At 49.0% G+C, this 56,468-nt stretch carries 52 protein-coding genes and 1 riboswitch (1 of these 53 cut by a window edge); of the genes, 33 read left to right on the forward strand and 19 right to left on the reverse strand.

From position 1 onward, the window contains the following. From PRUB_RS02355 to ung, 15 genes are all read left to right on the forward strand, one after another. Window positions 1-625 carry the 3' portion of an NADH:ubiquinone reductase (Na(+)-transporting) subunit D gene (locus PRUB_RS02355; protein WP_010382928.1) on the forward strand. Its footprint begins 8 nt before the window's first position, so 625 of the gene's 633 nt are visible here — the last part of the coding sequence; the start codon falls outside the window, past its left edge; it ends in the stop codon at window positions 623-625. A gap of 10 nt (window positions 626-635) precedes the next feature. Further along, window positions 636-1,244, forward strand: coding sequence for an NADH:ubiquinone reductase (Na(+)-transporting) subunit E (nqrE, locus tag PRUB_RS02360; RefSeq protein WP_010382927.1), 609 nt, complete (start codon window positions 636-638; stop codon window positions 1,242-1,244). A 20-nt stretch (window positions 1,245-1,264) separates the two neighbouring features. Further along, window positions 1,265-2,491 (forward strand): NADH:ubiquinone reductase (Na(+)-transporting) subunit F, encoded by a 1,227-nt coding sequence (gene nqrF, locus PRUB_RS02365; RefSeq protein WP_010382926.1) that lies wholly within the window; start codon window positions 1,265-1,267, stop codon window positions 2,489-2,491. Between the two features lie 305 nt (window positions 2,492-2,796). Beyond that, on the forward strand, window positions 2,797-3,825 hold the full coding sequence (locus PRUB_RS02370) for an FAD:protein FMN transferase (protein ID WP_010382925.1): 1,029 nt from the start codon (window positions 2,797-2,799) through the stop codon (window positions 3,823-3,825). Window positions 3,826-3,934: 109 nt separating this feature from the next. After that, window positions 3,935-4,147 carry a (Na+)-NQR maturation NqrM gene (gene nqrM / locus PRUB_RS02375; protein ID WP_010382924.1) on the forward strand — a complete coding sequence of 71 codons (213 nt, stop codon included), beginning with the start codon at window positions 3,935-3,937 and terminating at the stop codon, window positions 4,145-4,147. 78 nt (window positions 4,148-4,225) lie between these two features. Then, window positions 4,226-4,825 carry a histidine phosphatase family protein gene (locus tag PRUB_RS02380; RefSeq protein WP_040645050.1) on the forward strand — a complete coding sequence of 200 codons (600 nt, stop codon included), beginning with the start codon at window positions 4,226-4,228 and terminating at the stop codon, window positions 4,823-4,825. A gap of 29 nt (window positions 4,826-4,854) precedes the next feature. Further along, window positions 4,855-4,973: riboswitch (cobalamin riboswitch) on the forward strand. An 82-nt stretch (window positions 4,974-5,055) separates the two neighbouring features. Further along, window positions 5,056-5,853: an ABC transporter ATP-binding protein gene (locus PRUB_RS02385; RefSeq protein ID WP_010382922.1), complete on the forward strand. Its 798-nt coding sequence runs from the start codon at window positions 5,056-5,058 to the stop codon at window positions 5,851-5,853. Next, complete coding sequence (locus PRUB_RS02390) at window positions 5,850-6,842, forward strand: FecCD family ABC transporter permease (protein WP_010382920.1); 993 nt, start codon at window positions 5,850-5,852, stop codon at window positions 6,840-6,842. Before PRUB_RS02385 ends, PRUB_RS02390 begins: the two co-directional genes overlap by 4 nt. A gap of 16 nt (window positions 6,843-6,858) precedes the next feature. Further along, window positions 6,859-7,926, forward strand: coding sequence for a nicotinate-nucleotide--dimethylbenzimidazole phosphoribosyltransferase (gene cobT / locus PRUB_RS02395; RefSeq protein ID WP_010382918.1), 1,068 nt, complete (start codon window positions 6,859-6,861; stop codon window positions 7,924-7,926). After that, on the forward strand, window positions 7,919-8,695 hold the full coding sequence (locus PRUB_RS02400; protein WP_010382917.1) for an adenosylcobinamide-GDP ribazoletransferase: 777 nt from the start codon (window positions 7,919-7,921) through the stop codon (window positions 8,693-8,695). The genes cobT and PRUB_RS02400 overlap by 8 nt, the downstream gene beginning before the upstream one ends. After that, entirely contained in the window at window positions 8,692-9,231 is a 540-nt protein-coding gene (gene cobU / locus PRUB_RS02405) for a bifunctional adenosylcobinamide kinase/adenosylcobinamide-phosphate guanylyltransferase (RefSeq protein ID WP_010382916.1), read from the forward strand. The genes PRUB_RS02400 and cobU overlap by 4 nt, the downstream gene beginning before the upstream one ends. 2 nt (window positions 9,232-9,233) lie before the next feature. Continuing rightward, complete coding sequence (locus PRUB_RS02410) at window positions 9,234-10,715, forward strand: cobyric acid synthase (RefSeq protein ID WP_010382915.1); 1,482 nt, start codon at window positions 9,234-9,236, stop codon at window positions 10,713-10,715. Then, on the forward strand, window positions 10,712-11,311 hold the full coding sequence (cobO, locus tag PRUB_RS02415; protein WP_010382914.1) for a cob(I)yrinic acid a,c-diamide adenosyltransferase: 600 nt from the start codon (window positions 10,712-10,714) through the stop codon (window positions 11,309-11,311). Before PRUB_RS02410 ends, cobO begins: the two co-directional genes overlap by 4 nt. After that, entirely contained in the window at window positions 11,311-12,189 is an 879-nt protein-coding gene (locus PRUB_RS02420; protein ID WP_010382912.1) for a cobalamin-binding protein, read from the forward strand. The genes cobO and PRUB_RS02420 overlap by 1 nt, the downstream gene beginning before the upstream one ends. A 2-nt stretch (window positions 12,190-12,191) precedes the next feature. Further along, window positions 12,192-12,851 (forward strand): uracil-DNA glycosylase, encoded by a 660-nt coding sequence (gene ung, locus PRUB_RS02425; RefSeq protein WP_010382910.1) that lies wholly within the window; start codon window positions 12,192-12,194, stop codon window positions 12,849-12,851. Between the two features lie 45 nt (window positions 12,852-12,896). On the opposite strand, the gene PRUB_RS02430 is transcribed toward ung, so the two are convergent. Then, window positions 12,897-13,088 carry a DUF3545 family protein gene (locus PRUB_RS02430; protein WP_010382909.1) on the reverse strand — a complete coding sequence of 64 codons (192 nt, stop codon included), beginning with the start codon at window positions 13,086-13,088 and terminating at the stop codon, window positions 12,897-12,899. A gap of 308 nt (window positions 13,089-13,396) precedes the next feature. Beyond that, a complete protein-coding gene (tal, locus tag PRUB_RS02435) occupies window positions 13,397-14,347 on the reverse strand; it encodes a transaldolase (RefSeq protein ID WP_010382908.1) in 951 nt (316 codons plus the stop codon). Between the two features lie 301 nt (window positions 14,348-14,648). Between tal and yaaA the strand changes: the two genes are divergently transcribed. The 3 genes from yaaA to PRUB_RS02450 are packed head-to-tail and all read left to right on the forward strand — an operon-like array spanning window position 14,649 to window position 16,945. After that, window positions 14,649-15,428 (forward strand): peroxide stress protein YaaA, encoded by a 780-nt coding sequence (gene yaaA / locus PRUB_RS02440; RefSeq protein WP_010382907.1) that lies wholly within the window; start codon window positions 14,649-14,651, stop codon window positions 15,426-15,428. Window positions 15,429-15,477: 49 nt separating this feature from the next. Continuing rightward, complete coding sequence (locus tag PRUB_RS02445) at window positions 15,478-15,714, forward strand: hypothetical protein (RefSeq protein WP_010382906.1); 237 nt, start codon at window positions 15,478-15,480, stop codon at window positions 15,712-15,714. A 55-nt stretch (window positions 15,715-15,769) separates the two neighbouring features. Next, window positions 15,770-16,945 (forward strand): MFS transporter, encoded by a 1,176-nt coding sequence (locus PRUB_RS02450; protein WP_010382905.1) that lies wholly within the window; start codon window positions 15,770-15,772, stop codon window positions 16,943-16,945. Between the two features lie 92 nt (window positions 16,946-17,037). Here the strand turns inward: PRUB_RS02450 and PRUB_RS02455 are convergent, their stop codons facing one another. After that, on the reverse strand, window positions 17,038-17,832 hold the full coding sequence (locus tag PRUB_RS02455) for a hypothetical protein (protein ID WP_010382904.1): 795 nt from the start codon (window positions 17,830-17,832) through the stop codon (window positions 17,038-17,040). 134 nt (window positions 17,833-17,966) lie between these two features. After that, a complete protein-coding gene (gene srmB, locus PRUB_RS02460) occupies window positions 17,967-19,199 on the reverse strand; it encodes an ATP-dependent RNA helicase SrmB (protein ID WP_010382902.1) in 1,233 nt (410 codons plus the stop codon). Between the two features lie 67 nt (window positions 19,200-19,266). On the opposite strand from srmB, the gene PRUB_RS02465 reads away from it, so the two are divergent. Both PRUB_RS02465 and PRUB_RS02470 read left to right on the forward strand, forming a co-directional pair. Then, entirely contained in the window at window positions 19,267-19,965 is a 699-nt protein-coding gene (locus PRUB_RS02465) for a tRNA1(Val) (adenine(37)-N6)-methyltransferase (RefSeq protein WP_010382900.1), read from the forward strand. Between the two features lie 134 nt (window positions 19,966-20,099). Beyond that, window positions 20,100-20,633 (forward strand): hypothetical protein, encoded by a 534-nt coding sequence (locus PRUB_RS02470; RefSeq protein WP_010382898.1) that lies wholly within the window; start codon window positions 20,100-20,102, stop codon window positions 20,631-20,633. A gap of 65 nt (window positions 20,634-20,698) precedes the next feature. Here PRUB_RS02470 and PRUB_RS02475 read toward each other — a convergent pair whose 3' ends face one another. Then, window positions 20,699-20,932 (reverse strand): helix-turn-helix domain-containing protein, encoded by a 234-nt coding sequence (locus tag PRUB_RS02475; protein ID WP_010382895.1) that lies wholly within the window; start codon window positions 20,930-20,932, stop codon window positions 20,699-20,701. Window positions 20,933-21,279: 347 nt separating this feature from the next. Between PRUB_RS02475 and PRUB_RS02480 the strand changes: the two genes are divergently transcribed. From PRUB_RS02480 to PRUB_RS02505, 6 genes are all read left to right on the forward strand, one after another. Beyond that, on the forward strand, window positions 21,280-23,898 hold the full coding sequence (locus tag PRUB_RS02480; protein WP_010382893.1) for a hypothetical protein: 2,619 nt from the start codon (window positions 21,280-21,282) through the stop codon (window positions 23,896-23,898). A gap of 11 nt (window positions 23,899-23,909) precedes the next feature. Further along, window positions 23,910-27,731, forward strand: coding sequence for a DUF637 domain-containing protein (locus tag PRUB_RS02485; protein ID WP_010382891.1), 3,822 nt, complete (start codon window positions 23,910-23,912; stop codon window positions 27,729-27,731). Beyond that, entirely contained in the window at window positions 27,728-28,549 is an 822-nt protein-coding gene (locus PRUB_RS02490; protein WP_010382889.1) for a hypothetical protein, read from the forward strand. Before PRUB_RS02485 ends, PRUB_RS02490 begins: the two co-directional genes overlap by 4 nt. 144 nt (window positions 28,550-28,693) lie before the next feature. After that, the gene (locus PRUB_RS02495; protein WP_021032858.1) at window positions 28,694-29,149 is read left to right on the forward strand and encodes an AHH domain-containing protein; all 456 of its coding nucleotides are present in this window, start codon (window positions 28,694-28,696) and stop codon (window positions 29,147-29,149) included. Further along, complete coding sequence (locus PRUB_RS02500) at window positions 29,149-29,802, forward strand: hypothetical protein (protein ID WP_010382884.1); 654 nt, start codon at window positions 29,149-29,151, stop codon at window positions 29,800-29,802. The genes PRUB_RS02495 and PRUB_RS02500 overlap by 1 nt, the downstream gene beginning before the upstream one ends. 126 nt (window positions 29,803-29,928) lie before the next feature. Then, a complete protein-coding gene (locus PRUB_RS02505; RefSeq protein WP_010382881.1) occupies window positions 29,929-30,432 on the forward strand; it encodes a CC0125/CC1285 family lipoprotein in 504 nt (167 codons plus the stop codon). A gap of 154 nt (window positions 30,433-30,586) precedes the next feature. On the opposite strand, the gene PRUB_RS26560 is transcribed toward PRUB_RS02505, so the two are convergent. The 11 genes from PRUB_RS26560 to xseB all read right to left on the reverse strand — a co-directional run bounded on the left by PRUB_RS26560 (window position 30,587) and on the right by xseB (window position 41,954). After that, complete coding sequence (locus PRUB_RS26560) at window positions 30,587-33,202, reverse strand: fibrinogen-like YCDxxxxGGGW domain-containing protein (RefSeq protein ID WP_010382880.1); 2,616 nt, start codon at window positions 33,200-33,202, stop codon at window positions 30,587-30,589. A gap of 214 nt (window positions 33,203-33,416) precedes the next feature. Next, window positions 33,417-33,968 (reverse strand): phage tail protein, encoded by a 552-nt coding sequence (locus PRUB_RS02515; protein ID WP_010382878.1) that lies wholly within the window; start codon window positions 33,966-33,968, stop codon window positions 33,417-33,419. A 239-nt stretch (window positions 33,969-34,207) separates the two neighbouring features. After that, window positions 34,208-34,825, reverse strand: coding sequence for a phage tail protein (locus PRUB_RS02520; protein ID WP_010382876.1), 618 nt, complete (start codon window positions 34,823-34,825; stop codon window positions 34,208-34,210). A 170-nt stretch (window positions 34,826-34,995) separates the two neighbouring features. Next, window positions 34,996-35,616 carry a phage tail protein gene (locus PRUB_RS02525; protein ID WP_010382873.1) on the reverse strand — a complete coding sequence of 207 codons (621 nt, stop codon included), beginning with the start codon at window positions 35,614-35,616 and terminating at the stop codon, window positions 34,996-34,998. Window positions 35,617-35,737: 121 nt separating this feature from the next. Continuing rightward, window positions 35,738-36,238: a hypothetical protein gene (locus tag PRUB_RS02530; RefSeq protein WP_010382871.1), complete on the reverse strand. Its 501-nt coding sequence runs from the start codon at window positions 36,236-36,238 to the stop codon at window positions 35,738-35,740. 219 nt (window positions 36,239-36,457) lie between these two features. After that, complete coding sequence (locus PRUB_RS02535; RefSeq protein WP_010382868.1) at window positions 36,458-36,775, reverse strand: hypothetical protein; 318 nt, start codon at window positions 36,773-36,775, stop codon at window positions 36,458-36,460. A gap of 177 nt (window positions 36,776-36,952) precedes the next feature. Continuing rightward, a complete protein-coding gene (gene deoD, locus PRUB_RS02540) occupies window positions 36,953-37,681 on the reverse strand; it encodes a purine-nucleoside phosphorylase (protein ID WP_010382866.1) in 729 nt (242 codons plus the stop codon). Next, on the reverse strand, window positions 37,681-38,445 hold the full coding sequence (gene deoC / locus PRUB_RS02545) for a deoxyribose-phosphate aldolase (protein ID WP_010382863.1): 765 nt from the start codon (window positions 38,443-38,445) through the stop codon (window positions 37,681-37,683). The genes deoD and deoC overlap by 1 nt, the downstream gene beginning before the upstream one ends. A gap of 328 nt (window positions 38,446-38,773) precedes the next feature. Continuing rightward, on the reverse strand, window positions 38,774-40,633 hold the full coding sequence (dxs, locus tag PRUB_RS02550; protein ID WP_010382861.1) for a 1-deoxy-D-xylulose-5-phosphate synthase: 1,860 nt from the start codon (window positions 40,631-40,633) through the stop codon (window positions 38,774-38,776). Between the two features lie 187 nt (window positions 40,634-40,820). Continuing rightward, on the reverse strand, window positions 40,821-41,708 hold the full coding sequence (gene ispA, locus PRUB_RS02555) for a (2E,6E)-farnesyl diphosphate synthase (RefSeq protein ID WP_010382860.1): 888 nt from the start codon (window positions 41,706-41,708) through the stop codon (window positions 40,821-40,823). A 3-nt stretch (window positions 41,709-41,711) separates the two neighbouring features. Further along, window positions 41,712-41,954, reverse strand: a complete 243-nt coding sequence (gene xseB / locus PRUB_RS02560) for an exodeoxyribonuclease VII small subunit (protein WP_010382859.1) — start codon at window positions 41,952-41,954, stop codon at window positions 41,712-41,714. 241 nt (window positions 41,955-42,195) lie between these two features. Between xseB and pomA the strand changes: the two genes are divergently transcribed. The 3 genes from pomA (at window position 42,196) to PRUB_RS02575 (ending at window position 44,586) form a co-directional block, all read left to right on the forward strand. Continuing rightward, entirely contained in the window at window positions 42,196-42,963 is a 768-nt protein-coding gene (pomA, locus tag PRUB_RS02565) for a flagellar motor protein PomA (protein ID WP_010382858.1), read from the forward strand. A gap of 2 nt (window positions 42,964-42,965) precedes the next feature. Continuing rightward, the gene (locus PRUB_RS02570) at window positions 42,966-43,898 is read left to right on the forward strand and encodes a flagellar motor protein MotB (protein ID WP_010382857.1); all 933 of its coding nucleotides are present in this window, start codon (window positions 42,966-42,968) and stop codon (window positions 43,896-43,898) included. Window positions 43,899-44,127: 229 nt separating this feature from the next. Next, entirely contained in the window at window positions 44,128-44,586 is a 459-nt protein-coding gene (locus tag PRUB_RS02575; protein ID WP_242065206.1) for a hypothetical protein, read from the forward strand. Window positions 44,587-44,703: 117 nt separating this feature from the next. On the opposite strand, the gene PRUB_RS02580 is transcribed toward PRUB_RS02575, so the two are convergent. From PRUB_RS02580 to putA, 3 genes are all read right to left on the reverse strand, one after another. After that, window positions 44,704-45,588, reverse strand: coding sequence for a hypothetical protein (locus PRUB_RS02580; RefSeq protein ID WP_010382855.1), 885 nt, complete (start codon window positions 45,586-45,588; stop codon window positions 44,704-44,706). Between the two features lie 91 nt (window positions 45,589-45,679). Further along, window positions 45,680-46,879, reverse strand: coding sequence for an aromatic amino acid transport family protein (locus tag PRUB_RS02585; protein WP_010382854.1), 1,200 nt, complete (start codon window positions 46,877-46,879; stop codon window positions 45,680-45,682). A gap of 188 nt (window positions 46,880-47,067) precedes the next feature. Then, window positions 47,068-50,871 (reverse strand): bifunctional proline dehydrogenase/L-glutamate gamma-semialdehyde dehydrogenase PutA, encoded by a 3,804-nt coding sequence (putA, locus tag PRUB_RS02590; protein ID WP_010382853.1) that lies wholly within the window; start codon window positions 50,869-50,871, stop codon window positions 47,068-47,070. A gap of 370 nt (window positions 50,872-51,241) precedes the next feature. On the opposite strand from putA, the gene PRUB_RS02595 reads away from it, so the two are divergent. The 4 genes from PRUB_RS02595 to PRUB_RS02610 form a co-directional block, all read left to right on the forward strand. Further along, complete coding sequence (locus PRUB_RS02595) at window positions 51,242-51,730, forward strand: winged helix-turn-helix transcriptional regulator (RefSeq protein ID WP_010382851.1); 489 nt, start codon at window positions 51,242-51,244, stop codon at window positions 51,728-51,730. A gap of 132 nt (window positions 51,731-51,862) precedes the next feature. Then, complete coding sequence (locus PRUB_RS02600; RefSeq protein WP_010382849.1) at window positions 51,863-55,087, forward strand: S41 family peptidase; 3,225 nt, start codon at window positions 51,863-51,865, stop codon at window positions 55,085-55,087. Window positions 55,088-55,182: 95 nt separating this feature from the next. Beyond that, window positions 55,183-55,929 (forward strand): SDR family oxidoreductase, encoded by a 747-nt coding sequence (locus PRUB_RS02605; RefSeq protein ID WP_010382848.1) that lies wholly within the window; start codon window positions 55,183-55,185, stop codon window positions 55,927-55,929. A 330-nt stretch (window positions 55,930-56,259) separates the two neighbouring features. Continuing rightward, window positions 56,260-56,468 (forward strand): hypothetical protein (locus PRUB_RS02610; protein ID WP_021032857.1); only part of this gene is annotated, 209 nt, incomplete at its 3' end.

A 56,468-nucleotide genomic window follows, 5' to 3' on the forward strand; every position in this document is an offset into this window, starting at 1 on the left:
CTCAAAAGAAATGAAGCAAGTCCTATTTGGACCTGTCTTTGCAAATAACCCAATTGCACTGCAAGTACTGGGTATCTGTTCTGCGCTGGCAGTAACTTCAAGCCTGAAAAACGCATTGATCATGTCAATTGCATTGACTGTGGTAACTGCGTTCTCAAGCTTGTTCATCTCTATGATCCGTAACCACATTCCGTCAAGTGTACGGATCATTGTTCAGATGACCATCATCGCGTCCCTGGTTATCGTTGTAGACCAGGTGCTGCAGGCATTTGTTTATGCCACGGCAAAAGAACTGACGGTATTCGTTGGTCTAATCATTACCAACTGTATCGTAATGGGTCGTGCCGAAGCATACGCAATGAAGTCGCCACCTCTGATGTCATTCCTGGATGGTATCGGTAACGGTCTGGGCTACTCAGTTGTACTGATCGCAATTGGCTTCGTACGTGAACTGTTCGGTGCCGGTGCACTGTTCGGTGTTGAAATTCTGCCGCTAATCTCTAACGGTGGTTGGTACCAGCCTATGGGTCTGTTGGTTATGCCATTTAGCTCGTTCTTCTTAGTAGGTATCTTTATCTGGGTACTGCGTACCTGGAAGAAAGACCAAGTAGAAGCTAAGGCATAAGGGGAGAGAGATGGAACATTATCTGAGTTTATTTGTAAAAGCGGTTTTCGTTGAAAACTTAGCGCTATCTTTCTTCCTGGGGATGTGTACTTTCCTGGCTGTATCTAAGAAAGTCACTACCTCATTCGGTCTGGGTGTTGCGGTAATCTTCGTACTGGGCGTTGCTGTACCAGTCAACAACGTTGTTTATCACGCTATTTTGGCACCAGGCGCACTTGAGTGGTTAGGTTTCCCTGAAGCTGACTTAAGCTTCCTGAAGTTCCTGACATTTATCGGTGTAATCGCGGCACTTGTACAGATCCTTGAGATGACTCTGGACAAGTTTTTCCCGGCACTTTACAACGCTCTGGGTATCTTCCTGCCTCTGATCACAGTTAACTGTGCAATCTTTGGTGCGGTATCCTTCATGGTTGAGCGTAACCTGAACTTCGGTGAGTCAGTGATCTTTGGCTTAGGTTCTGGTGTGGGTTGGGCACTTGCTATCGTATTGCTAGCAGGTCTTCGCGAGAAAATGAAGTATGCTGACATTCCTGATGGTCTGCGTGGTCTGGGTATTACCTTTATCACTGTAGGTCTGATGGGCTTCGGCTTCCTGTCATTCTCTGGTATTTCACTTTAAGGTAGCGAGGAAACTATACGATGGAAACTATTGTATTAGGTGTAAGTATGTTCATCGCTATCGTTGTGGTGTTGGTACTTATCATCATTGCAGCGAAATCGAAGCTGGTACCTAGCGGTGACATCATGATCGGCATTAATGGCGATCCTGAAAAAGCAATTAAATCTGCACCAGGCGGTAAGCTATTGAGCTCACTGGCTGATGCTGGCATCTTCATTTCATCTGCCTGTGGTGGTGGTGGTTCATGCGGCCAGTGTCGCGTCCACGTACACTCTGGTGGTGGTGACATTTTGCCAACTGAACTTGATCACATCACCAAAGGTGAAGCCCGTGAAGGCTGTCGTCTGGCGTGTCAGGTTGCAGTGAAAACAGATATGGAGATTGAAGTTGAAGACTCAATCTTCGGTGTGAAGAAGTGGGAATGTACGGTTATCTCTAATGATAACAAAGCAACCTTCATCAAGGAGCTTAAACTGGGTATCCCTGACGGTGAGGTTGTACCTTTCCGCGCGGGTGGTTACATCCAGATTGAAGCGCCTGCACACCATGTTAAGTACGCAGACTTTGATATTCCTGATGAATATCGTCCGGACTGGGAGCGCTTTGGCTTCTTTAACCTGGAGTCTAAAGTTGACGAAGAAACAATCCGTGCATACTCAATGGCTAACTACCCGGAAGAGTACGGCATCATCATGCTGAACGTACGTATTGCGACGCCGCCGCCTAATAACCTGAGCCTGCCTTGTGGTAAGATGTCATCGTACATCTGGTCTCTGAAAGAAGGCGACAAAGTTACAATTTCTGGTCCGTTCGGTGAGTTCTTCGCCAAAGACACAGATGCAGAAATGGTCTTCGTTGGTGGTGGTGCTGGTATGGCGCCTATGCGTTCACACATTTTCGACCAGCTTAAGCGTCTTAACTCTGATCGTAAGATGTCATTCTGGTACGGTGCACGTTCTAAGCGTGAAATGTTCTACGTGGAAGACTTTGACGGCCTGCAGGCTGAAAACGATAACTTCCAGTGGCATGTTGCACTTTCCGATCCTCAGCCAGAGGACAACTGGGAAGGCTACACAGGCTTCATCCACAACGTACTTTATGAAAACTACCTGAAAGATCATGAAGCACCAGAAGACTGTGAATTCTACATGTGTGGACCACCGATGATGAACGCGGCGGTTATCAACATGCTGAAAGACCTGGGTGTTGAAGATGAAAACATCCTGCTTGACGACTTCGGTGGTTAAGCTGAAATACATATGATCTTAAAGTGGTTTTTAAGATAAAATAGAAGCCCCTTAGCAGTCATGCTGAGGGGCTTTTTTTATGGGTAACGCTCCGTACAGAGCGGGGGTTACTGGCAAACGATACCAATTTGCTTAATTAAGTGCTCTATTTTGAGGCGAGAAAATATGTTCGATAACAAGGCAAAAATTTGCGAACTTATACCTTAGGTAAAGGTTCTAAACGAGAAATTTTTAACACAGTTAGCGTCATATTTGCTCCGTCAAATTGAACAGGTATTAAGTGAAATTGGTATGAAACACAAGGGATGACACTGATGCTAAGACAGAGCCAGTTCTGTTTCATTTTCTTATTAAGTATGCTGCTTGTGGCATGTGGCCAGGCAAACAAAGCAGCTGAGCCTATTGTGCTGCAGGGCAGTACGATGGGCACAACCTATAACATTAAGGCTTTTCCACAGCAAAGCACACTGACTGAAGAGCAGTTACATACTGAGGTTGAGGCCGCGCTTAAAGCGGTGAATCAATCTATGTCGACCTATATTCCAGATTCAGAGATCAACCAGTTTAATCGTCTGGCTGCCAACCAGGTCATGCCGATCAGTGATGATTTCAGGAAGGTGATTGCTGAGTCAATCCGACTGGGTTTGTCAACTCAGACACTGGATGTCACCATGGGACCTTTAATTGATTTGTGGGGGTTTGGCCCTGACAAGCGTCCGACCAAGCGACCTTCTGAGCAGCAGCTGGCGCAAATGCGTGAGCAAATTGGCCTCGATAAACTGACCCTGACAGAGGATGGTTTGGCCAAAACGTTGGATCATCTGGAATTGTCTTTCTCTGCCACGGCAAAAGGCTATGGCATAGATAAAGTGGCAGAACTGATCGAGTCGCACGGTATCAGCAATTATATGGTTGAAATTGGTGGTGAGCTGAGATTGTCTGGCACTAAACCTGATGATGAGCCCTGGCGTATTGCCATTGAAAAACCGGATGCACCGGTTGGGCAACGACAAATCCATAAAGTGATTGAGCCAGGTAAGAACAGTGTTGCGACTTCAGGCGACTATCGTATTTTCTATGAAATGGATGGTGAGACCTTCACCCATCTGATCGATCCGGGCACGGGTAAGCCAGTTAAACACGACCTGGTGTCTGTAACAGTATTGCACCCATCTGCGATGACAGCCGATGGCCTCGCTACGGCCCTAACTGTGATGGGGACTGAGCGGGCGAGAGCGTACGCTGAGTTACACAACCTACCAGTCTATTTGATCAGCAAAAGTGATGAAGGTCTGGAGATTTACGCCAGTAGTGCGTTCATACCTTATTTATAATGAGATCTGCATCGCGAACGTTTTAACTTAGGTGCGTTTAGTTATATAATGAGCACAATTAACCGTCACCAGTCCGCGATAGCGGATGGATATGCAAAAGAGGCCTGAGATGTCACTATTTTTACTTACCTTTGGGTTGTTGTTATTGATCGCCGTTGCGATGGCTGTCGGGGTCATAGTACAAAAGAAATCAATGGCCAGCAGTTGTGGCGGTCTGGGCTCTATGGGTATCGACAAGATCTGTGACTGTGATGACCCGTGCGATAAACGCAAAAAGCGTCTCGCAAAAGAGCAAATGTGGAAAGAAAACCAAATTCTTTAATCCACTGACATCATCGAAAACGCAAGCCCAGGCTTGCGTTTTTACGTTTCGGACCCCGAATAACAGTGCCATAGCCTGATGCAACAAACCCTGTATTTTATTCGCCACGGTGAACCTCGGGAAACCGGCCGTTTGCTTGGAAGTACTGATATGTCCGCAAGCGCGTCGGGCAATGAACAAGTGCATGCCCAACTTGAGGCGTGTGATGGGATTGCACAGGTGATTGCCTCTCCATTACAGCGATGCCAGACGGTCGCTCGTACGTTTTGTGAAACCACCGGTTTGCCACTGCAGATAGAACCCCGACTCAGTGAAATGCATTTTGGTGACTGGGATGGAGAGCGCTACGACGCGCTCTGGCAGTCAGCACGAGCACCTAGCATCGGTGACTTTTGGCAAAGTCCCTGGCAGCACACCCCGCCAAATGGGGAGTCCATGTCGGCATTCCACCTACGTTTATATGATTGGTGGCAGCAGTTCACCGCAAGCCCCTCCTGTGAGTCTGTGGCGATTGTCACTCATGCGGGCGTTATTAAGCAATTACTGGCCATCTGGCTGGGTTTACCTGCTGAGTTTGATGGTCACTTGTCTCGTGCAGAGATCGGATACGCCAAAATGGTTAAAGTATCGGTTTTCTTTGATGAGACCGGTCAAGCCTGGCCGAAAGTTGTGTTTTAGACGTCTGGACTTCATAATAAGGCCTAAATTTAGCATCGTATTGTATTGGCAGTCATTGGGAATGAGGTGTAAATCCTCAGCTGTCCCCGCAACTGTAATAGACTGAGAGTCTGAAGCCAGATACCAAGGCCAATACCTACACTTAAGCGGGCGCACTTAAGTCAGTTCAGAACGCCAGTCGTGACAACGCGAATGGCTGGCTCTGCGCTGCTGCCTGCATTTGAGGCGGTATGACTTCACCACAAATCTCCGTGCATAACCTGAATCTGGCATTGGGTGACAAACCTATTCTGACAGCACTTAATTTTGCCATTCAAAGTGGCCAGTTTATTGGTCTGATCGGGCCGAATGGGGCAGGAAAGTCCAGTTTATTACGTTGTCTGTATCGCTACTGGCATCCCAGTGAGGGGGAGATACGCTACGCCGGAAAACCTTTATCTGATTATCCTCGCCGCGCTTATGCACGCCAGGTGGCAGTGGTATTGCAGGAGATCCCCAGCCAGTTCAACCTGGCGCTGTTCGAGGTAGTTGCGATGGGCGTGACGCCGCATAAAACGCTGTTTTCAGCTGTTAATACAAGGGATAAGCAACTGATCCTGGAAGCCCTTGAGCGGGTCGGCCTGAGCCACAAAGCACAACAGCAATTTGATGCTCTGTCGGGCGGCGAAAAGCAACGGGCGATGATCGCCAGAGCCATGGTACAGCAGCCTGAACTGCTGATCATGGATGAGCCTACCAGTCATCTGGATGTGAAGTATCAGATCCAGATCATGGAGCTGGCTAAGGCCATGGGGGTGACCGTGATTGCTTCATTTCATGATCTTAATCTTGCTGCGGCACTCAGCGATGAGCTGCTGGTACTGGAGCAAGGTCAGCTGATTGCTCAGGGAGCCCCGTTAGAGATCATAACGCCGGGTTTACTGAGTGACGTTTTTGGCGTCTGTGCTGACGTTGAGACAGTCCCCGGACCTCGTCGCAATGCGTCGGGTGTGCCTCACATTCGTTATCACTACGGGTATCAACAATGAAGGCTTTGCTAATACCCGGGTTGCTCTGTGCCTGTTTAGCCAGCATGCTCACCGCACTGTCTGTCGGGGCGGTTTCACTCAGTTGGGGCGAGGTCTGGCAGGCTTTGAGCAACTATGACAATGGTATATTGAATCAAAAGATTGTGGTTGAGCTGCGATTGCCACGTACTTTGTTGGCTTTTTTTGCGGGGGCCGGGCTGGCCATTGCCGGGCTTATTTTGCAAACCGTTACCCGCAACCCACTCGCCGATCCGTATTTATTTGGTATTTCCTCCGGGGCGTCATTTGGTGTGGTGTTGTTGGTTGCATTATTTGGGGTGCAAAGCGCACTGGCCTTATCCGGCGCGGCGTTTGCCGGCAGCGCAGTGGCCATGAGCCTGTTGTTGCTCATTGCGTTTCACAAAGGCACAGCACTGGTCGAGAACATGTTGTTGTCAGGTGTCGCGCTGACCTTTTTATTTTCTGCCTTTACCAGCTTATTGCTCTATTGGAGTGATCCGCAGGCCATTAGCGCCATTATATTCTGGAGTCTGGGCAGTTTCAGCCGAGCAGACTGGCAATGGCTGTGGTTACCCGCTCTGGTCGTGTCGATAGGTTGTACAGTGATGTTACTGATGCGCCGTAGCCTGAATGCGTTGTTAGTCGGTGATGAGAGCGCGGTAACCTTAGGTGTGAATGTACACAGGCTAAGACTGGGCATGTTGATCCTGGCATCTATGTTGACGGCCGTGATTGTTGCTGCCTGCGGTGGGGTTGGGTTTGTGGGCTTGATGATCCCCCATATTGTGCGCTTTTTTATTTCGCAGGTTCGTACACTGGGTATGTTGGCAACCGCTTTATCTGGAGGGCTCATGATGCTGTGGGTCGATGTGCTGGCCCGCACTCTGATAGACAATCAGGAGCTTCCGATTGGGGTGATCACCTCCGCCATCGGCAGTGTGTTTTTCTTATCGCTGCTAATCGCCAAAAAGCGCGCTGCCAGCATCTGACCTAACAGGAGACTTTATGATCCCATCACTCAATCGCCAGCATGACGCTTATATTCAGCACACCATAGATATGAAGACCAAACCTCAGGGCGCGCTGGGTAAGCTTGAGACATTGGCACATCAGCTGGTGAGCATTTTGAGTCAGGGCATGAGTCGCGCCCAACTTGAAGCCGAAAAACCCGCCATCGTGCAGCCGCAGATGATGATATTTGCCGGAGATCATGGCATTGCAGCCGAGGGCGTGTCTATTGCACCCAGCGAGGTGACCGGCCAAATGGTGGCTAACTTTGCCACGGGTGGTGCAGCCATTAATGTCTTGTGTGCTCAGCTTGGCTGGCAACTGAGTGTGATTGACTGTGGTATTTTGACAGCGCCAGCTCCGGAATTGGGTATTGTGTCACAACGCCTTGGTCATATCACCCGGCCATTGCATATTGAGCCTGCCCTGAGTGAAGCACAGCTTGATCAAGGCTTGTTATATGGTCAAGAAGCCGTACAGACGGCATTGGACTCGGGGTCAAACGTGTTTGCGTTGGGCGAAATGGGGATCGGCAATACTACTGCCGCAGCGGCGATTTTCTCGGCTCTAAGTGGGTTGACTGGCGCTGAAACGGTTGGACGTGGCACCGGCGTGAGTGCAGAAGTGGTGGAGAAAAAACAACAACTGATCGATCAGGCTTTGCTGTTACATGGCGATGCCCTTGATGATCCTCGAGAGGTGTTGCGTCGTCTGGGCGGGTTTGAGATCTGTCAGATGGTTGGTGCAATGCTGGAAATTGCTCGTGCACAAAAGGTCATTCTGGTGGATGGCTTTATTGCAACAGCCGCGGCTATGCTGGCGTGTCGCATTGAACCTGCCAGTCAGGACTATATGGTGTTTGCCCATTGCTCAGGTGAGCAGGGACATCGGCGCATGCTGAATGAGCTAAATGCCGAGCCATTGCTGGATCTGAACATGCGTCTGGGTGAGGGATCCGGTGCGGCAATGGCATTGCCCCTGTGCCAAAGTGCGCTGGCATTTTACTATCAGATGGCCAGCTTTGAGTCGGCGGCTGTCACTCAGGTGGTAGACACTCATGAGTGAGCTAAGGCAATTCAAGCTGGCGGTGATCTTTCTGACCCGTATTCCCGTTAAAGTGTCGGGCGAGGTCAGCGATCAGGATATCAACCTGGCCAGCGGCTACTTTGCCTGGGTTGGTGTGCTCTTGGGTGCCCTGTTAGCCCTTCTCTATGGTGTGTTAGCCTTTATGTTGCCTGCCGGCATTGCGGTAATAATAACGCTGAGTGCCGGGCTGATCATAACGGGTGCATTTCATGAGGATGGCTTTGCGGATGTCTGGGATGGCTTTGGCGGTGGCTGGAGTGTGGCCGATAAGCTCACCATCATGAAAGACAGCCGACTTGGCACCTATGGTGCGGCGGCATTGGTTCTGTTACTGCTTACCAAGTTTCAGGCTTTACTCTCCTTAAGTGAGCAACTTGCTTATGTATGTGCAGCTATCCTGCTTGGTCATGGTCTGAGCCGGGTTATGGCTACCAGTATCATTGGTAAACTGAACTATGTTCAGGCAGATGCGCAAAGTAAAGTTAAGCCTGTTGCCCAGTTTCTTTCTACAAAAAGTAAGCAGTTACTTTATAGCTGTGGCTTAGTTTTACTAATAGTGAGCTGGTTTGCCGGACTGTTTACCCTATGGCAGTGCGTTGCGCTGGTTGTCGTACTGTGGTTATGCCGGACAGGCTGCGCTTACTGGTTTAAACGCCAGCTCGGCGGTTATACGGGAGACTGTCTGGGCGCGGCACAGCAACTGGCGGAAGTCACGGTGTATTTATTTTGTCTGGTGGTCTGGTTATGACGGGTCGGGTCGAATTTATTCTGGGTGGTGCGCGCTCTGGAAAGAGTCGGTTAGGTGAGCAAAGAGCCGAACGCTGGCTCAGCGACGGTAAAGTGGCCCGGTTAATTTATCTCGCGACTGCACGACCCGGGGATGAGGAGATGGTTGCGCGGATCGCCCATCATCAGGCATCGCGCCCGGCATACTGGCAGCTTATAGAAGAGGCCTGGGCGCTGGATCAAGTGTTAGCTAGCCTTGCGCCAGGTGATTGTGTGGTGATTGATTGCCTCACCTTGTGGTTAACCACGGCATTATGTGACTACTCCTACTCAGCATTTCAACACAAGCGCGCGGCGCTGCTGAGTGCTCTGCGTGCCACTCGCGCTCGGGTGATCCTGATCAGTAATGAGGTGGGCCACGGCATAGTGCCGCTTGGTGAACTCAGTCGCCGCTTTGTTGACGAATCTGGCTGGTTGCACCAGGACATCGCCGCTTTGGCAGACAGAGTCGATTTTGTGATGGCGGGTTTGCCACTGACGCTAAAAGGAGGCAATTGAGTATGAACACGTTAATGGTGCAGGGGACGACGTCAGATGCCGGAAAAAGCACGTTAGTGGCGGGCTTGTGTCGGGCATTACAGCGCCGTGGTATCGAGGTCGTACCGTTCAAACCGCAGAATATGGCGCTCAATAGTGCGGTTACCCCAGATGGTGGAGAAATAGGCCGGGCTCAGGCATTACAGGCCATGGCTGCTAAAGTACCCTTGAGCACAGATCTAAACCCGATTTTGCTCAAGCCGAATTCAGATACGGGTGCCCAGGTCATTGTGCATGGCCGTGCACTCAGTAACATGGAAGCCGCAGGGTATCATGATTACAAAAAAGTCGCGATGCAGGCGGTACTGACCTCACATCAAAGGCTCAGTGAACAGTATGACCTTTGTGTGGTAGAAGGGGCTGGCAGTCCGGCGGAAATTAATCTGCGAGAGAACGACATTGCCAATATGGGGTTTGCCTGTGAGGTCGATTGCCCGGTGATCATCATTGCCGACATCGACAAAGGCGGTGTGTTTGCTCACCTGGTTGGGACCCTGGCGCTGCTCAGCGACTACGAGCAATCTTTAGTGAAAGGCTTCGTGATCAATCGTTTTCGGGGCGATATTGCGTTGTTGCAGAGCGGGCTGGACTGGCTGGAGCAGCATACCGGCAAACCTGTACTGGGTGTATTGCCTTACTTACACGATCTGGCGTTGGATGCGGAAGATGCCGTGACGATAGCAAATCGCATGGACAACCCCGAAATTAAAGTGGCTGTACTGCTGCTGCCGCATATTAGCAATCACACCGATTTTGATACCTTGCGATTAGACCCCAAAGTTGATCTGCGTTATGTGCGCCACACCGAAACCATAGGTGCAGCTGACTTAGTGATCATCCCGGGCAGTAAAAATGTGCTTAACGACCTGGCTTTTTTACGCACAGAGGGGTGGGACAGTGAGTTGCGACGCCATGTACGCTACGGCGGAAAAGTGCTGGGGATCTGTGGGGGGTATCAGATGCTGGGGAATACCATTTGTGACCCTCAGCAGGTCGAGTCAACACAGGGCAGTATTCAAGGTCTGGCGATGGCCGATTTTGAGACCCAACTGACAACAAATAAAACCCTGACTCAGGTGCAGGCAAGCTGTTTGTTGAACGGTCAGCAGACCCATCTGAGCGGTTATGAGATCCATTGTGGGATCACTCAGGGGGCTGCATTAGCGCGACCCTTTTTACAGTTTGACGCGCACCCATCAGGGTGGCAAGTTGATGGTTTTATCAGTGAGGATAACCAGCTGGCTGGCACCTATCTGCACGGACTGTTTGATAGTCCCGAGGGACTGACCTGTGTGCTGAGCTGGGCCAGCGATGGCCGCTACAGTGGTAGTGGATTCAACCTGGCAGAACACCGTGAGCAGCAACTGGAACGGCTGGCCGATATGTGCGAAACCCATTTAGACATAGATAAAATTCTGGCAATCAGTGAACAGAGGACAGCATGAGCGAACACAAACAGGATAAACATAAGGCAAGACAGCAAAAAGTGAAAGAGCAGGTCGATGCCAAAATCGAGCAGGCACAGGAAGAAAAAGGCATCTTGCAGGTGATCACTGGCAATGGCAAAGGTAAGTCTACCTCAGGCTTTGGCACCGTTGCACGGTGTGTGGGCCATGGCATGAATGCTGCTGTAGTACAGTTTATTAAAGGCATGTGGGAATGCGGTGAGCGTAATTTGTTGGAACGCGCGGGTGTGCCGTTTGCTGTGATGAAAACGGGCTTCACCTGGGAAACACAAAACCGCGAGACAGATACCCAGGCGGCGCAGGCCACCTGGCAACAGGCAAAACTGTGGTTACAGGATGACAGTATCGATCTGGTCTTGCTGGACGAACTCACCTATATGGTCAGCTACGACTATCTTGATCTGGATGAAGTGATTACGGCGTTGGAAAATCGTCCTGCGATGCAGTCGGTGATCATTACGGGTCGTGGGGCACATCGTCGCCTGACAGAGTTGGCCGATACGGTCAGTGAAGTTCGTAACGTGAAACACGCGTTTGAAGCGGGGATCAAAGCGCAAAAAGGGTTCGATTTCTGATGAAAGCAGTCCTGAATATCTGGCTGGGTATGCTGGTTTGTCTGATTGCAAGTCAGGTTTGTGCAGCTCAGGCCTCTGAACAGCCGGCTAAACGGATCGTGGCCCTGGCGCCGCATATTGTTGAGAACTTATATGCCATTGGGGCTGGCGAGCGGATTGTCGGGACTGTTGAATATGCGGACTTCCCGGCTGAGGCCAATTACATTCCCCGTATTGGTGGTTATCATGGCATTGCGCTGGAAAAGTTACTGGCGCTGTCGCCCGATCTGGTGATTGCCTGGCAGGGCGGCAATCAACAAACTGAGCTGGATAAGCTTGAGCAGCTCGGTGTGAACGTGGTGTACAGCGAAACCAAAGCCTTGCAACAGATCCCGCACTCTCTGCGCTGGCTGGGCCAGTTAACCGGGCTGGAAGAGAACGCTGAGCAAGTAGCCCGGCAGTTTGAGCAAGGCATGGCTGAACTGCATAAGGAGTATCGTTCTGCAACGCCTTTGTCCGTGTTTTATCAGTTATGGCCAGCTCCGATGATGACGGTCAATGGCACCACCTGGATCCATCAGACGCTTGAGGTGTGTGGGGCCAGTAATGTGTTTGCCGATGCAACGACATCCTATCCGCAGATCAGTATCGAAAATGTGCTCCTGAAACACCCGCAGGTGATAGTGATCCCGCAGGAAAAATCTAAACAAGTCCAGCCCACCATAGACTGGCATAAGTGGCCAGAAATTCCGGCGGCCAAACATGAACAATATATTGAGGTGAATGCGGATCTGTTACATCGTTATACGACCCGTGTGCTTGAAGGGTTAACTCAGTTATGTGATAAACTGGATGCTTCTCGAACTTACTATCAGCAACTTAAACTAGCTGGGAAATAAATATGACAACCTGGAATGACGTGCTCGGGCACGAAAAACAACAAACGTATTTTCAGGACACCCTGAACTATGTCGCCGAGCGTCGGGCGCAGGACGTCGCCGTCTATCCTCCTGAGGACATGATGTTTGAGGCGTTCAAGGCCACGCCGTTCGATCAGGTCAAGGTTGTGATCCTGGGACAGGATCCCTATCATGGGCCAAACCAGGCACACGGGTTGTGTTTCTCTGTACTGCCAGGTGTTAAGGTGCCCCCGTCATTGGCCAACATGTATAAAGAATTGGCACAGGACATCACGGGTTTCCAGATCCCCAATCATGGCTATCTGCTACCCTGGGCTGAGCAAGGCGTACTGCTGCTCAATACAGTGTTAACAGTCGAGCAGGGACAGGCACACTCCCACAAACACCTCGGTTGGGAACGCTATACCGACGCCGTTATCGAACAGCTCAATCAACACACAGAGGGCGTGATCTTCCTGCTCTGGGGTGCACATGCACAAAAAAAGGGCAAAGCGATCGACACACAACGTCATCACGTATTGCACGCACCACACCCTTCTCCGCTTTCAGCACACCGCGGCTTTTTCGGTTGTCAGCACTTTTCGCAAACCAACACGCTATTGCAAAGCATGGACAAAACGCCCATCAACTGGCAAGTCTGAGTTTAGGTTTAAAAAACAAAAAAGGCGCTCAATGCGCCTTTTCAGTTAAATAAAGTCAAGCTCGTCCAGATCGATGCTGTCTGCGAATATGTCCAGTTCTTCCAATTCCTTACGCAGGCGTTGTTTGTCCTTCAGCGCTTCAATTTCGCGCCACTTTCTTTTTTTGCCTTTAGATGAGGTTCTTTTCTTTGGTGCAGGACTTTCTAGTGTTGAAATAAAATCGTCTAGGCTATCCATGAATTTCTCCTATTGATGTACTAACCTCAAAGATTTGTGTTTACGCATTACTCAATTTGAATGAAAAACACACTTCAAGTAATGCTGGTATACCACAGACAGGAGAAAAGTAAAATAAAAATGTGTCCGTTAGGTTAAAAGCAGGTGACAGTTTGATGAAGCTCAAATTTGCTTCAAGTTTTGCCGAGGCCAGAGGAACAGAGCACTGCGAGCGAGGCGGTGAATGAATTGGGTCATCAATTTCGGGGCATAAAAAAACGCCACATCACGTGGCGTTTTTCAATCAATATGCTTAGTGCAGTGTCAGCTTACAGCGCCTTAAAGCGTGTTTCCAGCGTTTCCTGGGCAGCTGCAAATGCACGAATACCTTCAGCCAACTTTTCGGTGGCCATGGCATCCTGGTTGTGTAACCAGCGGAATTCGCTTTCGCTCAACGGAGCAGGTTTAGCCACAACTTCATAGTTGTTGTCCAGCAGGTACTCTTCAGTGGCCGGCAATTCACCCAGTTCCTCTAGCAAAGCAGGGCTGATAGTCAGCTTGTCACACCCTGTCAGGGCAACAATTTCGGCGGTGTTACGGAAGCTGGCACCCATCACAACGGTGTTATAACCGTGACGTTTGTAGAATTCGTAAATGCTGCGTACTGACTGCACACCCGGGTCTTGCAGTGGATCAGTCGGCTTTTCCAGGCCATTGGCCACGTGCCAGTCGAGGATCCGACCTACAAAGGGTGAGATCAGGAATACATTTGCGTCAGCACATGCGCGTGCCTGAGCCTGGCTGAATAGCAAAGTCAGGTTACATTTAACGCCTTGCTTTTCCAAAGCTTCTGCGGCTTTAATGCCTTCCCAGGTAGAGGCGATTTTGATTAAAATTTTGTCTTTGCTGACACCCAGTTGCTCATACAGCGCCAGTAACTGCTGCGCTTTAGCAATGGTCGCTTCGGTATCGAACGATAAGCGTGCATCGACTTCGGTTGAGATATAACCCGGTACAATGTTAGCAATCTCTTTACCAAGCAGAACGGCAAAGTAATCACAAGCCAGTTCCAGTTGTTGTGCCGCATCGTCATGCTGGCTCTTAGCGTAGTCCCAGGCTGCTTTCAGGTAATCCTGATAAGCAGGCATCTCGGCTGCTTTTAATAGCAGAGACGGGTTAGTGGTGGCATCTTCCGGTTGGTGTTTACGGATTGCCTCGATATCTCCGGTGTCGGCGACGATAGATGAATGCTGTTTTAGCCTATCTAATGCTGAAGTCATGCTGTCCTCATTCCAATTCATTGCAGCGTGTCAAAAAGTCTACTGTCCCTATGTTGCATTACCGTGACCTGTGTGAATAGGTCATATGTCCTTATCTGCGAGGTCGTGCCACGAGAAAGTCCGAATGCGTGATGCGGGGGCGCACTTCGTCAGTCGGGGGTCTGCGTGACGAACTGCAAACAGGCTGGTCTGCCAGCAACTGGGCAAGCAGTGTCGAGCCCCCGAAAAATATTGCGCTTGCGCTCACCGGGGGATAGTGTTGAAATTGACATTTATCAATAGTTAAGTCAATAGGCAGGCCATGATCACTCTCGTTTCCCCGGCAAAAAATCTCGATTATGATACCCCGGCGCACACCGCGCGTTTTACCCAGCCCGAGTTGCTCACGCACAGTGAAGAATTGATCAGCGTGTGTCGAGACTTGTCGCCGCAACAGATTGGCACCTTAATGAAGATCAGTGACAAGCTGGCGGGCCTCAATGCCGCGCGCTTCGCCGAGTGGTCACAACCTTTCACCTCTGATAATGCCAAACAGGCTGTACTGGCCTTTAATGGTGATGTGTACACTGGTCTGGATGCATCGAGTATGGACGACGCCACATTGGACTACGCGCAGCAACATTTGCGTATTTTGTCAGGCCTTTATGGGGTACTGAAGCCATTGGACCTGATGCAGGCGTATCGTCTGGAAATGGGCACTAAGCTGGAGAATCCGCGCGGTAAAAACCTCTATGAATTCTGGGGCAGGATTATTGCCGACAAGCTCAATGAAGCGCTGGAAGCGGCCAATAGTCAGGTACTGATTAATCTGGCATCCAATGAATATTTCAAAGCGGTAGATAAAAAGGCACTCAAAGCTGAGATTATTTCGCCTGTGTTCAAAGACTGCAAAAATGGTCAGTTCAAGGTCATTAGTTTCTATGCCAAAAAAGCCCGTGGCATGATGGCTCGGTATATTCTGGACAATCAGGTGGAATCACCAGAGGCACTGAAGGCGTTTGATGTTGCAGGCTATTACTACAGCGAAGAAGCCACGCAAAAAGCCAGTGAGCCGGTATTTTTGCGCGCAGAGCAAAACTAATTCGGAGTCTGAGGCGATGAGCGGGATAAGGATAATCAGAGACTTAGGTATGCTTGCTGCATTAGGGATGTTGGCAGGATGTCAGGGCCAGCTCAATACGCGTGTTGGCAGTGTGCAGGTAGAGTGTGAGCACAATGAACGCGCCTGCTTACAACATTGCCAGGAAGATTATATCAGCGCAGATCCACTGCAAACGCAGTGTATTCAACGCTGTTATGAGCAGGCGAATCAATGTCGTTTGAGTAAGCCTGCTGAACCCAGAACAAACACGCCTGAGTGGGAGTGAGTATCTCTGCTTTAGTGTCTAAACCCCCTGTCCCTAATCTTTGGAGTATGCCTAATTGAATAAAAATGTCTTGCTGCTGGCCTGTTGTCAGGGTCTGATCACCACAGGGAACATCCTGCTTGTGACCATTTCTGCACTGGTGGGTCAGTTGTTGAGCCCGTCGGCGGCGCTGACCACTTTGCCGGTGGCAATGCAGATGGCTGGGCTATTAATGGCGACCATTCCGGCGTCGCTGATCATGGCGAAAACCGGTCGCAAACTGGGGTTCTCATTAGGCAATCTAATTGGTATTAGTGGTACTTTGCTGGGGGTCTGGGCGCTCAGAGAAAGCGATTTTGCACTCTTTTGTGTGGCGACCACTTTAATAGGGATGGGGATCGGCTTTGCCACCTTGTATCGATTTGCGGCCATAGAAGCCAGTGATAAGCCCGCCACGGCCATTTCGATTATCATGGCCAGTGGTGTTGTCGCAGCGGTTTTGGGGCCGAACCTGGCCGTCTGGGTGAACGAGGTGTACCCGGCATTGAATTATGCCAATTCCTTTGTGGCACTCAGTGGGTTGTACATTCTGGCTTTACTATTGTTGCAGGGCGTACGCTTCACTGAGGTCGACACACACACCGCCCAGGCGCCGGCCCGGACATTGAAAGAAATTATGGCACAGAAGCAGTTTCAGCTGGCGGTGCTGGTGGCCATGATCAGTTATTCCGTCATGAACTTTTTGATGACCGCGACGCCATTGGCTATGCATCGTCATGGATTTGACCTGGCAGACTCTGCGCTGGTCATTGAATGGCATGTACTGGGGATGTTTCTGCCGTCTTTCTTTACCGGCAAGCTCATTGAACGCTTTGGCGCGCGAGCCATGATCCTTGCGGGCTGTGTGCTGTATCTGATCTGCGCCGTGATTAACCTGCTGGGGTTGACGCACTGGCACTTTTTGTTGGCTTTATTTGCGCTTGGCGTGGGCTGGAATTTTATGTTTATCAGCGCCACACAACTGGTGAGTCAGACTTATGCGCCGCAGGAGCGCGCCAAAACACAAGCCTGCAACGAGTTTTTGGTCTTCAGCATGGTGGTGGCATCGTCACTCAGCGCTGGGTTTTTGGAAGCCACCGCAGGCTGGCAGGCGTTAAATGTGTGGAGTATGCCAGTGGTGTTAGTCGCGCTGATTGCGACTGTTTTATTGTCCAGAGGAGCTGCCCCACTAACACGTTCAGCGGCTGGCTGAGGTTGTGTGGCTGGCGCTAAATGTGTGGTGCATGTCGGTGGTTTTGGTCGCTCTGATTGCGACCGTTTTATTGTCCAGAGGAGCTTCGCTACTCACACGTTTACCGGCAGACTGAGATAAGCAAGCACCACTTCATCGCGAAAGCCGATGTCCTGATGTTTACCTTCGTTGCGATAGTGCCGGCACATGGCCACTGCATCCTGTGTTTGTGCTTTCAATAACGGACTTGGCATATCAACGCGAAGTGCGGCGCGGTGCCATTTCTCCGTTAATTCGTTTGGAGGAGAGGGCAAAGAGGGCAGCACTTGTTCTACCAGCTCAAAGGCACTGTCCTGGGCAACAAGTATCATGTCGTCGTTGGCGGCGGCGAACCAGCTAACACCTGCTTTGTTTACACATACTAAAGGGATAAAAGGGGCCAGCGCCGGAAAAATATCATTGCGATAGATATCGACCTCCCAGTAGCTGCGGGCAATTTTGATAAATTGATCAAAACTGGTGATGGCACCAAACCCTGACTCTGCGAGTAAGCGGATCTCCGCCCGGGGCTTATTGGGGTTAACGGTGTCATTGGCAGCATCTATGTACCAGGGCCCAACCACCAGCGCATTCTGAAAGTATTCATCGCGCAAAGATCCCCATACCGGTTCGAGCGTCAGGCCACTGTCCAGCAGCGCTTTAAGCGGTTGCAGTGCCACGTCGACCTGCGGTTTGGCCAGCGCCACTTTGAGTGCATCATGAATGGCATTACGGACTTCTTTGCACCGTCCCAGTGGGTAGGGCTTGCCTGCAAAGGTCGGGTATTTCTGTGCTAATGCGGGATCGATATTAAGGCGTAAATGGGCCAGATAGACTTCCAGGGCGATAACTTGGTCGGGTGTGAGCATTGAGCTTCCTGCGATAGAGCATGTTTATACGCAAGTGTAACTGCTTGCTCCATGTGAGAAAAGGGCCTGAACATAAAGGGGGATGGCCTGAGCAAAAAGAAAAAGGACGTCTCAGACGTCCTTTGGCATATGGGTTACTTTTTCTTTTTTGTTTTGGCCTTAGCGGCTTTTTTCTTCGCTTTGATTTTGACCGGATCTTTTTTCTTTTTCGGCAACTTGGCTTCTTTGTGTTTCGGCTCCAGCCCTTCAACCACGCGGCGTTTCAGCTTTTGCTCCGTGTAGCGCTCAACTTTACCCAGGATCTCGGCATCATGGGCTTCAACCAGTGAAATGGCGGTGCCTTTTTTACCGGCACGACCAGTACGGCCAATGCGGTGTACATATATGTCGGCAGTGCGCGGCATATCAAAGTTAATCACATGGCTGATATCCGCAACGTCGATACCACGCGCCGCCACGTCGGTGGCGATCAGGATGCGGGTGCGACCACTGTGGAAGCTGGCCATGGCGGCCATGCGCTTGTCCTGTGGCATTTCTCCGCGCAACCAGGTGGTCTTAATGTCCTGGGTATACAGCTCGCCAACCAGTTTTTCGAGACGCTCACGGGTCTTCACAAACACGATGGCCTTGGTCACTTCTTCGCTTTGTAGCAGATTAGCGAGGATGGCCAGCTTATGCTGATAGTCATCTGCCAGGTGGATCCACTGATGGATTTTGCCCTTTTCTTTACGTGATGACTCGGCCTCAAGTAATGCCGGATCTTTTAAGATACGCTCGGCAAACAGCTCGACGCTGTCACCTTCCAGCGTGGCAGAAAACAGGAAACACTGACGACGGTTTTTTGCTTCGTTACAGATCTTAAGCATTTCTTTTTTAAAGCCCAGGTCCAGCATACGGTCGGCTTCATCGAGGATCAGCAGCTCAACATTGTCGGCATGGAAGTTCTCGGTCTCAAGATATTCCATCAGACGGCCCGGTGTGGCTATCAGAATGTCGTTGTTCTTTTCGAAGATTTCTTTGTGGCTGCCATAGTTAATACCACCGGTTACCACACCGATTTTCAGGTGCGTGCCTGCTGCCAGTGCTTCGCATTGCTCAAACACCTGATAGGCCAGCTCACGGGTGGGCGTCATGATCAGCACACGGGCAAAGCCGGGATCGCGACGCGGGAAATCCATCAAATACTGAATTGCCGGGATCAGGAAGGCGGCTGTTTTACCCGTGCCCGTTGGCGCAGACGCCAGTATATCACGGCCCATCAGAGCCTCCGGAATAGCCAGCTGTTGAATGCTGGTGGCCTGCTCAAAGCCCATTTTTTTTATGGCAGTCAGAAGCGTGCCGTCGAGATCGAATTCAGTAAATTGCATAGTGCATCACAAATAAAGGACAATAGCGGAATTATACTTGGCAATCCGGGTTTCTCAAAGGAGCAAAATGGCAGGCTTTGCATTTAAGCAATTTACGGTGGCACAATCGCGCAGTGCAATGAAGGTGTCGACCGATGGGGTGTTATTCGGCGCCTGGGTTTGTGTGACGGGCGCACAACGCATGCTGGACATTGGCGCTGGCACCGGGTTATTGAGCTTGATGTGCAAGCAGCGCGTCCCATCACTGATGATCGATGCGGTTGAGATTGATGCGCAGGCCTGTCTGGATGCCAGAGACAACATCCACGCCAGCCCCTGGCAGGGGATTCGGGTGCACCAGACTCCCATTCAGACATTTGCTGCAGATGAACCTTATGATTTGGTGATCAGTAATCCACCGTATTTTAATCACAGCTTAAAAGGGCCGGATGTTGCCCGAAATACCGCGCGCCACACCGACAGTTTGAGTTTTGTGCACCTGATTGAGGCGTTTAAGCTGCACAGTCACGCACAGGGCCGACTGGCGGTCATTTTACCGGCTCAGGAAGGGCTGGCGTTTATCGCACTGGCACAGCAGCATGGCTTGTACCTTGCTCGCCGCTGTGAGGTCACGATGACGCCTGACAAGCCCGTTAGCAGGCTAATGCTGGAATGGCAACGGGTTGAGACTGGTCTTGTTCAGGAAACCCTGTGTGTCAGAGCGCCGGATGGCGCATACAGTGCAGCGTTTATTGATCTGTGTCGTGATTTTTATCTAAAAATGTGACCTTCAATGGCGGCGTAATGGGCACTCATGCAGTAAGCTTATGTAATATCTAAGCAGTGTGAAAAACGCTAGACTCGCACATATCGATAAAAGACTGAACTGGATCATTCCGGACTCAGTGCAAGGAGCCGATAATGGATCAAGATACTCAAATCATTTGTAACTTTCTGAGCGACATTAACTTGCCCCATGCGCTTTGCCCCGTGGAGGGGAAGATGTTTCTGCCGGGCCTGCAAATTGTGCATGGTGTGCTTCACATAGACACAGATAAACTGGTTTGCCCCGGAGACATATTGCATGAAGCCGGGCACATTGCGGTATGTGAGCCGATTTTTAGGCCTCAGCTGCATGAAGACGTTTATAAAAACGGGCTTAAAAATGGGCGCGAAAAACAGGCGATGGAAGGCGAAGAAATGGCGGCGACCGCCTGGTCTGTCGCCGCCATTTGGCACCTTGGGCTGCCCATAGATCTGGTGTTTCCGGAAAACAGTTATCAGGGAATGAATCAGGCACTGAAAGAAAGCTTTGAAAATGGCGGAATATTTGGTGATCCGCTGCTGACGGCCTGGGATATGACCTGTCCGGATAAGGGCTTTCCTAAAATGACAAGTTGGATCAGGGAAGTGCGCTGGTTAAATGAGTTACCTGAGCCGCTGGCACAGGTTTGATGAAGAGATAAGTACAATTAAAAACCCTCAGAGCGACTCGCGCGGAGTACTCTGAGGGCAAAGTATCAGGCCTGGCCGTGCTGACGTATCTTCGTCAAAAAGTCTGAGACATCGACAGAGCAAAAAGTGACCATGGCAAAAAATTGGTTGAGTTTTGGCTGACCTACATCGCGTTCCCAATTTTCATAAGTTTTACGACACACGCCAAGCTGAGTCGCCATAGCCTGTGTTGTCACACCTTTATTCTTTCTCAATTTCCTGAGGTCATCACCGGTAATGTAGCGGGAAAAAAATTCCATATTGTTAGTTCCTTTGATTATTGTTTTAAAGGTAAAGCCGGGAGTGTTCGATGCTGTTTTGCGGATGATTTAAAAGACACCTGCCCGGACGCCTATTGCTATTTCCTGCAATGGGTAATTTGTAACTCAGATTGCAATGAAAAAAATAATAATGTGCAATTTTTTTGCAGGTTATGAATTCATTCATTTGTTTGCGAAAAAGCGCTGCCTACAGGGGCTGATCAAGTTTATATAAAACACCATAAACGTCTGTTTTTTATAATATTATGTTGCTGCTTTGTTGTGTTTGTATTCATTTAACGTACAATCCTGCTTTCTGAAACTTTGTTACAATCATAGGGATAAGAATGGATAACAAATGCTTCCTGGCGTTTTGGAAAGCTGGGGTTTTCGGGTTGATGCTTGCCTTCAATATGAAAGCGATAGCATCCACAGACGTTGTTTCCGGCTACGAATACAGAAAAAGTACGGCCTTCACAGTATCGAGTAATGCAGATGCCAGTAGCGACTTTTTGGTCGTCAACAGCGACTCTGATACCGTGCAGCTTACCTTCGAGCGGTTTGAGGTGAAAGGCAAACCTCTGCTCATTAAACTTGCCAACACCAGTACAACAGAAACCCTGGTGATCAAATCTCGTTACCTGTCGCTCAAAGATAGGATTTCGGTTCTTGGCAAACCCGTCAATTTAATCTTTGTATCTACTCAAGACACTCTTGATTGTACCAGTTGCTCTTTTGACAATGCAGAGCGGATCACCCTGGTGCATGGCGCTTACGGCTCAGATGATAAAATAACGACACAGACATCCGGGCGCATTTCCATTGATAACCTGAGTGCCCCTGGCGCACTGTCACTTGAAGTGATGGCCGACCAAATCAATACGTCCGGCACGCTCGATCTTAACTTGGCAGCACAGCGTCATCCTCAAAGTGGGTTTATTCTCGCTGAGAACGGTGGATATGTGATAGGTTCTGGTGGGATTAACCTTTATCCTGGCCAGCTAACCATCAAGTACAGCAATTTGGATCTGCTGACAGTAACCCAGAAAAATACCTCTTACAAACCAGGTGGGACCTTCAAAGCGGCGAATATTGGCATTGTCGCATCTCAGCCTGTGGTTATTCCGACTGGGACAGAGTTTAATACTATGTCCGATGCGCTTGCGACAAGTACGCGACAAGGCCATTTTCATGCCCCCGCAGAAGGGATATTTATACAGATAGCCAAGCATGAAAGTGCCGCGTTAAAAGTGTATGGCAAGCTTTATAGTGATCGTATTGTCACAACGAAAACAATAGGTAATACAATTATTTATGCTAATGCGCGAGTGATGGCTCAAACAGTAAAGCACGTCGCAGACGGTTATCTCTTGAATCAGGGTTATGTTGATGCTGATCACATTGAAGTGGCTACAGATCGTCTGTTCAATTATGGCACTTTAAATGGGTCGAGTATCGCCGTAGAAACAGAGGGTGATGTATACAATGCCTTTGGTGGTGTGATGAAAGCGGGTAATTTGGACCTGGATTTAAAAGATGGCATCTTCATCAATGGGTCACGCACCAGAAAATTATACAGGCCAGAGAAGCTGTCGCTTGTTGCACCATCGATTAACATCAATAGTCTTGAGCATGGTCCCTATAGCACCTACGGGACTGCTGGTGTATCGCAAAGCCGCCATAGTGCAAAAATCCATGCTAATACCTTAAAAATTGTCGCTAAAGCCATAGAAAATATAAACCCCTATCAAATCGAAGAGCCCAGTGGCGTTGACTGGGATCAGGGCATTAACGTCAGCACCACTCAATCAGAGCAGGTATCGATTGCGGCAGAGTCTAAGTTAGAGCTCAAAGCAAGTCAGTATATTCGTAATACCTCGGCTATTATGCGCCTGAATCAACCAGGTCTGTTCCATGTTGACACGCCACTCCTTTTTAACGAGCGTTACCGGCTTGAGACAACGTCTTACATCATTTCTCGTTATGTATATACCTCAGGGCAGAATGGCAGCCGTGATCAGGTAGAAACCGGAGTTGGTACAAAAGTATCAGCCTACTCACCACCCGGGCGCATTGTGAGCTTTGGAGATTTTGAGGTAGGCAGTAAAAATGCACCTGCAACCAGGCGGCGCATGGTTAACGCATTTTCTTATTTTGAGGTATTTGAAAACGCGCGCTTCCAAAAACTGGATCTGGAATCCATCGGTATGATCTTAAGCAACACCCTTTCACAACAAAGTGAACAAGCGGTAAAGCATTGTCTTATTTTGGGAAGTTGTGCGGGTAATACCATTAAAACGTCGGTTGAGGCCGAAACTTTGCTGTCTATTCACGGCGATGTCTACGGCATTAACCCTGAAGTGAGTACCACCAGTGACTTTCAACAATCAAATATAGATTCGCTGACTATCGAGCAATCAAACACAGTACATGAGTATTTTGCCAGCCGTTACACAGAGGACTTCGGTCAGGAACGCTTCAACAGATATCAGTACAGTGCAGTCTTTGATGACCCCTGGGTAAGAGCCAGTTATCAACAGTGTGACGGGTTTCGGTATGAAGAGCACGGGCAGGTACAAGTGAGAGATTGTACTACCAGACGTGTAAATGTATTGCTCCGTGACATACTTGCCGAATCATCGACTGCTGATTTTGCCGGGACAGGTTTCACCTACATACAAGTTCGAGATACTGCCATAGCTTATGCCAGAAATCGACAAACCGTCTCCACAGCAGAAGACTATCGATGCCGAAATACGGGGCAGGTAATTGAGTATCAATGCACAGCAAAAAATTTCCGCTTTATTGACGTACTAATCAATGAACCAGAGCAAGTGGCAACAATAAACTTCCGCTATCAGATTGAAATTGAGAATTACTGTGACCAATGCCAGGACAAGTATTCAACCCGCGACGTAGCAAAGTCCCTGCAAATCAGTGTTGCTGAATTAATGCAAGGACAGTAAAGGAACATACAATGAAGAAAAATGATTTTTCGGGTCAGTCAGTCCCTTTCTATAAAAAAGCTATCACGTATCTGAATATTTTTATGCTGCTGGGTCAAATGAGTTTGCCGACCCTGGCCTACGCTTATAACGCTTTTGATAAACTGGATGCGGCTCAGGTACTCAACAACTCTCCTGCATTCACGAAAACCTCTGACAGTAAAAGCGAGACTCAGTATGTCAAGTCAGAGCATATTGTAGAGCAGGTTCGCGCTCAGACAGCTCAAACCATTGCGGGCTTCCATAAGACTTTGCTGAAGAACAGAAAGTATGCGCTGCCAGCCCCTCAGGAAATTCCGATAATCAGTGATGCGGGTAAGATTATTTATACCCATTACCCGCTGGCAAAGCAGGTTGGTGATCGGTTCGTACAAACGCGCCTGATCCGCTCACAGATATACGCAGAGCTGGACCGGAGTATGATTTCACCGGCCTATGCAGATGAAACAGATCAGATAGTTCAGCTTTATCAAAATGCCTATGAACTGGCAGGCAAAGCCAATGTGACTTTTGGTGAGAAGATCTCAGCATCCGTTTATGCCAGCTTTGGTAAAGACTTTATCTGGCCAGAGTTCAGAGAAATAAACTCAGAGCAAGTATTAACTCCGGTTGTTCATCTCAGCGCCAGTACATTAGAAACGCGCTCTGTTAACGGACATCTGGTTGAGTTTACTGGCAATGATGTCAACTTCAGGGACATTACTGTTAACAGTGGCACCCTGCGCACTGGCAAAAATACCTATCTAAGAACAGCTCGTGACTTGACGGTCAACCCGGGCGCACAAGTGGCCTCCGATGGCGACCTGAATCTGTTTGTCGGTGGCACGCTAAGAAATCACTCAGGTAATCTCAGTGCTGCACAAAATGTACAAATTATTGCGGGTCAGTATGAACAAAAAACGCTGGTACACCGCTTCTCCAACCGCTATGAGCAAGGTACGCGTTTTGGCCAGATAGCTTCTGTAAATGGTGAGAATATCAGCATTTACAGCATGGGCGATCTTGTTGTTGAGGGGGGGACCATCGATGGTAACAACATCAGCCTGCGCGCCGATGGCAACATTCGTCTGCTCTCTCAGCAAACCAGTTACGTTAATAATGCGCCCGTAGGTAATTACGACCATACAAGCAGTGAAATTGAACACCTGACCACTAAGCTCACCGCCAAAGACAGTATTTATCTGATGGCCTCGGGTGCCATTGAGCTTAAAGCCGCAGAGCTGCATGCCGATCAGGGCGTGATTGATATTTTGGCGCTTCAGGGTGTGTTTATTCTGAATGAGTTCAATGAATCTCAGAGCACCAAAAGTGGTAAATGGGGCAAAACCACAGAAGAAGAGCAAGAGTTCCAGACCATTGCTATCCGCTCAGCGCTGGAGGCCGGTAAAGGCGTTCGAATTGCGTCAGAGTTTGGTGATATCACCTTACAGGCTACGCAAATTACCTCAGGCACAGGCACCAGCATCGATGCCCGCAACGGCCGGGTAAACCTGCTGTTGGCCAAAGAGCAGGATCATTATTTCTACAACAAGGTCAAAAAAGGCACCTGGAAAATCAAGACCGAAACCAAACAGGATACGGTCGACACTGCAGTTTATAACCAGATCATCGGCGGCGTTAAAGTCAATGCCACTCATGGTATTACCCTGGAGCTGGGGCAGTACGAGGGGGAAGATGTATCGACGATCATCAGTAGCTTTGCGGGCTCATCCACGCTCGGCTGGATGAATCAGCTGTATGAAAATAATGACGCGAACTCAAGCAATAATCTGAGTATTGTCACTACGGAGCTGACAAAGCTTCATATTGACAAAAAAACCAGTACCCTGAGCCCTGCGGCCATGGCGATCGTTGCCATTGCGGTATCGGTTGCGATGGGGCCAGCCGGTGCAGGGTGGATAGGTACCGAAGGGGCTATTGCCGCTGCGTTTGAAAGTGCAGCCATGGGGTCAGCGATGTCGGCGGCGGCTGTCACCTTAACCACTCAGGCTGCGACCAGCCTCGCGGGAGGCAATAGTGTTGGTGACACGCTCGAGACAATGATGAGCAGTGATAGTCTTAAATCACTGGCCATTGCTATGGCAACTGCGGGTATGCTGAGCGGCCTGGATGATCTGCAGTTTTTTGGAAAAGTTGACCCTAATGCGCAATTTCTAAGTTCAGATACACTGATCTCTATTGGTAATCAGGCCACTGAAGCCATCGTTACTGCCACTGTTCGTGCAGGTATATCAGCAGCTATAAATGGCGGGAGCTTTGACGGATTTAAGCAAGACTTTATTACCAACCTTAAAACCCACGCAATTAGCAGCCTTGGCGAAGGCATGGCCAAGGAAATTGGTGATCTGGTCGAAAATGGAAAAATAAACCAGGCTGTTCGCTATTTGTCTCATGCCGCCTTGGGGTGTGCTATTGGGGCTGCCACGGCTGAAGTCAGTGACAGCGCAGGTTCAGGGATTGCTTGTGCATCTGGTGCGGGTGGTGCGGTTATTGGCGAGGTGATTGCTGATTCATTCAATTCGCAGCAGGATTACGACGGTAAAAAAGCCGCGCTGGATCAGGAACTCGAAGCGCTGGGCCTGGATATCAATAACTTTGATAATCTAACCCCGAGTGAAAAACTTAAACTCGTTAATTCAACGTCAGTGGTTGAGCAGTTTGAAGCGCTTCAACGTATCAAAGCTCAGGGGGTCGACCTGGCCAAACTTGGGGCCGGTTTGTCTGCCTTTATTGCCGGTGGCGAGGTAAACATTGCCGCAGATGCCGGTGAAAATGCTGCACAAAACAATGCATTCTGGTTCGTACTGCAAATTGGCTATGGCCTGTACAAAGCCTACGAGCTTTATCAGACGGTTGAATCCATCGCGGCGCTGGGCGTTGAGCTTAAAAATGCCAAAGACGACGCTGAAAGAAACCAAATTCTGCTGAGGGCTGCGACGAACCTGGGCGTAGAGATTGTTGTCGGTAAAACTGCGTCTGCTACTTTCGGTGTACTCATCAAAAAAGCGCGCGACAGTGGACTGTTGCCTGATGATGCCCTCGATGAAGCCGCCGCGATTTACAATCGCATGACCGAAGGCAAACTGAAAGACTATAAGCCTGGACAAGGGCAGGGCCGTAAAACAAACCCCGGCCCGGAAGTGGATAACGACAGGCACAACTTCCCGGAAAACTATGAGAAGCTACCCGATGGCACATTTAAAGGGCCCGGTGGCGGTATTTTCACAGACTCAGGGTACACCTCAGAAAATGGTTTCCCTATTTTCCAGCGTACCTCTGGCGGCTACTTTTACATTGGCAGTGATGGCAAACAAGTTAGAGTTAATTCCCCCAGAGAGCACGGCGACTTCCATAAAGTAGATGATGTATGGGCGCCGGGAGTTAAGCCTATCCAGCGAGGCAGGCAGATACAAGACTCAGTATTCAAAAATGAGTATGAAGCTTACGGGTGGGGCAATACGGATGAGTACAGAATATGGAGTGATAAAGAAGGCAGATATGTCGATGCAAAAGGCCGAAACTTCCCACTGATTGACTTTCATCGCGGCGATGAAGTAGTTAGCCTGAAGTCAATTAATACCAATGGGTCTGATTGGATTAGACGTACAGAAGCGCATATAGACGATTTGTCGAAGCGTGGTATTATCGGCAGCAGCGGTAATCCCGTCCCTAAGGATAATCGAATACTGGACATTCGAGTACAGCCGGGAGGGCTGAGCCAGGTTAGAGGGTTAGTTACCTATGGTGAATCACTCGGCATAAAGGTTATTGTTAAGGAGTTTACTGGAAAATGAGTTTAAAGCTAAATATCAACTTTTTGCCCAACCAGTTCCCCAGAGCGTTAACGCTCTGGGAACTAGCTGATCTTAGTCGAGCACTGACAGACCTCGAAGGGCTAACCAAGTTGGTTAATATCGACACTTGTCGAACCACCAAGATCGAAAACTTTGTAAAGAGTAAAGATAAGGCTCGCACGAGGCCCTATACTTTTTCAGTTCGCCATCCGGATAAAGAGCGTGAAGGAGATAATGCATTGCTCTTTTCCACAATGGAGGACTGGCACTTTGATCAGCTGGTTATGTGGGGGTTTGATAAATTAATTGAACAGCGTGAGCAGTGGTGGCAACCTGTATTGCAGCACCCAGGATTTATTATGGCGCGGCTGATGTCGGAATTATTTGATATCCGACAAAGCTCAGGAAGCTTAATGGTACATGACTCTTATGGTTGGGCTCATGACCATCTCCCTAAAATCAGTAACGGAAAGCCACCACCAATAGATGAAATGGTCATTGATACCCGGGTTAATCCCGGCCATTGGCGGTTCAAACCCGGCTATATTGAGGGCGTGTCTTCAGAAATGTGGTTAGGTCAGCACTTCTTTAAGCATGTCAGGCTGGATAAACAAGCTTTGTATGACGTGGATTGGCTGGAAGTCACTGAGCTGGGCAATGTCACCCATATAAAGGCATACCATAAGCCTTTTGACAGCGATGTGGGCGAGCAACGAGACCTGCAAATTAAACTCAGAAAGCTCCTGTTTGGCCAATCCCCTCACACCGAAGACCCAGAGTTTAAATTATTAAGCGAGTTTCGACCCCCGGTGCGTTAGCTCGGCAGCACCAATTTTGAGAACCCCACCCCAAACTGGCGTAGAGGATAGCCTGTCATCCAAACGCCAATTTAGGATGGATGTCCTTGGTGTCCCTGCTCAGCCCCTAAATCGGATGTTCCTATCGATCCCTGGCTGGAAGGGGTGGATACAAGTAAGGTGTTTAGTGGGACTAAAGGGAAGCGAGAAGATCTACGTTCAAATTTTCCTGATATAGGAAAAGACGAGGAAGCTCACCATGTAATCCCTTGGGCAGTAGGAAAGAACCATAAACTAATATCTAGGTTACAGTTTGATTTGAACGACTTTATAAATGGTAAAGAGTTGAAAGCAAATCGAGTATATAAAGATGACCTTGATTATGAAGGGCAATTGCATGGCACTCATCCAGAGTATAATCACGCGATGAAACAAGTATTGGACGCTATTGATAGTTCGAATCGCGATGACAATACAAAAAAAGAAATGCTGATCGAGGTCATTGAGCGTGCTAAAATCCACTTAGACATGAATGAGCCTCCATTAATGAACAAACACGGTAGTTTACGAGAGAAGTGGGTTGAGGTCCTGATGCCAGCGATCGACCGGAGAAAGAACTAATGCTTTTGAATTATCAAGATATTCACTCAGAGTTGCTGGCCAAAGAATTGATGCTAGTTGAGAAGGTTTATACCAGCAAGGGTTTTATGATGGGCCTTTTCCTTAGCTCTCTGCTTCCAAAGAATTTAGAAGGGTTCAGAATCTTTAAAGACCCTATCAATTTGGACATGCGTATCGACACTCCTGGCTATTGTAGTGATGAGCCAGAAAAATGGGAGTTTCAGAATCTCCCATATCTCTTGGATGATGAGCAAGGAAGAATTCTATATGGTGATGTTGTTGACGTAGATGCACTCGAGAAAAGGTACAAGTTGCTTAGAGAAGGTTTTCTTAAAGACTTTGGGGTGTTACCCCATGAGAGAATGTCAGCGCTCCGTACTAGGGAGCACGACTTGGCTATGCAAACTGCATTCTCACTGACCAGCACTAATGTCGAGTATATATTTCATCATCTAATTCCTGATATTGTTCATGCTCACTTCGTGATGATTGTTGATGCTGCCATTTTTGGGGGCTTAGACAATTCGCCAATTCTTAAAAGGGTACTAGACTGTTACCGGCTTGGTGGTATGCCGGGCGGTTGGGTTGGTCCTTTACCTGAAGATGGCGGGACGCCAGAGCAGTGTATGGAGCTGTATCACCTCGGTGAATAGCTTAATGGCGAAGCTTTTAAAAGATTTCTTTGGCGTATGAAAAAACGCGTCATAAGCGTGAAAAAAGGAACCGGGCGAGTCCAATCGCACTCGTCCATAATTTAACAAGTAACAGAACTACAAATAATGAAGTCTTTAACAAATCTGAGTTTAGTGTGTTTAACATTGGCTGCGGCCGGGTGTAGCGCGGTGTCTTATCAGTCTATGGGGATCCGTGGCGGCTACTCCGAAAAGCAGCTCAATGAGCACACTTATCGGGTGCATTATTCTGGTAATGGCAGTGTTTCGCTGGAACAGGCGATTGATTTTGCCTTGTTGCGTAGCGCTGTGATTGCCCAGCAGCACGGGTCGGATACGTTTATCAGCTCAAATTATTCAGCCAATGTGTCCAGCACGTATGCCGGGACTCCGGGTGTTTATGTGAGTAAGCCCAGTGTGTATCTGGATATTGCGCTGAATAATGAGCAGGCACCCAATAACACCGCTGCCTGCGGTGATTTTGCAAATCTGTTTCAACTTATGGCGATGCAAGAAACGCCGCGCCCCTTTAGCCATGATACCCAGGCATGCATTGAACAGGTGCAGCACAAATATCAGCTCACTGAGCAACAGGTGTTTGATAAAAAATAGTTTGAGACATGCAGAAGCTGGCTGCGCATTTGTGGTCTGTGTAGATTAGTTCTATCGTCGGCTTTGCTTTTGGTGAAGTTGATAGCCAGAGAGGATGTTTGTGGCAGGTAAGGCAAGTGCTGTCTAATGTGTTTATTAAACAGCACCTGTTGCGTTATTTAATATAGTACTTCAGCACATCCTGCTCAGTGTGAGAATACAGCGTTGAGTAAGGCCAGATGGTAAATTGTCGTTCCGGATTGCCATTAAAAATTGCTGCACCGGCAATATCCCATTGATAATATCCGGTATTATCAGCCAGAGCAGCCATGGTGAAAGTGCCGCTATCGACATAACTACAGGGCACGCCGGTGGGCTCAGATCTGAAAATATTCAGACCCTCTATATGAGGGGTGTTGTCGAAAGTGGCCGTTAAGTCTGCCGCGGTGTCGTCCAGTAGTCCCTGACATCCTACACCAGTTGGGTTGGTGACATTGAAGGCAGAGATCATCGATACTTTGCTGTGCTCATCAACAAACATCAGTCCTTCCGTCATCGCAGCGCGCAGTGCCTGCCACCTTGAAGACTCAAGCACACCATATTGATCGACTCTGACAGGCTCACGGATCAGCTTTCGCTCAATACCATCGGCATGGTTGGCAAACAGTGTCCAGCCACCGCCCAGCGTTTCCATATCACAATACGCCACAAACGGGGCGACACTACCGGCGCCATCTGGGTCTATGGTGTAGTAGCCTGACTGGCTGGTCGGGTTGGTTTGTTGAATATCATGGCAGGTTTTCCCCTGTGCCTGCGGGCTGTTATCGGCAAATTCGTCGATAAAAAAGCCGTAATATTCCATTTCATCGATTTGAGTATAGTCGCCAGAGCCATGGGTGCTCAGCACCAGTAGCCGGAAGCTGCTCCCTAACGCCGCTTTAGAGAGCTTAACCTGACTGGTTCCTTTTTCCATCGTAATGGTTTCATGATCGGTGAACGTGATGCCATCGTCTGACACCTGAAAAATCACCTCTTTGGGTGTCCGGGGCGAAAACTCTGCGTGCTTCATCGACACTTGAGTGCTGAACCCGGTGATCACGGCTTTTCTGGCAAAGGAGACTTGCAACCACTCGTTACTGTTGGTTGGGCCAAGCCAGATCCCGTGCGTCAGCAGTTCACCTGCCTGAGGGTTGATTTTCGGATTTGGATCAGTGTAATACAGGTGGCCATCAAATGCACCAGCCGGACTGAACTGGTTAACGGTGCCACTGGCGGTGTAATTACCCGGTGAGAGTGAATTCGTGTAGACCAGGGCAATGTTATTGTTGGCGCCAGTGGTATCACCATCGGTGACAACCGGGCGGGAGAGTGTCAAGTCTTCAAAGTGACAGAAGTACTGGATAGCAGGTGCGCCACCGGGGCCGTCCGCATCAATCAGATATAAGTTGGATGTTGCAGTTGGGTCACTGAGGGCAATGCTTTCACAGCTGATCCCATCACTGGGATACACTTCCTGATTGAGGACGTTAACCATGTCCAGTAAACGGGCATATTTTGCTTCCAGAGACTGACTGGCATTATCAACATAACGTTTGGTAACCAGATGGTTTGGCGCGATAGGGTCGTTGGCGATGGCATTCCCAATGACTTCCAGCGCTGCACTGGGTGACTGGGTGCCCACACCGACGGAAACGGTGGTTGATACGGCTGTTGCACCATCACGCCAATGTGTGGTGCCAGGCAGACCCTGATCTCCTTTGGGTCCTTGCAGGCCTTGTTCACCTTGTGGCCCCTGTATGCCTGGTTCTCCTTGTTGTCCGCGCTCACCTTGTGGTCCTTGCAAACCTTGTTCACCTTGTGGCCCCTGAAGCCCTTGCTCGCCCTGTAAACCCTGTTCACCTTGTAACTCGCGCCAGAGTGCGCCATCACAGCTAAAGATCTGCTTATCTACACTGCTGTAGTATATCGAGCCTGTGTGCTCTGGGTTGCAAGGGACTGGTGCACTGGCATTGGGTGTTAACCTCAGGGCGCCGGGTATTTCCAGGTTGGCCTGCGCCAGTGGCTCAAATAATGCCGGGTGACTGTTGGGATCTGTGGGGTCAGTATTGGCCAGAAACTCAGCTAAGTTACTGGCGCTATCCTGATCTACATCTGCACTGGCATCACTTGCATCTGCCGGATTGAATCCATAGCGAATTTCCCAGTCATTGGTCATGCCATCGCCGTCATCATCGAGTGGTTTAGTCAGGCTGACAACAGAGATAGCGTCTACGTCAATGGTATTGGCATCAATGCTGGTATTGTGTATTTCCAGTGCCATCGTATCTGTTAACTCAGCAAGCGCACGATGCGCCTCGGTCGGCTCAAAGGTCACATTGAGCTGGACAAATGCCCCTTCGACTAACGTGAGATCAGGAGTGAAATCAACAAAGTGCTCTGCAATGCGAAAGCCAACTCTAAAGTTGGCCGGGTTAACACTGGCGCGCACGCCCAATTTAGCCTGGAGCATGTAGTTGTTGGTTAAACTCAATGGCACAGGCAGGGCCTGGCTCAGGGATGCACCCTGACCAATGAAGGCAACGTTATTTACGGCCTGGTGATCGGCATAATGAGCTGAGGAGAGGTTAATGATCCCCGCCTGACTATCGGAAAATGTCCAGACATCAGAGGTGTGGCTTAACTGTGCTTCAGCCAGTGTTTGTTGCTCGAACTGGCCATCCTGTACCAGTTCCGTTCCCGATGCGTGCCAGCATAATGTGGCGAGCATGGCAGGTAACACTCGTTTTTTCATGTTTTTTCCTGTGTAAGAGTAGAGTTGGATTAATGTGCGATGAATATTGTACAGGATTACGAATTAATGATTGATATAATTTTTTTTGTCATTCTTTAGTCTTGGATGTTTAGGGAGGATCTGTGAATCGATGAGTTTGTTGAAGGGGAATGAAAGCGGGAGAGTAAGAAGAGTGACAGGCCAATCCGGGTGCATTGCACCCGGTTGATATTGATTAAGCACGTCTCGGGTAGGTACCCAGGAGACGGATCTGCCAGTCAACGGCTAAATAGGGGCTGCGAATATCGATGCTATCAGGTTGCTCAGGCAGATTGCTTTTATCCGCAGTAATCCCCTTGATGTGAGCTTCGTCTGGCGATTCAAACTCAGAAGGGTTGAAGAACATATCTAACTCGGAGGCAATATACCCTTTACCGGACTCGGGCATAATTGTATTGCCGTAATTTCTTACGATAGTCAGTGTGCCGTAATGTGTGTGTGCTGGCACGTTTTGTTGTGTTAGTGTTGTGTATTCCAAACCACCTCTTTGCCCTGGTGAATATGGAGTTAACCCCGGTGCTGCCCCATACCGTATAGGGCTTCTGCCGCGCAGGTCTGGGAGCGCAAAAACGGTGCGTCCATCACCGCCATATCTGGTGCCGAGTATAGTAAATAGCGCCTGATTTTGGTTGATTGATAAAAAACTGCCGTCGCATGGGCCGTAACCTTCTACATTATAGTCGCCGGCAAACGGCATCATATCACCTTGATATGCTTCAACTTGCATGATTCTACCTTACTGTAATGTTGTTTAAATTGCGATAATAAGTACATCAGACGGATGTAATGAATGATTGTGCCCGAAGGCGTCATGGAAGGCACAAGTCGGCTAAACCCAGTGTGTGCCTGTTGCTGACAATAAAATAACCACCTAGCTCTTTGCCAAGGCAATACGATATCGCTTTATAACCTTAATAATTCACATCGGAAGGATCGCCTCCCGATGCGAGGTGGTCTAATTAGCCATTATGCGCGGGATGGAAACAGTCCATTCAAACACATTTGCCAGTTAACCGTGGTAAACGGGCTTAGTAAGCTAACTTCCTGACCTAAACCCGTGTTGTTTACCGTGACTGTTGCGTTGTCTACGACCGATTGTACCTGCACTTCTGGTCCCTGGATCTCTACCAGTTGCTCTGCTTCAAATGCACTGGGCACAAAGAAGCTTGAGTCTTGTGGTCTACCAAGGTAAGCAGCGGCAGTTGGTACTGGGCTATTGGCATTGTTGGAGGCCACAGATAGGGTGGCCGTGGCGGCACTTGATACGCCAACAGTGGCTGTTGCTGTATGAGAGTGTGCGGGGAGCTGCGCCGTTGTCAGTTGGACTGATTCGCTGCCGCCTTTGCTGCCTATCGGGTAGTAGGATAAGCCCGGTGCTTGTCCTTTGCTGACAGGGCTTCTGCCACGCAGGTCAGGCATCGCAAAAGTACTTCTACCATCGCCGCCATAGAAGGTGCCCAGTATGGCATAGGTTGCCGAGTATTGTGAGATTGAAATGAGTTGCCCACCACACTCTGCGAATTGGCGTACTGCAAAGTTACCTGTAAACGGCATCATTTCACCGATAAATGCGTCGGCAGCCATAACATGCTCTCCCTAAATCATTGTTGTTAAAAACGTTATAGTCAAAATCAACCATACATCATCCCTTTTCAGAAGTATATTACTTTATATTACAGCACATACCGACAACATCATTGGCAAGTTTTAACGGATGCGAGCTGATAAACGCTGTTGATTGAGCTTAGTTCTGATCAGGGGCGTGGCGGATAGATGTTGTCTGCACAAATAAGCCAGTTTACAGCCTGAACCGGATTGCGGATATCAACAGACTCGCTCTGGCCTGTATCATGCAACTCAACGTTGGCCCAGGCCGAAGACTGAACCTCTACATTAATTCCTTTGACCCCAACTGGATGAGCAGCCTCAAATGCACTTGGCACAAAGAAGCTTTGATCCTGTGGTTTGCCGAGGAAAGCGCTGATATTGGGGGCTGGTGTGTTTGCGTTATTGTTCGCAACAGACATGGATGACGTCGCCCCGCTATTGAGGGTCGGTACCTGAGCCGATGCGGTGTGATTGTGTGTCGGTAAGTGATATTCAGTGAGTGTTTTTTCTTCAATGCCACCGATCATACCGATTTGATAGTCATACATTAAGTCGGGTGCCTTTCCGCGGCCAACAAGGCTGCGGCCGCGCAGATCTGGCATGGCAAAGGAGACCCGGCCGTCACCACCATAAAAGGTACTCATTAATGAGTAAAGTGACGTAAACTGCCCTATGCTGACTAGCTGGCCGTCACATGGCAGATACTCTCTTACGACAAAATTACCGACAAAGGGCATGAGTTCGCCCGTAAATGCTTCTGTTGACATAAAACAATCCCTAGCGCTTTGATATTAGATACTTACACCTATTTTTTATCCTACATGCTCGAATGCCGCAAGTATATTACTTTGTATTACAGGGAGTGTAAGAAGCGCGCTGGGATTAGGCTTAAAGCTGATGTGCTTCTATGTCAATGGCCGCTATTCTGTAGGCTGCTTTGAGCATCACAATGAGTGCAACCACATTAAATACCAGGCTAAAAATGGCTTCAAATGCCATAATATTAATATTGAATGTGCTCAAATACCTTGTGATTTGATCAACAATCTCGATGGCAATACCTATTACTATCAGCATAAAGCCATAGTATTCAGAGGTCGCATTCAGCGCACTGTGTTGCTCCAGCGTTGGGTCGTTTTTACTTTCCAGCATGCGTTTTGAAAAAATTTTCCGGCCATCCATGATAGCCCCAAAGCCAATCAGCAAAATGGTGATGGTCGATTCGTTTTCAATGACTTTCTGATAGCCATGCTGATCCATATGGCCCAGCAGATAGCGAATGTCTTCTGCGGTGATACTACCAACCAGCAGGCTGATCAGCACCAGTGGAAACAGTAAAAATCCCCGGTTGAGTACAACCGCATAAATGATCTGTCGGGTTTTGGTCATAATTTTAAAAGTATGTAATTAAAGAAAAAACGGGTTCTTAAGCTTTATGCTAGCGCGGTGCATTTTAGATATCAGCGATAAAGTCCCGGCTCAGGGGGAGAGTATAAAACAGGTCGGGGTAAAAAAGTATCATGATCTGGTTATCAAACACCCCGAAGTTTGCTGTTTTTAGTCAAAGAAGCTTGCCGCAGCAGGCTTCCTGAAGTGCATCATATCTTACTAGTCAGAATAAACGGCGGCAATTTTTACCCAGGCTCCGCCCGCTGTGCATCCCGATATTGAGAGTGCGACATTCGTTTTAGATGCATGTGCAGCAAGCAGGGTGGACTTAAGAATTGGATCTGCCGATACATTACCTGCCCAGCCATTAAATCCAGGGCATTCCTGTTTGGCAGAATCATTGTAGTTTTTGTCTAGTCTTACGGCAATGCTGCCTGTTTCACTGGCAAAAAGTTTGATGATTTTGCCGCTCATTTCGAAACTAGCCAACGCTGAGCCTGAGAAGAGTAAAGCGGCAATGGGTAAAAGTGTTCTCATGGTAATACTCCCAAATTGTGGTTGTGTTTGTTCCTTACACGGGGATAGTAACAGCGCGAGTATTAGTACGCAATGGATGGTGTCTGGGTCGCAGACTCGTTTAGCGTTACACAAAAAGTTATGGCAACGAGCAGGCTGTCAGGGTGTGCCTTTGGCACACCAGGTAATGGAAGGGGGTTACATTGTTTTTGCTGTCAGAAGTGCCAGTTGGATCATCTCTTCGAAGGAAGATTGCCTGGCGTCACTGCTCAGGTGTGTGTCCAGGGTAATGTGGTCTGCCACCGTTAAAATGGTCAGTGCCCTGGCACCATATTGCGCGGCGACACCATATAATCCGGCCGCTTCCATTTCTACGCCCAGGATCCCCATGTTATCCATCAGCTCAAACATGTCTGGCTGTGGCGTATAAAACAGGTCGGATGAAAAAACATTGCCAACCTGTACTTTTAGCGTCAGTGCTGAGGCGCTGTGGACACAGGCGTTGAGCAGGCTGAAGTCGGCAATGGCCGCAAAGTCATGATCCTTAAAGCGTATCCGGTTCACCTTTGAGTCGGTACAGGCACCCATAGCAACAATAATATCGCGCAGTTGCACGTGTTTGGAAACTGCCCCGCAGCTGCCCACACGGATCAGGTTTTTCACCTTGTATTCTGTGATTAACTCTTTGGCATAAATAGAGCAGCTGGGGATCCCCATGCCAGTGCCCATCACCGAGAGTCTGCGGCCCTGAAAAAAACCAGTGTAACCCAGCATATTGCGCACCGTATTGACGACAGTAACATCATCCAGAAAGTGCTCAGCAATGAACCTGGCGCGCAGTGGATCGCCCGGCAGCAATACTGTGTCTGCAAATGCATCGTCAGGCGCATTAATGTGAACCGTACCATGCGGGTTAGTGTGCATCATCAGTAACCTCCCTTGTCTTCGCAGGGCGCACCTGTCAGGGTTGAGCGTACATCATTGAGCAAGCCAGAAGCGCCAAATCGGAAGTGCTGCTTGTTCACCCAGTCCGGGCCCATAATTTGCCTGGCTAGAATCAGATAAGCTTGAGCATCGGCAACTGTGCGTACGCCCCCGGCGGCTTTAAAGCCGACTTCTTTGCCACTATTCTTGATGACATTGAGCATCACCTGCGCGGCCTCTAAGGTGGCATTCACGGCAACTTTGCCGGTACTGGTTTTAATAAAGTCAGCCCCGGCATTGATGGCGATGCGCGATGCCTGTTCAATCAAGTGTGACGTTGGCAGCATACCGGACTCAATAATGACTTTGAGTTGCACGTGTGTCCCACAAGCCTGCTTGCATTGCTCTATAAGCTGATGGCCGATGTCGGCGTTTCCAGCTACCAGGGCGGAGTAGGGAAAGACGACATCCACTTCATCGGCGCCAAGTGCAACGGCTGTGCGGGTTTCTTCAACCGCATTGGCGATGTTGTCGCCGCCGTGCGGAAAATTCGTGACGGTAGCAATACGGATCCCGGTAGCCAGATGTTGTCTGGCCAGCGCGATATGCTGAGGGTAAATACAAATCGCAGCCACATTGCCCACTGCTGAGCTGGCCTGCAGGCAAAGCTGGATGATATCTTGGTCGCATTCTGTGCCAGTCAGGCTGGTCAAATCCATACAATCCAGTGCCAGTTGCGCGGCTTCTTTGCGTGTTATTGAAGACATAGGAAACTCCTGATGTGCTGCCTCTGTGCTCGGGCAGCTTAGAACCACTAAACCGAAAGGCGAGGGGAGGACATTCGTTGGGCCTTGGTCACTCGCACTTTGGGTAATCGAGTGGACTTGGTTCCGTGAAGACGCATCCCGGCGGGACACGTTAATTCCATTTAATCACCGCTGTATTGTCTGTGAGTTGGTTTATATTTACCAGTCTAAAGGCACCTTTTTATGACGTGGCGCAATGATTGACATGTTCGGAGCAGTCTGTGTTTGGCAGGCAGGAAATAAAAAAGCCACTGTGATGACAGTGGCTCAATATTAGGTGGTACAGCGGTTACAGGACGGCTTGTATCCGTTTTTGGATCCCGTCTGCATCCAGGCCCATTTCGGTGTGCATCTGGTCTTGTGTACCATGCTTGATGAACTCATCCGGAATACCGAGGTGCAAAATGGGTTTGAGGATCTGCGCAGCGGCCAGGTGCTCGCTGACCGCACTGCCTGCACCGCCTGCGATGGCATTGTCTTCCAATGTCACCAGCAGGTCATGCTCGGCTGCGAGCTTAGTAACCATTTCGCTATCAAGTGGCTTCACAAAGCGCATATCAACTAAAGTTGCATCCAGCGCTTCTGCGACCGGCTTTGCATTGTGCAGTAAGGTACCAAAGTTAAGAATGGCGACTTTTTTGCCGGAGCGCAGCAGGTTAGCTTTGCCCACCTCCAGCTCAGTCATCTGTGCTTCAATCTCTGCTTCACCTACTGAGCCTCGCGGGTAGCGTACGGCGGCAGGTTGCTGTAGACGATGACCGGTGTAGAGCATCTGGCGACATTCATTCAGGTCGCTGGGAGCCATAATCACCATGTTGGGAATACAACGCATAAAGCTCAGATCGTAAGCCCCCTGGTGAGTTTCGCCATCTGCGCCAACAATGCCGGCACGGTCAATGGCAAACAACACTGGCAGATTTTGCAATGCCACATCGTGGATCAGCTGATCGTAACCCCGTTGCAAAAAGCTGGAGTAGATGGCCACGACCGGGTTGAGACCTTCACAGGCAAATCCGGCGCCTAAGGTGACGGCATGTTGCTCTGCAATGGCCACATCAAAGTACTGACTTGGGTGCTCTTTAGAGAAGCGCACCATGCCTGAGCCTTCGCGCATGGCTGGCGTGATGGCCATCAGCTTATTGTCTTGTTCTGCCATGTCACATAACCAGTCACCAAATACTTTAGAAAATGTTGGTGCACCTGGTTTTGACTTAGGTTTGCTGTGAATGCTTGGGTCAAACTTAGGTACTGCGTGGTAACCAATAGGGTCGGCTTCAGCGGGTTGGTAGCCTTTGCCTTTTTGGGTCTTAACGTGCAGTAACTGAGGTCCTTTGAGGTTGCGCATGTTTCTGAGCGTATCTACCAGCATATTGACATCGTGGCCGTCGATTGGGCCAATGTAGTTAAAACCGAGTTCTTCAAAGAAGGTGCCCGGGATAACCATACCCTTAAGGTGTTCTTCAACCTTACTCGCCAGCTCTTTAACAGGGGGGACACCTGAAAGCAGCTTTTTACCGCCTTCGCGGATATTGGTATAAAAGCTCCCTGATAAGATCCGTGCAAAGTGGTTATTCAGTGCGCCGACGTTCTCGGAAATTGACATTTCATTGTCGTTGAGGATCACCAGCATATCTGATTTTACATCACCGGCATGGTTCATGGCTTCAAAAGCCATACCTGCGGTCATTGCACCATCACCTATAACAGCGACGACTTTACGCCCTTGCTGTTCCTTTTCAGCGGCAATTGCCATGGCCAGTGCAGCTGAGATAGAGGTACTGGAGTGGCCAACACTGAATGTATCGTACTCGCTCTCTTCACGGAATGGGAAGGGGTGCAGGCCGTCTTTTTGTCGTATGGTATGCATTTGATCGCGGCGACCCGTAAGTATTTTATGCGGATAGGCCTGATGGCCTACATCCCATACCAGACGGTCGGCTGGCGTATTGTACACATAATGCAGCGCCACCGTCAGCTCAACCGTGCCTAGGCCGGAGGCAAGGTGACCGCTACTTTGCGAGACCGAATTGAGCAGATAGTCACGTAGCTCATCGCTGAACTCGGTCAGTTTATGTTGTGGCAAAGTGCGCAGCTGCTCAGGCTGCTCTATCAATGCCAAAAGGGGATACTTGCTGTTATCAAGACTCATATTGATTACGTTATCCTGGGCAGAGTTCGCTGACTTGGTTGTCATTGTTATCCGCCATTAAATTTATAAATTCTGTGCTGGGTGCTCGGCGCTTTGTTCGGCGTGCAGTGTGCAATGCACCACAGTATAACTTAACTAGTTATTAATTTAGCGACTTATCAGTTGATTGCTAGTCGGTTTTCAGCCATTAGTGGTCTCTGGCAATAATATAATCTGCCAGCAAAGCCAGGGTTTGCGTGTCTGCATCAATTTGGTGCAGTGCCTGTTTTGCCTCTTCTACGAGTGCCTGTGCTTTTTGCTTGGCTCCTGATAATCCCAATAGTGCAGGATACGTAGATTTATTGTGTTCCAGATCAGACCCCTGAGGTTTGCCCAGCACCTCAGTGTTACCTTCTATGTCGAGAATGTCATCCTGAACCTGAAATGCCAGGCCAATATTCTGACCATAGTCATGCAGTCGGGCAAGGGTGTGTGGCGACACATCAGGGGCACACAGCGCGCCGAGCTCAATGGCACAAGTCAGCAGCGCGCCTGTTTTTAAGCGGTGGATCCGCTCCAGCTCCGCCAAGCTCACTGACTTATCGGTTGCTGCCAAATCCAGTGCCTGACCACCGACCATACCTTGCAGGCCGGATGCCTTTGCAAGCGTTTTGATCATCGCAATCTGATTTGCTGCCGGAACAGAGAACGTATGTGCAGATAACAGCTCAAAAGCCAGAGTTTGCAGCGCATCGCCAGCCAGAATTGCTTGTGCTTCATCAAAGGCAATGTGGCAAGTTGGTTTACCGCGGCGCAGGTCATCATCGTCCATAGCCGGGAGGTCATCATGAACCAATGAATAACTGTGGATGCATTCGACGGCGGCTGCGGCGATATCGAGATCGCGAGGCGCGGCACCAAAGATTTGCCCGGTTGCATAGACCAAAAATGGGCGCAATCGCTTACCACCATTACTAATGCTGTAACGCGCTGCGGCAATGGCTGTGTCGTCACTGTCCAATTGCTGAGCAAAATACGCTGCTACAGTTTTTTCGACCTGCGCTCTGGCATGAGCAAGTTGTGCTTGTAAATCCAATGTTTATTCCAGCTCGTCCGTAAATTCATTTAGCGGGCTTTGCTCGTCATTACCGAGTAAAATCGCCACTTTCTGTTCTGCCTGTTGCAGCTTTTGCGAGGAAGCATTGGCCAGCTTTATCCCGCGTTCAAATTGCTTGAGCGACTGTTCGAGGCTGAGTTCGCCCCGTTCCATGCCCTGTACAATGCTTTCAAGCTCGTCAACAGCTTCTTCAAAGCTCATGTTTTCCGGTTTTTTTGTCGCCATGTGCAGTATTCACTTTGAGCTAAATTAAAAAACGCCTAATTTTATGAGTATTACAGATTGAGGTCAAAGATCTCTCAGAATTTTTGCGTTATATAGTCAGAATGGCTCGCCATGGGTTTATGGATTCGCAATTTCAAGGCAATTTAATATAATTGAGTTAAGTTATTGCAAAACTGGCCGATAACTCTGTCGATAATAATAACTGCGTGATAGATAACGGGTAATTTCCTTTGGAGGGTGTGTGGATTTAGCAACCGTGATTGGTATCTTAGGGGCCATTGGCTTGATTGTGATGTCCATGGTACTTAGTAGTGATGGCCAGGTCGCCATGTTTTACAACACTCCATCAGTGGTTATTGTATTTGGTGGCTCGATTTTTATCGTGCTGTCTAACTTCACCATGAGCCAGTTTTTTGGCATTGGTAAAGTGGCTGGTAAGGCCTTTATGTTTAAGCTGGAGACCCCAGAAGAGCTGATTGAGAAAGCGGTTGAGCTGGCAGATTCTGCGCGTAAAGGTGGCTTTCTGGCATTAGAAGAGGCCGAAATTCCCAATTCCTTTATGCGTAAAGGCGTTGACATGCTGGTGGATGGTCACGATGCGGATGTGGTCAGGGCAACCCTGCAAAAAGACATTGCGCTGACCTCGACGCGTCACGAAATGGGCGCTGGATTGTTTAAGTCTCTGGCGGACATTGCCCCCGCAATGGGGATGATTGGTACCCTGATTGGTCTGGTAGCTATGCTATCAAATATGGATGATCCAAAAGCGATTGGGCCTGCGATGGCCGTTGCACTATTGACGACACTGTATGGTGCGTTCCTGGCTAACGTTGTGGCTATTCCAATTCAGGTAAAATTGGAACTGCGTAAAGATGAGGAAGAACGTAATCAACGTTTAATCCTGGATGCCATTTTGGGGATTCAGGACGGTCAGAACCCGAAAGTGATAGAAGGTATCCTGAAAAACTACCTGCCTGAGTCCAAGCGCGGTGGTGAGGCTGAGGAGTAGTTATGTCAGACGAGAACGAATGCAAATGTCCTCCCCCGGGCCTGCCTGCCTGGATGGGGACTTTTGCTGATCTGATGTCACTGCTGATGTGTTTCTTCGTTCTGCTGCTGGCGTTTTCGGAAATGGATGTACTCAAATTTAAGCAGATTGCGGGCTCGATGAAGTTTGCATTCGGTGTGCAAAACAAGATTGAGGTAAAAGATATTCCCAAAGGCACCAGTGTGATTGCCATGGAATTCACACCCGGTAAGCCTGAGCCCACTCCCATAGAAACCATTCAGCAACAGACCGTTGAAATGACCCAGCAAATGCTGGAGTTTCAGGCGGGTGACGAAAGCTCCGCAGGTGGACGACAAGAGCAGCGCGGTAACAAACGCGGTGGCGAATCTTCCAGCACAGCACAAGAGCAGTCGATGACGCAGGCCATTGCAGCAGCGGAGCAGGAACAGGTTAATGAGCTGGTGAAGAAAATCGCCCAGCAGCTTGAAAAACAAATCATGGATGGTGCGATTGAACTGGAGTCATTGGGGCAGCAAATTATTATTCGGATCCAGGAGAATGGCTCTTTTCCTTCTGGTAGCGCATTCTTGCAACCTAAGTTTAAACCGGTGATCCAGGATATTGCCGAGTTACTCAAAGATGTGCCTGGCGAAATAACGGTGTCCGGGCATACGGATGACTTCCAGTTTTCGAATGAGCTATATAGTAATAACTGGGATTTGTCAGCGACTCGGGCGGTTGCAGTCGCGTCAGAAATGCAGACGGTCACTGGATTTGACAAAAATCGTATGGTGGTAGTTGGGCATGCGGATACACGGCCTCTGGTGCCAAATGAGACTGATGAAGACCGTCGTCGCAACCGGCGTGTCGAAATATCTATTATGCAAGGTAAGGCTAAAGAATCTGAGCCAATTAATGTACGCGAAAGCAATTAGAGGTATTGCGTGGTACCGATTCTTGGGCTACGCTAGGCCACGGACTTTATCTTACAATGTTAATGGAGAAAACAATGCTTAATAAATACGCTTATATGCCCGGTTCAAATGGTGGTGGTGCTGATGGCGATGAAAAGCCAGAGTAACCACTTAATTCGTTTCCATGACTCAGATCGATATTAACGGCGCGAACATAACGCCGATCCTTCATGCCATATTTGATAGCCAAATGGTACTAGTTTCTATTGCCGTGGTGCTGTTCTTTTTTCTGAAGGATAAGCAGGCACTCAGATATGCTTTACTGTGCCTTGCATTTTTCATTAACGGCTATCTGACATACGATCTGATCATGGAGTACGATACAAACAAAGTGTATCGATATATTTATTGGGCTGCCACGGATATCCTTTTCATAGCCATAGTTGCTTACTGGGCACTCAAAGATAAAATGTATATGTGGCAGAGCATTATCTGCCAGCTTGTGGTGATCCCTGCCCCTTTATTACAGTTATTCCGCTTGGTTGACTGGCATCTGATGGACTTGAGTTATTCAGGTTACCTATACAGAACCATATTGCCTTTAGTCAATTACGCCACCGTATTTTTGTGCTTTGCTCCCTTGATTTACGTATTTGGCCGCAAAGCGAAAGACAGCCCGCCTCCGCAAACCAATCAAGATTTAGGGTAATACCAATTTCACTTAATACCTGTTCTATTTTCTCGCCTCAAAATAGCTCACTTAATTAAGCAAATTGGTATAAAGAGGTTTCTTTCTTCTGGTCCCACCGCTGGCAGGACCTGTTCATTAGCGAACATCAATCTGGGTGATCTTCAGCTCAGCATCTCCTGTTACTATATTGAGCTCACCTGCCACTTTGACTGATGTTTTGTTGCCAGTGTTGTCAGGCAAGGCCACACTGGTTGCGCCAAATGTACATGATTCCAGTTTATCTGTGGTGGTGAGTGCCACACTCAGGCACTGGGTAACGGCGTTCTCTCCGGTGCCTTGCGTTTCACAGAAGCTGGGGTTGAGTGTATCTACTTGGCTTTGCACGACCTGCGACAGAGAGTAAGACAATGCAAATCCGTCTTGATCACAACTCAGGATGACCGGATTTTGATTGCTTTGTGCCGTTCCCAAAGTAAAGCGGTTTTCATCCCGGTTGCGATACCAAATGGTGATCTCGCTGCTTGGGGTCGTGATAGCTGTCTGTGCCGGGGCCCCCTGGCTGCGCCAGTCATCCAGTGAGGTGAGCGACGGTAAAGCCCCTGTAAAGGCCATCGCGGGGCTGTAATAGTACAACTCACCCGGTTTTACCGAGCCATTATCATCCCCTTGCCAGGTTTGTGCGCCACTGGAGCCAAAAATATTCGCGGCCAGCAGGCATAAAGTGTCATCCGAGCTGAGTTCATGGGACGCAGAGAGAGAAAACTTGTCGGCTAATATGGTGAGCTGGGGCTTGGACTGTAACCGAGCCCCCTCAATTTGCCAAAAGACCGCGGTGCTTTCAAACTTGTTGAGCAACCGTTGCGCGTTGAAATCGTTGCCGCAGCTTTGTGTGAGGTTGCCCGTATCCTGGGTATTGTTATCTGTGGACGAGTCTGGGTTTGCTTTTAATGGCTCGCTATTCTCTCCGCCACAGGCGATAAGTAAAGTGGCTGGAAGAATGAGGGGGATCAGATGCTTCATACGGTCCTTCTTAACTACGGCTGGTAATGTCTTTATACGGGCATTATATCGCCAACCGCAGGTAAATCGAGGCAAAAAATGTGGTGATTTGTTAAAGTGGCGGGATCACCCCGAGCATTTGCAAACATTGTGCTGAAATGATCAGTACGCCGCAAAGTCCTGCGCACACCAGGCCCAGATTTCCACCGACCACCTGGTAGCCGTCCGCCTGTTGTGTTTTACGTTGCTGCCAAACCATAGTGACTGGCAGGAAAATGGCCAGCACGACGAGTGCAATCGCCGCATAACCCAGCGCCGTAATAAACCCTTGCGGATAAAACAGTGCAAAACCAAGTGGCGGTAAGAAGGTGATGAGTGCCGTGATCACCCGCTCGGACACGGTATTACGCTTTTTAAAGGCATCAGCAAAAAAGTCAAACAGACCCAGGCTGACTCCTAAAAATGAGGTCGCCAGTGCCAGGTCGGCAAACAGTGTTACAAAGGTGCTCACCTGTGGGCTATGCGCGATACTGGAGATACTAGCTACAAACCCAGGCAGCCCTTCGCTATTTAGTAACGCACTTTGTGCCATCACACCCTGACTGAGCAATTGCCAGCCTATATAGATCACTAAAGGCAGTGACGCGCCCACTATCATCACTTTTCTCAGTGTGCGGATATCAAGGCCCACATACTTAACGATAGAGGGAATGGAGCCATGAAAGCCAAATGACGTGAAGATGACCGGCAGAGCAGAGATGATAAGTCCTTGCTCGACGGGCATATCTAGCAAGTGTTGACCGCGTACATAGGGTGTAAGAACAAAGAACAAACTGGCCAATACCAGGATCTTGATCGTGAATAGAACGCGATTGAGCTTATCGACTGTGCTGGTACCCAAAGTCACAATGGTAGCGACCATGATGGCCAGCAGTACTGAGCCTGCCTGAGGTGCAATCTCCATACTGGTTAATGCAGTCAGCTTCTCCTGAAGCTGAGCACCGCCGCCTGCAATGTAGGCAGCACACAGTGCATAAAACAAAAATACCATGGAGAAGTTTGCCACATACTGGCCTTTTTTACCCAAAATGCGTTTAGCGAGTGTGTTGAGTGTGGCTTCTTTGTTGGCGTATTGATGTAGTTCGAGCATCAGTAAGGCGGTGTAGGTCATCAAGGCCCAGGTTGCCAGTATTAAGAGTAACGCGGTGGTGAATCCTAGTCCCGCAGAAGCGATCGGCAGCGCCAGCATGCCTGCTCCGATGGTGGTGCCGGCAACGATTAACATGCTGCCGATAGTTTTGTTCTTTTGCACACATAGCCCCTAACTTTGTGAGAGAAGCAGGCACAATATAACGGTTCAATAAAAAATGAAATAGTTTTGCTACAAATCAAGGTACAGGCTTGTAATTTGTGCATTACAGCGCCGTTTAAGGTGATTGAAATTGCATAAAAAAAGCCGGCGAATGCCGGCTTAGATTGAATAAGAGTTAACGCATTCAGTTATTCGTCGTCTTCTACCAAAGTCATCAGCGATGTATTACCACCCGATGCGGTGGTATCAACACTGACTGTCTTTTCTGTTAACAGCCGGCTGATCAGGGTGTCGTAGTACTCAGCACTGATCACTGGCAGGATAGCGCCTGTACGTGCCGCCAGCTGCTGACTGAAGTAACCCAGGCGTGACGAACGTGCAGCAACCACTGCGCCTGACAGGTGCGAATGCGCCAGAATTGCTTGTAACTGGTTAGGTCTGGCGACCTGCAGTACACCTTCGGCAACCCCGGTGGAGATAAACTTATTGCGGAATGCTTGTGCTTCGTCGTAGAACAGGTCCGATGCCACCGTGATCACGGTATTACCTGCTGCCAGTGCAGTAATAATAGAGAGTGCCCAGAAATTAAACGAGGTACTCTTATCGGCATAACACACAACACAGCCACGTGGTTCGAGGTGCAAGGTGTTAGACTCACCCGTTGGCCCTGGTAAGGTGATGTGAGAACGCATACGTTTTTCCAGGCGGTTAAGCTGGGCACGGGCATCCGCCAGTGTCAGAGCCAAATCGTCCGCCAGGTCGTCAATGATCTCAACCGTTGCAATTTTGGCGAGTAGCTGTCGTACCGCAGACACTCGGTCATTGAGTGGTGTCGCACGCCAGATCTTTTCATCGCGAAGCGAGTTTTGCATTAGGGCCTTGACCTGCTCAACTGCACCCGGGAAGTGGTGCGTTTCTAACTCATCTGGTGTCAGGTTTGTCATCTGAACGTTGTCCGGAGACGCTTTCTCTTTTACCAAGCGCCATAGATAGTTTGGACCACCGGCTTTAGGGCCTGTGCCTGATAATCCGCGACCACCGAATGGTTGTACACCCACGATAGCACCGATCATGTTCCGGTTGACGTAGACATTACCCGCACGAGACATTTTCGCCAGATATTCACAACGAGATTCAATACGAGAGTGAACACCCATAGTCAGGCCGTATCCTGTCCCATTGATCTGATCAATCACATTATCGAGGTCTTCGCCTTTGAAGCGAATGACATGAACAACCGGGCCAAATACTTCGCGCTTCAACACTGACAAGTCAGAGATTTCATACAAGCGCGGCGCAAAGAAGTAAGCACCATTTTCACTGTTGTCCGGGATCTTAGCTTCAAACAACAACTTGCCGTTGCCTTTCATAAACTCAACGTGTTTAGTCAGAACATTCAGTGCTTTTTCGTCGATCACCGGGCCTACATCGGTAGACAACAGCGCCGGGTCGCCAACATGCAGCTCTTGTAGTGCACCTTGCAGCATTTTGATAATGCCATCCGCGACGTCTTCTTGCAGGAACAGTACCCGCAGGGCTGAACAGCGCTGACCGGCACTTTGGAAACCAGAAGAAATGACGTCGTCAACAACTTGCTCAGGCAGGGCTGTTGAGTCCACGATCATACAGTTTTGGCCACCTGTCTCTGCGATCAGCGGGACCTGGATGTCGTTACGCTCAGCCAGAATTTGTGAAATCAATGTGCCGGTTTCAGTTGAACCGGTGAACATCACAGCCTGAATACGCTCATCTGGAACAATGTGCTTACCTACTTCGCTACCGCGCGCAATAACTGGTTGAACAACATGCTCAGGCAGACCAACGGTACGCATCAGCTCGATACAACGAACAGCAATCATGCTTGTTTGCTCGGCAGGCTTAGCAATAACAGTATTACCCGTCACTATGGCTGCGGCAACCTGACCCAGGAAGATCGCCAATGGGAAGTTCCAAGGGCTGATACACAAAATCACACCACGGGCTTCAAAACGCTCGTCTTTAGATAGCTCTTCGGCACGTGCTGCATAGTAACGACAGAAGTCTACAGCTTCGCGTACTTCATCAATACCATCTTGTGTGATCTTACCGGCTTCTTTAATACAGATTGCTACCAACTCGTCATGGTGACGCTCAAGAATATCACCCACACGGCGCAGCAGGTCCGCTCGCTCTTTCACAGGCGTTTGCGACCACTCTGCAAAAGCGTTTTCTGCATTGCTCAGGATACCTTGCATGTATGTTTCATCATGCACAGGTACATGGCCGACAATTTCTGTGTGATTAGCCGGGTTGCGTACTGCCATGCGACCCTCTGGCACATCGCTTTCTTCAATGCGATGTTCGTTGAACCAGTTATCCAGGTTTTCTTTGAACGGGGTGAGCACATTAATGTCAGTCAGGTCCATTCCTTTTGAGTTTGGACGCTCATCGCCGTACAACTCAATAGGCAGATTGATCTGCTTGTTATATTTGTTACGCAGGCCTTGCAAGGTTTCAACCGGATCAGGCAGCAGAGATTCTACTGGTTTAGTGGTATCGACAATGGCATTAACGAACGATGAATTGGCACCGTTTTCAAGCAGACGACGCACCAGGTAGGCGAGCAAGTCTTCATGATGGCCAACCGGTGCGTAAACACGACACTGGATCCCTTCGCTTTCTACGATTTGGTCAAACAGGGATTCACCCATACCGTGCAGACGCTGGAATTCGAACCCAGTGTTGTCGCCTTTAGCCACTTCAAGAATAGTCGCTGCGGTGTAAGCGTTGTGCGTAGCGAACTGCGGAAACAGCACATCACGTGCTTCCAGTAGTTTGATTGCACATGCTTTATAAGAGACGTCAGTAGTCGCTTTACGAGTAAATACCGGGAAGTGGTCTAAACCGTCTTGCTGTGTGGTTTTGATTTCGGTATCCCAGTAAGCACCTTTTACCAGACGGACCATCAGTTTACGACCTACGCGACGAGCCAGATCAGCAACCCATTCCACTACAAAAATAGCACGCTTCTGATACGCTTGTACTGCCAGGCCAAAACCATTCCAGCCATCCAGCTCCGGTGCTGAGAAGACCGCTTCAATCACGTCTAAAGAGATATCCAGGCGATCCGCTTCTTCAGCATCCACCGTAAAGCCGATATCATACTGCTTTGCTGCTACCGCCAGCTCTTTCAGCTTAGGCACCAACTCTTCCATCACACGGTCGCTGTGAGAAAACTCATAACGCGGGTGGATAGCAGAAAGCTTAACTGAAATACCCGGGCTCTTAACTGGGCCACGACCGGCAGCTGCTTTACCGATGGCGTGGATTGCATTCATGTAGCTATGGTAGTAGCGCTCGGCATCCGCCATGGTACGCGCACCTTCGCCCAGCATATCGTATGAGTATACGTAGCCTTTTTGTTCTTTTTCTGCGGCGCGTGTAATCGCATCCTGGATGGTTTCACCCATGACAAACTGTTTACCCATGATCTTCATGGCAAAGTTGACAGACTTACGGATCACTGGTTCACCCAAGCGGCCAACCGTGCGTTTTAGAATACCAAACTGTTCTTCCTGTTGTTTGTCACTGTAGTTCACCATTTTACCGGTGACCAGCAAACCCCAGCTCGACGCGTTTACAAACAGAGAGTCACTGCTACCAAGGTGAGAACTCCAGTCGCCCTTAGCTAGCTTGTCGCGGATCAGCTGGTCTTGAGTTTCTTTATCTGGTACTCGCAGCAAAGCTTCGGCCAAACACATCAATACCACGCCTTCTTCTGATGACAGAGAGAATTCGTTAAGTAGCGCGTCTATCCCATTCTGACCATCCTGATCGCGACGGATATTTAGTACCATCTGACGGGCTCTTTCCCAGGCACGGCTACGCGCTGTTACACCCACTTCGGCCAGCGGCAGAATGTGGTCGATAACTTCATTTTCATCGATGCGGTAAAAATCGCGGATTTTCTGTCTGATAGGACAGGTAGTTGTCAAATCGCCGTTATAAAGCATAACTCAGCCTCATAAAATAAAGAGTCAAAAATGATTGTAAATTGAACTACTTAATGCAGTGATAGCGGCACTGTTTGTAAGTGCTCGCTACAAAGCTTGCCTTTTAATGAAGGTAAGTCTTCTCAAAAAGCGTCAATTACGACAATATGATGCGGTCATAGTGCTAACCTTAACACACCTTTAGAGGTGTTCAACTTTTAGCCAGTCTCGCGTTCTAATAAATGGTTTGCCACGGATAAGTCTCTGATGTGGCGATTACGTCAAATTTCGGGGACATTCTATCGAAAAGACAGCAGAATATGCTGTCTTATTTTTTTGGATTACGGTAAATTTGCGGGTAATTGCCAAGCTGTGCAGAATTTTATGCTGAATGACCACTTCAATTAAAACCCGGGTGCTCGACAGGATTGATTTAGCTATCCTGGATATCCTGCAAAAGAATGCCCGTATTTCCAATGTAAACCTGGCCAAAGCGGTTAATCTGAGTCCCAGTCCATGCCTGGATAGGGTAAAGAAACTCGAAGCCGAGGGCTATATTGAAGGCTATGTTGCCAGGTTAAATGCCGCCAAGTTGGGTCAGCACCTGGTGGCCCATGTCGAGATCACCCTGAAAAGCTCGACCGAATCAGTGTTTGAAACGTTTAAGGAACATGTACTGGAGCTTCCCAACGTGGTCGCCTGTGACATGGTGGCGGGTGGGTTCGACTACCTTTTAAAGATACGGGTACAAGATATGCGTCAGTACCGAGAGGTATTGGGGCAGATCGTTGAGATCCCCGGTGTTGGCACCAATCATACCTATATGGTGATTGAACATGTTAAAGAAGACATGGGCGTTGAGGTACTGAACTTTCAGTGATAGGCGCTGAGTTGGGCCATATCATTGGGGTTTCATATTTTGTAACAAGCTTTTGACCGCAAGTTAGCTGTAATTAGGAACAGAGTTGTTATTATAAATGAGATAAAATAACAAAACTAACTTGTGAGGCTTATGAAACTCAAGCACCTAGTTGCCGCCATTGCGGCTGTGGCAGCACCGCTGGCCGCTGCTTACCAAACAGAGGACACGCGTTTACTGCGCTTTCCTGATATTCATCAGAACAAGGTTACCTTCGTATATGGTGGCGATATCTACATTGCCGATACGAAATCGGGTAACAGCACTCGCCTGACAGACCATGTTGGCTTTGAGACGTTTCCCAAATTCTCTCCCGATGGCAAACGCATCGCCTTTGCTGCCGAATACAATGGTAGCCGACAAATTTATGTGATTGACGCGGATGGTTCTAACCTGAAGCAGCTGACGTATTACAATGATGTAGGCCCAATGCCACCGCGCGGCGGTTTTGACTACCGGGTTTTTGACTGGACGCCGGACGGCAAACATATCGTATTCCGTGCCAATCGTACTCCCTGGGGTAAACGTATGGGTCGCCCTTTCATGATCCCGGCGGATGGTGGCCTGGAGCAGCCACTGGCAATCCCTGAAAGTGGTGGTGGTATGCTGTCACCCGATGGTAAACAGTTTGTTTATACCCCGATAGATCGTGAGTTCAGAACCTGGAAACGCAGCCGAGGCGGTCGTGCGCAGGATGTCTGGGTGTATGATTTAGAGAATAATACCTCTAAACAACTCACCGAGCACAGGGCAACAGATCAGCAGCCAACCTGGGTAAATGACAGCATTTACTTTGTGTCTGACCGTGATTACACGCTGAACTTGTACAAGTATCGTGAAGGGAAAGCGCCAGTTAAAATGACCAATCACAGTGACTATGATGTGCTGTGGCCTTCGGCTGGACCTGATGCCATCGTGTATGAAAATGGCGGTTACCTGTATCGTTTTGATGAGGCAACCAAAGCCACTGAAAAGCTGACCATTAATGTGCCAGGGGTGCGTAAGTACGCTATGCCTTATACCAAAAATGTCAGCAAATTCATTGATTCAATGGATGTGTCTCATGACGGTAAGCGTGCCTTATTTACTGCACGTGGTGAAATCTTTTCAGTGCCAGTAGAGCAAGGCACAACCCGTAACCTGAGTATGACGGACAAGGGTCGTGAAATTGCAGCCAGCTGGTCGCCGAACGGTCGTTATATTGCTTATATGAGTGATGCATCGGGCGAATATGAGATTTATCTTAAAGATCGCGCCAACAATAATGAAGTCACACAACTTACCAGCAACGGCACTATCTGGCGCTTTGACCCAATCTGGTCTGCTGACAGTTCAAAGCTGTTATTTGCGGATAAAAACCACACTATGTGGTGGCTGGATGCCAAATCGGGTGAGCTGCATAAAATCGATACCGGTAAATATGATGACGATGGCATCACTCAGTATACCTGGTCTCCTAACAATGACGATCTGGTCTTTGTGAAGAATAATGCCAACCGATATGCATCGCTGTGGCATTACAACACACAGAGCAAAACGCTCAGTCGTCTTACAGATGACATGACCAACGAGCAGAACCCGGCATTCTCACCGGATGGTCAATACCTGTATTTTACGTCAGAGCGCGATTTCAACCTGACCTTCAGCTCGTATGAATTTGCTTATTTGTATAACAATGCAACCCGTTTGTATGCTGTTGCGGTGAACGGCCAGGTTGCTTCACTGAGTGCGTTTAACAGTGATGAAGCGGCAATCGTCAGTGAAGAAAAAGACGAGAAGGGCGACGACAGCAAAGCAGATAACCAGCTGCAGGTTGAGGGCTTTATGTCACGGGTGGTCGCACTACCGGCGAAAGCGGGTAGTTATGGCGACCTGAATGGTGTGAAGGACGGCGTATTGACACTGTCTGAAGGCACACTAAAGCTGATCCCCAACAAACAAGATGGCAAAGTGCAAACGGTTGCTAAGGGCGTACAGGCCTACAAGCTCGCTGCTGGTGGTGAGCATCTGATTGTCCGTGCTGGCGGTAAATACAGTGTGATAAAGCCCAAAGCTAAGCAAGATCTGAAAGCGACACAACTTGACCTGAGCAACATGATGCTCAAGATCGATCCGAAAGTTGAATGGCAACAAATGTATGTCGAAGGCTGGCGGACGCTCAGAGACTGGTTCTATGATGAAAATCACCATGGTCAGGATTGGGATGCCATTTTGAAGCGTTATCAGCCAATGGCCGATGCCGTCGCACATCGTAATGACCTGGATTATGTTCTGAGCGAAATTGCTGGTGAAATCAATGCGGGTCACATCTATGTTCAGTCTGGTGACGAGCCGAAAGCTAAGCGCAAAAAGCACGGTTTGTTAGGGGCTCAGATCAGTGCCCACAACTCAGGCTTTGTACGCATTGAAAAAATCTATCAGGGTGAGAACTGGCATGAAGAGTTCCGCTCGCCGCTGGATGAGCCAGGTGTGAACGCCAGTGTGGGCGATTACATTGTATCGGTGAATGGTCGCGCGGTTAACTCCGTGAGTAATTTCTATGAGCTGCTGGAAAATACTCAGGGGACTCAGGTTGAGCTGCGTCTAAATAACACACCAAGCCTGGATGGGGCCTGGCAGGTAACAGTGAAGCCAAGTGCCAGTGAAGGCGGCCTGCGTTACCTTGAGTGGGTTCATGCTCGCATGGCATATGTCGATAAACTGTCAGGTGGCCGTATCGGTTACGTCCATCTGCCAAATACATTGTTTGAAGGTAACCGTGCGATGTTTAAGCACTTTATGCCGCAGACAACCAAAGATGCCCTGATCATTGACGACCGTTACAATGGCGGTGGCTTTATACCTGAGCATATGATCACCTGGCTGGCTCGCAAACCATTGAACTATTGGAAACGCCGTGGTGTTGAGCCAACTAAAACACCACAATTTGCCCATGATGGACCGAAAGCCATGTTGATCAATGGCTATTCAAGTTCGGGCGGGGACGCGTTACCTTACTACTTCCGCCAGGCGGGATTAGGTAAACTCATTGGTACTCGGACTTGGGGTGGTCTGATCGGTATTTCGGGTAATCCTCGTTTGGTTGACGGTGGTCAGGTAATTGCTGCGACTTTCCGTATTCTGGACAATGAGGGTAACTGGATCATTGAAGACGTGGGCGTGAGTCCGGATATCGAAGTCATTGATCGCCCTGAACTGATCCATGCAGGTAAAGATCCGTCAGTAGAGCGCGCTGTTGAGGAGCTGCTAAAAGAAATGAAAGCAAATCCGAAGACGCCACTTACTGTGCCGCCAGCGCCAACTGAATTTGGCCGATAACGGCTGCATTAGCTGAGTCTGGACAGTTGTCCAGACTGTTAAAAATGAATCGAAAGGGGTGCAGAGCACCCCTTTTTATATGGGAAATAACAACAATGAAAAAAGTCGTTTTAATCACGGGAGGTAGCCGGGGGATCGGTGCGGCAAGCGCCAAGTTGCTTGCTGGGCAGGGTTATCAGGTAGCCGTTAATTATAAATCTAACCATGCAGCTGCTGAGCAGGTGGTTGCGCAGATCCGCGCACAAGGGGGCATTGCGGATAGTTTTGCCGCTGATATTTGCGAAGAGGCCCAGGTGGTTCAGCTGTGCGAAGACATCAAATCACAATTGGGGCCTATCTCACATCTGGTCAACAATGCCGGAGTGCTGGCTACTCAAATGCGCGTGGAAGACATGACAGCTGAACGCATTAATCAGATGTTGTGCACCAATGTTACGCCCTACTTTATCTGCGCCAGAGAGGTGCTTAAGCAGATCCGTGCGTATCATCAGGCGGACATGTGTGCCATCGTGAATGTGTCATCGGCGGCTTCCTATCTTGGAGCCGCAAATGAGTATGTAGACTATGCGGCAGCCAAAGGTGCCATTGACAGCTTCACACGCGGCTTATCTCTGGAGCTCGCGTCAGACGGGATCCGTGTGAATTGTGTCCGTCCGGGGTGTATCTATACAGATATTCATGCCGATGGTGGTGAACCTGACAGAGTCGACAGGCTGGCTTCATACTTGCCATTGCAACGAGGTGGCAAACCCGAAGAGGTGGCCAGTGCCATCGCCTGGTTGCTCAGTGAACAGGCAAGCTATGCAACAGGTACTTTTATTGATTTAGCTGGTGGAAAGTAGCTTAAAGCGCCAACCGATGGAAGTGAGTAACATAATACCAGGGGGACAACGTGATAAAACGCATACGTACATTGCTCTCCTGTTTGGTTGTTTTGGCTCTGAGCTGTTGTTCAATCTTTTACAGGCAGGAAGCACTTTATGATAAACGCATCACCGCCTTGTGCCTGTTTGGTCATTAATTCTCGTGTACTTCTATAGATGAAGTTTAATCTATTATTAATTATTTGTTCATTTTCCCGGTTTGGGTATAATCTCGGATTGAATTTTATTCAGAGAGATTGTCTTTTGTTGTGCTAAGGCAAATAAAATCAGTCAGGGATTTTGGAAAATATGAAAACGATAATACAAATAATAAGCTTGTTATTTCTGTTTTCCTCACTGGCACAGGCGAGTGTTGCACAGTCGCCCAGTGTCTATGAGGATAGCTCGGGAAATATCTATATTCAGTCGCCTAAGCAGTTTGTTTTAATTGCCGGTGACATTAATCTGCCTTTACACGTCTACCCCACCATGGGGTTGCTCAAACTAAGATACAGTAA

The organism is Pseudoalteromonas rubra (assembly GCF_000238295.3).
Taxonomy (GTDB): Bacteria; Pseudomonadota; Gammaproteobacteria; order Enterobacterales; family Alteromonadaceae; genus Pseudoalteromonas; species Pseudoalteromonas rubra.

Bases quoted from the DNA above. Each gene is read 5' to 3' on its own strand.
- nqrE (WP_010382927.1), top strand. From the start codon at position 636: ATGGAACATTATCTGAGTTTATTTGTAAAAGCGGTTTTCGTTGAAAAC.
- nqrF (WP_010382926.1), top strand. From the start codon at position 1,265: ATGGAAACTATTGTATTAGGTGTAAGTATGTTCATCGCTATCGTTGTG.
- PRUB_RS02370 (WP_010382925.1), top strand. From the start codon at position 2,797: ATGACACTGATGCTAAGACAGAGCCAGTTCTGTTTCATTTTCTTATTA.
- nqrM (WP_010382924.1), top strand. From the start codon at position 3,935: ATGTCACTATTTTTACTTACCTTTGGGTTGTTGTTATTGATCGCCGTT.
- PRUB_RS02380 (WP_040645050.1), top strand. From the start codon at position 4,226: ATGCAACAAACCCTGTATTTTATTCGCCACGGTGAACCTCGGGAAACC.
- PRUB_RS02385 (WP_010382922.1), top strand. From the start codon at position 5,056: ATGACTTCACCACAAATCTCCGTGCATAACCTGAATCTGGCATTGGGT.
- PRUB_RS02390 (WP_010382920.1), top strand. From the start codon at position 5,850: ATGAAGGCTTTGCTAATACCCGGGTTGCTCTGTGCCTGTTTAGCCAGC.
- cobT (WP_010382918.1), top strand. From the start codon at position 6,859: ATGATCCCATCACTCAATCGCCAGCATGACGCTTATATTCAGCACACC.
- PRUB_RS02400 (WP_010382917.1), top strand. From the start codon at position 7,919: ATGAGTGAGCTAAGGCAATTCAAGCTGGCGGTGATCTTTCTGACCCGT.
- cobU (WP_010382916.1), top strand. From the start codon at position 8,692: ATGACGGGTCGGGTCGAATTTATTCTGGGTGGTGCGCGCTCTGGAAAG.
- PRUB_RS02410 (WP_010382915.1), top strand. From the start codon at position 9,234: ATGAACACGTTAATGGTGCAGGGGACGACGTCAGATGCCGGAAAAAGC.
- cobO (WP_010382914.1), top strand. From the start codon at position 10,712: ATGAGCGAACACAAACAGGATAAACATAAGGCAAGACAGCAAAAAGTG.
- PRUB_RS02420 (WP_010382912.1), top strand. From the start codon at position 11,311: ATGAAAGCAGTCCTGAATATCTGGCTGGGTATGCTGGTTTGTCTGATT.
- ung (WP_010382910.1), top strand. From the start codon at position 12,192: ATGACAACCTGGAATGACGTGCTCGGGCACGAAAAACAACAAACGTAT.
- PRUB_RS02430 (WP_010382909.1), bottom strand. From the start codon at position 13,088: ATGGATAGCCTAGACGATTTTATTTCAACACTAGAAAGTCCTGCACCA.
- tal (WP_010382908.1), bottom strand. From the start codon at position 14,347: ATGACTTCAGCATTAGATAGGCTAAAACAGCATTCATCTATCGTCGCC.
- yaaA (WP_010382907.1), top strand. From the start codon at position 14,649: ATGATCACTCTCGTTTCCCCGGCAAAAAATCTCGATTATGATACCCCG.
- PRUB_RS02445 (WP_010382906.1), top strand. From the start codon at position 15,478: ATGCTTGCTGCATTAGGGATGTTGGCAGGATGTCAGGGCCAGCTCAAT.
- PRUB_RS02455 (WP_010382904.1), bottom strand. From the start codon at position 17,832: ATGCTCACACCCGACCAAGTTATCGCCCTGGAAGTCTATCTGGCCCAT.
- srmB (WP_010382902.1), bottom strand. From the start codon at position 19,199: ATGCAATTTACTGAATTCGATCTCGACGGCACGCTTCTGACTGCCATA.
- PRUB_RS02465 (WP_010382900.1), top strand. From the start codon at position 19,267: ATGGCAGGCTTTGCATTTAAGCAATTTACGGTGGCACAATCGCGCAGT.
- PRUB_RS02470 (WP_010382898.1), top strand. From the start codon at position 20,100: ATGGATCAAGATACTCAAATCATTTGTAACTTTCTGAGCGACATTAAC.
- PRUB_RS02475 (WP_010382895.1), bottom strand. From the start codon at position 20,932: ATGGAATTTTTTTCCCGCTACATTACCGGTGATGACCTCAGGAAATTG.
- PRUB_RS02480 (WP_010382893.1), top strand. From the start codon at position 21,280: ATGGATAACAAATGCTTCCTGGCGTTTTGGAAAGCTGGGGTTTTCGGG.
- PRUB_RS02485 (WP_010382891.1), top strand. From the start codon at position 23,910: ATGAAGAAAAATGATTTTTCGGGTCAGTCAGTCCCTTTCTATAAAAAA.
- PRUB_RS02490 (WP_010382889.1), top strand. From the start codon at position 27,728: ATGAGTTTAAAGCTAAATATCAACTTTTTGCCCAACCAGTTCCCCAGA.
- PRUB_RS02500 (WP_010382884.1), top strand. From the start codon at position 29,149: ATGCTTTTGAATTATCAAGATATTCACTCAGAGTTGCTGGCCAAAGAA.
- PRUB_RS02505 (WP_010382881.1), top strand. From the start codon at position 29,929: ATGAAGTCTTTAACAAATCTGAGTTTAGTGTGTTTAACATTGGCTGCG.
- PRUB_RS26560 (WP_010382880.1), bottom strand. From the start codon at position 33,202: ATGAAAAAACGAGTGTTACCTGCCATGCTCGCCACATTATGCTGGCAC.
- PRUB_RS02515 (WP_010382878.1), bottom strand. From the start codon at position 33,968: ATGCAAGTTGAAGCATATCAAGGTGATATGATGCCGTTTGCCGGCGAC.
- PRUB_RS02520 (WP_010382876.1), bottom strand. From the start codon at position 34,825: ATGGCTGCCGACGCATTTATCGGTGAAATGATGCCGTTTACAGGTAAC.
- PRUB_RS02525 (WP_010382873.1), bottom strand. From the start codon at position 35,616: ATGTCAACAGAAGCATTTACGGGCGAACTCATGCCCTTTGTCGGTAAT.
- PRUB_RS02530 (WP_010382871.1), bottom strand. From the start codon at position 36,238: ATGACCAAAACCCGACAGATCATTTATGCGGTTGTACTCAACCGGGGA.
- PRUB_RS02535 (WP_010382868.1), bottom strand. From the start codon at position 36,775: ATGAGAACACTTTTACCCATTGCCGCTTTACTCTTCTCAGGCTCAGCG.
- deoD (WP_010382866.1), bottom strand. From the start codon at position 37,681: ATGATGCACACTAACCCGCATGGTACGGTTCACATTAATGCGCCTGAC.
- deoC (WP_010382863.1), bottom strand. From the start codon at position 38,445: ATGTCTTCAATAACACGCAAAGAAGCCGCGCAACTGGCACTGGATTGT.
- dxs (WP_010382861.1), bottom strand. From the start codon at position 40,633: ATGAGTCTTGATAACAGCAAGTATCCCCTTTTGGCATTGATAGAGCAG.
- xseB (WP_010382859.1), bottom strand. From the start codon at position 41,954: ATGGCGACAAAAAAACCGGAAAACATGAGCTTTGAAGAAGCTGTTGAC.
- PRUB_RS02570 (WP_010382857.1), top strand. From the start codon at position 42,966: ATGTCAGACGAGAACGAATGCAAATGTCCTCCCCCGGGCCTGCCTGCC.
- PRUB_RS02575 (WP_242065206.1), top strand. From the start codon at position 44,128: ATGGTACTAGTTTCTATTGCCGTGGTGCTGTTCTTTTTTCTGAAGGAT.
- PRUB_RS02580 (WP_010382855.1), bottom strand. From the start codon at position 45,588: ATGAAGCATCTGATCCCCCTCATTCTTCCAGCCACTTTACTTATCGCC.
- putA (WP_010382853.1), bottom strand. From the start codon at position 50,871: ATGCTTTATAACGGCGATTTGACAACTACCTGTCCTATCAGACAGAAA.
- PRUB_RS02595 (WP_010382851.1), top strand. From the start codon at position 51,242: ATGACCACTTCAATTAAAACCCGGGTGCTCGACAGGATTGATTTAGCT.
- PRUB_RS02600 (WP_010382849.1), top strand. From the start codon at position 51,863: ATGAAACTCAAGCACCTAGTTGCCGCCATTGCGGCTGTGGCAGCACCG.
- PRUB_RS02605 (WP_010382848.1), top strand. From the start codon at position 55,183: ATGAAAAAAGTCGTTTTAATCACGGGAGGTAGCCGGGGGATCGGTGCG.